This window comes from Paenibacillus sp. JT22N15, assembly GCF_059383755.1.
Genome location: NZ_JBXENV010000018.1, coordinates 57,672 through 115,342 on the forward strand (window position 1 = coordinate 57,672; position 57,671 = coordinate 115,342).

48 protein-coding genes, 1 tRNA gene, 1 other RNA gene and 1 pseudogene (1 of these 51 only partly in view) are annotated in these 57,671 nt (G+C 46.7%); 11 read left to right on the forward strand and 40 right to left on the reverse strand.

Annotation, left to right across the window (positions count from 1 at the left end):
• Together AC50X8_RS28010 and AC50X8_RS28015 are read left to right on the forward strand one after the other, a co-directional pair.
• Positions 1-1,085, forward strand: partial view of a DNA cytosine methyltransferase gene (locus AC50X8_RS28010; RefSeq protein WP_494863585.1) — the 3' portion only. It extends 16 nt beyond the left edge of the window; only the last 1,085 of its 1,101 coding nucleotides appear in the window; its start codon lies off the left edge, out of view; it ends in the stop codon at positions 1,083-1,085.
• A gap of 277 nt (positions 1,086-1,362) precedes the next feature.
• The gene (locus AC50X8_RS28015) at positions 1,363-3,177 is read left to right on the forward strand and encodes an ATP-dependent nuclease (protein ID WP_494863583.1); all 1,815 of its coding nucleotides are present in this window, start codon (positions 1,363-1,365) and stop codon (positions 3,175-3,177) included.
• A gap of 356 nt (positions 3,178-3,533) precedes the next feature.
• Here AC50X8_RS28015 and AC50X8_RS28020 read toward each other — a convergent pair whose 3' ends face one another.
• Positions 3,534-4,778, reverse strand: a complete 1,245-nt coding sequence (locus tag AC50X8_RS28020; protein ID WP_494863581.1) for a macrolide family glycosyltransferase — start codon at positions 4,776-4,778, stop codon at positions 3,534-3,536.
• A 310-nt stretch (positions 4,779-5,088) separates the two neighbouring features.
• Entirely contained in the window at positions 5,089-5,538 is a 450-nt protein-coding gene (locus AC50X8_RS28025; protein ID WP_056032426.1) for a hypothetical protein, read from the reverse strand.
• A gap of 268 nt (positions 5,539-5,806) precedes the next feature.
• Here AC50X8_RS28025 and AC50X8_RS28030 point away from each other — a divergent pair, with 268 nt between their 5' ends.
• Entirely contained in the window at positions 5,807-6,598 is a 792-nt protein-coding gene (locus tag AC50X8_RS28030; RefSeq protein WP_494863579.1) for a nucleotidyltransferase domain-containing protein, read from the forward strand.
• Between the two features lie 52 nt (positions 6,599-6,650).
• On the opposite strand, the gene AC50X8_RS28035 is transcribed toward AC50X8_RS28030, so the two are convergent.
• Complete coding sequence (locus tag AC50X8_RS28035) at positions 6,651-7,469, reverse strand: methyl-accepting chemotaxis protein (protein WP_494863577.1); 819 nt, start codon at positions 7,467-7,469, stop codon at positions 6,651-6,653.
• Positions 7,470-7,664: 195 nt separating this feature from the next.
• Here AC50X8_RS28035 and AC50X8_RS28040 point away from each other — a divergent pair, with 195 nt between their 5' ends.
• A complete protein-coding gene (locus AC50X8_RS28040) occupies positions 7,665-8,909 on the forward strand; it encodes a hypothetical protein (RefSeq protein ID WP_494863576.1) in 1,245 nt (414 codons plus the stop codon).
• Between the two features lie 84 nt (positions 8,910-8,993).
• Here the strand turns inward: AC50X8_RS28040 and AC50X8_RS28045 are convergent, their stop codons facing one another.
• Both AC50X8_RS28045 and AC50X8_RS28050 read right to left on the reverse strand, forming a co-directional pair.
• Positions 8,994-9,173, reverse strand: coding sequence for a hypothetical protein (locus AC50X8_RS28045; protein ID WP_494863575.1), 180 nt, complete (start codon positions 9,171-9,173; stop codon positions 8,994-8,996).
• Positions 9,174-9,358: 185 nt separating this feature from the next.
• Positions 9,359-11,164: a helix-turn-helix domain-containing protein gene (locus AC50X8_RS28050; RefSeq protein ID WP_494882871.1), complete on the reverse strand. Its 1,806-nt coding sequence runs from the start codon at positions 11,162-11,164 to the stop codon at positions 9,359-9,361.
• Positions 11,165-11,536: 372 nt separating this feature from the next.
• Here AC50X8_RS28050 and AC50X8_RS28055 point away from each other — a divergent pair, with 372 nt between their 5' ends.
• Complete coding sequence (locus AC50X8_RS28055) at positions 11,537-12,391, forward strand: DNA-primase RepB domain-containing protein (RefSeq protein WP_494882874.1); 855 nt, start codon at positions 11,537-11,539, stop codon at positions 12,389-12,391.
• 40 nt (positions 12,392-12,431) lie between these two features.
• Here the strand turns inward: AC50X8_RS28055 and AC50X8_RS28060 are convergent, their stop codons facing one another.
• Positions 12,432-13,070 (reverse strand): hypothetical protein, encoded by a 639-nt coding sequence (locus AC50X8_RS28060; protein WP_155972897.1) that lies wholly within the window; start codon positions 13,068-13,070, stop codon positions 12,432-12,434.
• Between the two features lie 114 nt (positions 13,071-13,184).
• Between AC50X8_RS28060 and AC50X8_RS28065 the strand changes: the two are divergent.
• Positions 13,185-13,841: pseudogene (locus tag AC50X8_RS28065) on the forward strand (hypothetical protein).
• Between the two features lie 140 nt (positions 13,842-13,981).
• Here the strand turns inward: AC50X8_RS28065 and AC50X8_RS28070 are convergent.
• The 12 genes from AC50X8_RS28070 to AC50X8_RS28125 form a co-directional block, all read right to left on the reverse strand.
• The gene (locus AC50X8_RS28070; RefSeq protein ID WP_056032451.1) at positions 13,982-14,215 is read right to left on the reverse strand and encodes a hypothetical protein; all 234 of its coding nucleotides are present in this window, start codon (positions 14,213-14,215) and stop codon (positions 13,982-13,984) included.
• 496 nt (positions 14,216-14,711) lie between these two features.
• Positions 14,712-14,933, reverse strand: coding sequence for a transposase (locus tag AC50X8_RS28075; RefSeq protein WP_494882876.1), 222 nt, complete (start codon positions 14,931-14,933; stop codon positions 14,712-14,714).
• A gap of 480 nt (positions 14,934-15,413) precedes the next feature.
• Positions 15,414-17,840: a glycoside hydrolase family 6 protein gene (locus AC50X8_RS28080; protein WP_235533085.1), complete on the reverse strand. Its 2,427-nt coding sequence runs from the start codon at positions 17,838-17,840 to the stop codon at positions 15,414-15,416.
• Between the two features lie 1,767 nt (positions 17,841-19,607).
• Positions 19,608-21,296 (reverse strand): S-layer homology domain-containing protein, encoded by a 1,689-nt coding sequence (locus AC50X8_RS28085; protein ID WP_056032458.1) that lies wholly within the window; start codon positions 21,294-21,296, stop codon positions 19,608-19,610.
• A 132-nt stretch (positions 21,297-21,428) separates the two neighbouring features.
• On the reverse strand, positions 21,429-22,361 hold the full coding sequence (locus tag AC50X8_RS28090) for a 5'-nucleotidase (protein WP_056032461.1): 933 nt from the start codon (positions 22,359-22,361) through the stop codon (positions 21,429-21,431).
• A 499-nt stretch (positions 22,362-22,860) separates the two neighbouring features.
• Positions 22,861-23,955 carry an endonuclease NucS domain-containing protein gene (locus tag AC50X8_RS28095; protein WP_056032463.1) on the reverse strand — a complete coding sequence of 365 codons (1,095 nt, stop codon included), beginning with the start codon at positions 23,953-23,955 and terminating at the stop codon, positions 22,861-22,863.
• Between the two features lie 307 nt (positions 23,956-24,262).
• Positions 24,263-24,628: a transfer-messenger RNA gene (gene ssrA, locus AC50X8_RS28100) on the reverse strand.
• Positions 24,629-24,838: 210 nt separating this feature from the next.
• Positions 24,839-25,318, reverse strand: coding sequence for an SsrA-binding protein SmpB (smpB, locus tag AC50X8_RS28105; RefSeq protein WP_056032466.1), 480 nt, complete (start codon positions 25,316-25,318; stop codon positions 24,839-24,841).
• Between the two features lie 192 nt (positions 25,319-25,510).
• Positions 25,511-25,711: a cold-shock protein gene (locus tag AC50X8_RS28110; protein WP_028609190.1), complete on the reverse strand. Its 201-nt coding sequence runs from the start codon at positions 25,709-25,711 to the stop codon at positions 25,511-25,513.
• A 274-nt stretch (positions 25,712-25,985) separates the two neighbouring features.
• Positions 25,986-29,162: a ribonuclease R gene (gene rnr / locus AC50X8_RS28115; RefSeq protein WP_494863565.1), complete on the reverse strand. Its 3,177-nt coding sequence runs from the start codon at positions 29,160-29,162 to the stop codon at positions 25,986-25,988.
• 174 nt (positions 29,163-29,336) lie between these two features.
• Positions 29,337-29,573 carry a preprotein translocase subunit SecG gene (secG, locus tag AC50X8_RS28120; protein ID WP_046234099.1) on the reverse strand — a complete coding sequence of 79 codons (237 nt, stop codon included), beginning with the start codon at positions 29,571-29,573 and terminating at the stop codon, positions 29,337-29,339.
• A gap of 110 nt (positions 29,574-29,683) precedes the next feature.
• Complete coding sequence (locus tag AC50X8_RS28125; RefSeq protein WP_494882880.1) at positions 29,684-30,469, reverse strand: sugar phosphate isomerase/epimerase family protein; 786 nt, start codon at positions 30,467-30,469, stop codon at positions 29,684-29,686.
• Positions 30,470-30,588: 119 nt separating this feature from the next.
• Here AC50X8_RS28125 and AC50X8_RS28130 point away from each other — a divergent pair, with 119 nt between their 5' ends.
• Complete coding sequence (locus AC50X8_RS28130) at positions 30,589-30,939, forward strand: hypothetical protein (RefSeq protein WP_056032476.1); 351 nt, start codon at positions 30,589-30,591, stop codon at positions 30,937-30,939.
• A gap of 338 nt (positions 30,940-31,277) precedes the next feature.
• Here AC50X8_RS28130 and eno read toward each other — a convergent pair whose 3' ends face one another.
• The 6 genes from eno to AC50X8_RS28160 all read right to left on the reverse strand — a co-directional run bounded on the left by eno (position 31,278) and on the right by AC50X8_RS28160 (position 38,752).
• Positions 31,278-32,570, reverse strand: coding sequence for a phosphopyruvate hydratase (gene eno, locus AC50X8_RS28135; RefSeq protein ID WP_046234101.1), 1,293 nt, complete (start codon positions 32,568-32,570; stop codon positions 31,278-31,280).
• A 33-nt stretch (positions 32,571-32,603) separates the two neighbouring features.
• Positions 32,604-34,136, reverse strand: coding sequence for a 2,3-bisphosphoglycerate-independent phosphoglycerate mutase (gpmI, locus tag AC50X8_RS28140; RefSeq protein WP_056032479.1), 1,533 nt, complete (start codon positions 34,134-34,136; stop codon positions 32,604-32,606).
• Between the two features lies 1 nt (position 34,137).
• Positions 34,138-34,893: a triose-phosphate isomerase gene (tpiA, locus tag AC50X8_RS28145; RefSeq protein WP_056032482.1), complete on the reverse strand. Its 756-nt coding sequence runs from the start codon at positions 34,891-34,893 to the stop codon at positions 34,138-34,140.
• Between the two features lie 30 nt (positions 34,894-34,923).
• Positions 34,924-36,105 carry a phosphoglycerate kinase gene (locus AC50X8_RS28150; RefSeq protein WP_494882882.1) on the reverse strand — a complete coding sequence of 394 codons (1,182 nt, stop codon included), beginning with the start codon at positions 36,103-36,105 and terminating at the stop codon, positions 34,924-34,926.
• A 297-nt stretch (positions 36,106-36,402) separates the two neighbouring features.
• Complete coding sequence (gap, locus tag AC50X8_RS28155) at positions 36,403-37,407, reverse strand: type I glyceraldehyde-3-phosphate dehydrogenase (protein ID WP_099517684.1); 1,005 nt, start codon at positions 37,405-37,407, stop codon at positions 36,403-36,405.
• 307 nt (positions 37,408-37,714) lie between these two features.
• A complete protein-coding gene (locus AC50X8_RS28160; RefSeq protein WP_056032491.1) occupies positions 37,715-38,752 on the reverse strand; it encodes a sugar-binding transcriptional regulator in 1,038 nt (345 codons plus the stop codon).
• 251 nt (positions 38,753-39,003) lie between these two features.
• Here AC50X8_RS28160 and AC50X8_RS28165 point away from each other — a divergent pair.
• Positions 39,004-39,075: transfer RNA gene (locus AC50X8_RS28165), tRNA-Arg, on the forward strand.
• Positions 39,076-39,304: 229 nt separating this feature from the next.
• Positions 39,305-39,886: an ATP-dependent Clp endopeptidase proteolytic subunit ClpP gene (clpP, locus tag AC50X8_RS28170; protein WP_056032494.1), complete on the forward strand. Its 582-nt coding sequence runs from the start codon at positions 39,305-39,307 to the stop codon at positions 39,884-39,886.
• Between the two features lie 174 nt (positions 39,887-40,060).
• Here clpP and AC50X8_RS28175 read toward each other — a convergent pair whose 3' ends face one another.
• The 5 genes from AC50X8_RS28175 to AC50X8_RS28195 form a co-directional block, all read right to left on the reverse strand.
• Entirely contained in the window at positions 40,061-40,330 is a 270-nt protein-coding gene (locus AC50X8_RS28175; protein WP_046234108.1) for an HPr family phosphocarrier protein, read from the reverse strand.
• Positions 40,331-40,427: 97 nt separating this feature from the next.
• Positions 40,428-41,357 (reverse strand): DNA-binding protein WhiA, encoded by a 930-nt coding sequence (gene whiA, locus AC50X8_RS28180; protein WP_056032497.1) that lies wholly within the window; start codon positions 41,355-41,357, stop codon positions 40,428-40,430.
• A gap of 6 nt (positions 41,358-41,363) precedes the next feature.
• Positions 41,364-42,350 carry a gluconeogenesis factor YvcK family protein gene (locus AC50X8_RS28185; RefSeq protein ID WP_056032501.1) on the reverse strand — a complete coding sequence of 329 codons (987 nt, stop codon included), beginning with the start codon at positions 42,348-42,350 and terminating at the stop codon, positions 41,364-41,366.
• Positions 42,351-42,362: 12 nt separating this feature from the next.
• Positions 42,363-43,250, reverse strand: coding sequence for an RNase adapter RapZ (gene rapZ / locus AC50X8_RS28190; protein ID WP_056032504.1), 888 nt, complete (start codon positions 43,248-43,250; stop codon positions 42,363-42,365).
• Positions 43,251-43,304: 54 nt separating this feature from the next.
• Positions 43,305-44,255 carry an ROK family glucokinase gene (locus AC50X8_RS28195; RefSeq protein WP_056032507.1) on the reverse strand — a complete coding sequence of 317 codons (951 nt, stop codon included), beginning with the start codon at positions 44,253-44,255 and terminating at the stop codon, positions 43,305-43,307.
• 562 nt (positions 44,256-44,817) lie between these two features.
• On the opposite strand from AC50X8_RS28195, the gene AC50X8_RS28200 reads away from it, so the two are divergent.
• Positions 44,818-45,384, forward strand: coding sequence for a glycerol-3-phosphate responsive antiterminator (locus AC50X8_RS28200; RefSeq protein WP_494882884.1), 567 nt, complete (start codon positions 44,818-44,820; stop codon positions 45,382-45,384).
• Positions 45,385-45,638: 254 nt separating this feature from the next.
• Here AC50X8_RS28200 and trxB read toward each other — a convergent pair whose 3' ends face one another.
• The 11 genes from trxB to AC50X8_RS28255 all read right to left on the reverse strand — a co-directional run bounded on the left by trxB (position 45,639) and on the right by AC50X8_RS28255 (position 56,967).
• The gene (gene trxB / locus AC50X8_RS28205; protein WP_494863559.1) at positions 45,639-46,586 is read right to left on the reverse strand and encodes a thioredoxin-disulfide reductase; all 948 of its coding nucleotides are present in this window, start codon (positions 46,584-46,586) and stop codon (positions 45,639-45,641) included.
• Positions 46,587-46,646: 60 nt separating this feature from the next.
• Positions 46,647-48,398: a tetratricopeptide repeat protein gene (locus AC50X8_RS28210; protein ID WP_056032516.1), complete on the reverse strand. Its 1,752-nt coding sequence runs from the start codon at positions 48,396-48,398 to the stop codon at positions 46,647-46,649.
• A 323-nt stretch (positions 48,399-48,721) separates the two neighbouring features.
• The gene (locus AC50X8_RS28215; protein WP_056032519.1) at positions 48,722-49,672 is read right to left on the reverse strand and encodes a ribose-phosphate diphosphokinase; all 951 of its coding nucleotides are present in this window, start codon (positions 49,670-49,672) and stop codon (positions 48,722-48,724) included.
• Between the two features lie 142 nt (positions 49,673-49,814).
• Positions 49,815-50,621, reverse strand: a complete 807-nt coding sequence (hisJ, locus tag AC50X8_RS28220; RefSeq protein ID WP_056032522.1) for a histidinol-phosphatase HisJ — start codon at positions 50,619-50,621, stop codon at positions 49,815-49,817.
• A gap of 67 nt (positions 50,622-50,688) precedes the next feature.
• Positions 50,689-51,417 (reverse strand): bifunctional phosphoribosyl-AMP cyclohydrolase/phosphoribosyl-ATP diphosphatase HisIE, encoded by a 729-nt coding sequence (gene hisIE / locus AC50X8_RS28225; RefSeq protein WP_494882886.1) that lies wholly within the window; start codon positions 51,415-51,417, stop codon positions 50,689-50,691.
• Positions 51,414-52,172 (reverse strand): imidazole glycerol phosphate synthase subunit HisF, encoded by a 759-nt coding sequence (gene hisF / locus AC50X8_RS28230; protein ID WP_056032528.1) that lies wholly within the window; start codon positions 52,170-52,172, stop codon positions 51,414-51,416. Before hisF ends, hisIE begins: the two co-directional genes overlap by 4 nt.
• Before the next feature lie 247 nt (positions 52,173-52,419).
• Positions 52,420-53,037, reverse strand: coding sequence for an imidazole glycerol phosphate synthase subunit HisH (gene hisH, locus AC50X8_RS28235; RefSeq protein WP_494882888.1), 618 nt, complete (start codon positions 53,035-53,037; stop codon positions 52,420-52,422).
• Between the two features lies 1 nt (position 53,038).
• A complete protein-coding gene (gene hisB / locus AC50X8_RS28240) occupies positions 53,039-53,638 on the reverse strand; it encodes an imidazoleglycerol-phosphate dehydratase HisB (protein WP_046234120.1) in 600 nt (199 codons plus the stop codon).
• 104 nt (positions 53,639-53,742) lie between these two features.
• Entirely contained in the window at positions 53,743-55,020 is a 1,278-nt protein-coding gene (gene hisD / locus AC50X8_RS28245; RefSeq protein WP_494882904.1) for a histidinol dehydrogenase, read from the reverse strand.
• A 73-nt stretch (positions 55,021-55,093) separates the two neighbouring features.
• Entirely contained in the window at positions 55,094-55,702 is a 609-nt protein-coding gene (gene hisG, locus AC50X8_RS28250) for an ATP phosphoribosyltransferase (RefSeq protein ID WP_046234141.1), read from the reverse strand.
• Positions 55,703-55,734: 32 nt separating this feature from the next.
• A complete protein-coding gene (locus tag AC50X8_RS28255; RefSeq protein WP_494882890.1) occupies positions 55,735-56,967 on the reverse strand; it encodes an ATP phosphoribosyltransferase regulatory subunit in 1,233 nt (410 codons plus the stop codon).
• Positions 56,968-57,206: 239 nt separating this feature from the next.
• On the opposite strand from AC50X8_RS28255, the gene AC50X8_RS28260 reads away from it, so the two are divergent.
• Positions 57,207-57,653: a hypothetical protein gene (locus AC50X8_RS28260; protein ID WP_056032537.1), complete on the forward strand. Its 447-nt coding sequence runs from the start codon at positions 57,207-57,209 to the stop codon at positions 57,651-57,653.
• The last annotated feature ends 18 nt before the right edge of the window (positions 57,654-57,671 follow it).

The following is a 57,671-nucleotide window of genomic DNA, read 5'->3' on the forward strand; positions in this document are numbered from 1 at the left end:
TTATTGAATCTTTTTGTGGTGCAGGAGGACTAGGACTAGGACTACACAATGCTGGCTTCGTCATTGGAACCGCTTTTGATTATAATTCACAAGCAGTTTTAACCTATAAAGAGAATCTCTCTGATAAATGTTTCGAAGCGGATGTCACTAAATTAACTGGCAAGATGCTAAATGATCGTATAGGAGTAGATATAAGTGACTTAGATTTATTTGCAGGTGGACCTCCTTGCCAAGGCTTTTCTAAACAAAAAAGAGGAGCACATCTGGGAGATGAACGTAATCATTTAGTTTTGGAGTACACAAGACTTGTTAGAGAATTAAACCCAAAGTTTTTCATGCTCGAGAATGTCTCTATGTTAGGTCATAAACGCGGAAAAATATTTATAGAAGCAGTAGAAGAACAGTTGATAAACTACGAACTTTATCCGCATTTTTATAATAGTGCTGATTATGGACTAGCACAAACAAGAGAAAGATTTATCATCATCGGAAAAAGAAAAGATATTTTTTCCTCTTTCCAAATCCCCTCACCTACAACCAATGTATGGAAAACGGTAGGTGAAGTACTGAGCGAGTTACCCGAGCCTCCTCTGGAAGCAAAGTATGAACATCCAGATTATCATAACCACTATAGGGCAAATGTGTCATATATGAACATAAAACGCTTTTCATATGTCCCTCAAGGAGGAGGATGGAAAAATATACCATTTGAAATGAGATTAAAATGCCATCAAAATGTCGATAGTTCTAAAGGTGGTTGGCCCGATGTCTTTGGACGTCTTAAGTGGGATGGGTATGCTCCAACAATAACTGGCGGATTTGATAGTTTCACACGTGGGCGATACGGTCATCCATTTGAAAATAGAGCAATTACACCTAGAGAAGCCGCTAGATTACAGGGATTTCCAGACTCTTATAGATTTTTTGGGAATAGAACTGAAGTTAGGCAGCAAATAGGAAACGCAGTTCCACCTCAAATAGCTGAAGCAATTGGTAGAAGTATTATTTCAACCCTTACTTCAGAGTTAGAACTTAGTAATATGTCTACACAAATAGGGGAAACCGAAACAAAACATTATGTGTAATTAAAAACAAGGAAGGCAGAGTTTGAAACTCTGCCTTCCTTGTTTTTAATTACACAACCCAAATCATTAAAATTCCCGTCTCTAACATAGAGATTTTAAATTATCATACAAGAATTAAATAGAAACAAATACGACCTCTAATATATGTAGTATTTTACGATACCATTAAAAGTTTAATTATTAAATATGCACTTCTAAAAAAGAAGTTAAAAATTTCAAGAGGATATTTACGAACTTTGTCGAACTGTGATATTAAGTAAATTAGGGAGGAAGTATTATGAAAAATACAGATAGTGATATTATAGACTTAATAAACACAAATCTCGAGGTTTTTAAAAAAGGAGTTTTCAAAAATTTCATAGAGTATATCAGATTTCCGTTCTTTAAGAATCTTGATAATGATACTCATATAACATTTCAATTTCCATTAACCGTATTTGTAGGTGAGAATGGTGCTGGAAAAAGCTCCACTCTACAAGCCTTATACGGTGCACCTAGAGGAAACTCTCCTGGCGAATTTTGGTTTTCTACAAGCATTGATCCTATAAAAGAAGTTGATGAGATAGGAAAGAATAGACATTGCTTCTTTTATGGATTTCATGATCAAACAACGCTAAAAGAAGTATTAAAAACCAGAGCTAAAAGGAATGATAACCCCGATTATTGGGAAACAAGTAGGCCTCTAAAAAAATATAATATGCAAGTTGACAGTAAGTCAAGGTTCACACCTATTGACAAAAAGGTACTTTATTTAGATTTTCGTTCAGAATTAAGTGCTTTCGATCAATATTTTTATTTTGGAGAATTAAAAAGAGGTCTAGCCTCTAAAACTAAACAAGACTACCTAAGAAATCAATCCATTAAACTAAAAAAAGTGTTTGATACAGATAAACAATATAAAATAGGCGTAAATGACCAAAATAAAAAGGTTTCTAAATTATCTAAAGAAGAGATAGAAGTTATTTCTTATATTTTAGGAAAAGACTATATAGGTGGGAAAATTGTTGCCCATAAATTATTCGGAAATTGGGGAACGTCCGTTCTTCTGGAACGAAATGGTATTAAATATTCAGAAGCACATGCTGGAAGTGGAGAAATTGCCGTAGTAAAGTTAGTTCATGAACTATTAAAAGCAGAAAAAGAGACTTTGATTCTACTTGATGAACCTGAGGTATCATTACATCCCGGTGCACAAAAACGTTTAAAAAAAGTACTTTTAAAAATAGCTTTAGAGAAAAAACATCAGATTGTGATATCAACACATTCATCAAACTTTGTTGAGCATTTACCGAAGGAAGCAGTTAAGTTATTCTATCAAGATCTAAATAGTAACAAAACTATAGTACAAGATGATTGTTGGTATAATGAAGCCTTCTATAAATTAGGTGACTCTTACTCATTTAACTACAGAATTCAAGTTGAGGATCGGCTAGCAGAGAAAATAATTAAAAAAACAATGGATCATTTAGGTAATAGTAAATTCAATAATATACAGGTTTTTTTTACTCCAGGTGGTGCTTCTGTTATTAAAAACAACTATATCAAATTGTATTCTACTGAGTCCCTTAACAGAACATTTGTAATTTTTGATGGAGACCAACGTCCAAGCAAACCAATTCAAAGAATAGCTAATATGCAGTTACAGGAAACTCAAAATCAAGCTATTCTCGACGAGGTAATTAAAAACCTAACTGGTGGAAAAGTTAATTTCGAAGTAGATGGAAATTCAGAGCTAGGTGGGCGCGAAGATCAATATTTAATACTCCAAACGAATTATATCAATTACTTTAATAAACATGTATATTTTTTTCCACAGATGACACCGGACGATATTATTTGGGATGAGGACTTTATTAATAAAATTGTTGCAGACAAAAACAAGTGGAAAACTACTATTTCGAATGTGAATTGTAAAACCAAAATATATGAAAGTTCGAAGTTTATATTTGGGAACTATAACTCGAATTCATTAGAAGATATGTTAATCGAAAACTGGATGTTAAAGGATACAGATGAAAAAAATAGTATAATACAAACTTTAGAATCTATACTTGATACCATAAATGGGACTGCCACAAAAACTGCATTATGAAGCACAAAAAAGGAAATCGGCATTTTGAATTTCATCGCTATATTTGATAATATTTAATAGAATACATGTATATGGTTTCATTTTTATAATTTAGACATCTCCTCCACAACCTTAACGGTAAATATTCTTTATATTTTCACATTGTCTACGACTGTTTACAAAAGAAAGGCTTAACAAAAGCCCGACTGCATGTGGTCGGGCTTTCCATAATAGAGGCGAACCATGACTGTGCAAACAAAACTTTGCAAATTTCCTCAGATAGACGTTAATAATTCTATTTTTAACGATGCCCTTGCTAATGTCTACGCTAAGTAGCCACTCTTATCTGACGTCAAGAAAGCTGCTTGCAGCTTTCTTTATTCAAGCGAAGAGCTGGCCGTTGCCGATAACCGCCGATTGTCCAAAAAGCTCCCAATGGCAGCAGCAGCCTGCTTATACCCGCCAGCCTCGCGCAGCGTTTCGCCAATCACGCCAGCCTGCTCCCGGTAGGAGGCATTGCCGAGTACCTCTAATACAGCGTTCCTCAGCACTTCGGGCGTGAGGTTGTTCTTATCCACGATTACTCCCGCTCCCAGCTCCTTCACGCGGCTTGCCACACGAGGCTGATCCGAGGTCAACGGGAGCATAATCAATGGCACATTATAATACAAGGCTTCGCTCGTACTGTTCATGCCCGCATGTGTCAGAAAAGCATCTACACGCTGCAGCACTTCCAGCTGGGGAACATAGGGCCTTATGATGAAATTATCAGGAATGAGATCAGCCACTGGCTCTAAATCGGTATCTTTCCCCGATGATAATATAAACTGTACAGGCAAATCATGAAAGGCGGTGAAGCAGAGCTTATAAAAATCAAGGTCTTTATTTAAAATCGTTCCCATCGAAATGTAAACCGTCTGTTTATACGGAGCATGAAGCGGCTCATAGGCAAAGGCTGGCGCATCCTTGCGCGTTATAATAGATGGGCCGGTGAACACAAAGCTGTCATCCAGCGTGTCACCCATTGGTTGAAAATAACGGCTTGTATAGACAATCTTCAATTGTCCTGGATGTCCGGCAAGTTCATCCAAGGAAGGGGCAGCCACATTAAACTGTGCAGCTAATTGCTGTGACAATTCCATGATGCCGTTATAAAGCTCCTTGACCTCCTCATCGTCATCGTCCAGTTTATTGCCCGATCCAAGCAGCTCTACAAAAACAAAGGTAGTCGTCGAGCAAACCGTTGGTATACCCAGCTTTTCACCTAAAACTTGTCCTCCCCAGCCCATTAAGGAGTCAAAAATAAGATAATCATAGGTTTCATTTTCAGTCAGCCTCAGAACATCCGGAATAAATCGCTGAATAATATGTTTTAAAATCATATATATAAATTGATAGGGATGCTTGATTTCAAACGGCTTCATATCAGGGTTATTCATCAGGGTTGCCTCGTTGAATGAGTAAGCCCTAAATTGCACACCGATCTGTTCAATCTTCGTCCGGTATTTCTCCGTACAACAATAGACGACTTCATCGCCGTTCTCTACCAGCTCCTTGATCAATCCCAATGAGGGATTGATATGCCCTTCTGCAGGCATCATTACCACTAACACACGTGCCAAGTATTCCACCTCCAATAAAATTCCAATCAACTAATAGTGGGGATATTCTATCCTAATCTTTCAGACCATATGGGATAAGCCGCGTACTGAAGCCTTCGCTTCTATGGATATTTTATACATTAATACCATTTTTGTAAATAGTATGTCGTTTTTTGTTTTTACGAAGGAACAGGCGCAATGAAAGTATGCAGGCTATTTGCTTAAAATAATAAAAACTCTACAACCTCATGGAGGCTGTAGAGTTTCTATTAGTGGAGACAGGAGCAATTAAGTCCATAATGTCTACCGTTATTTTACAATGACTGGCTGGTCACGGTACCCAAACATCCCTTTTGTAAAAGGTTACGCTGTAAGCTGCCGTGTCGCTGTAGCGTCCATCTTTGCTTATTACTTTAAAATATACATTATCGTAGTCGACAAGAACCGTATCCGTTCCTGACGTATTCGTAGAAGAAGCAACCAAATTCCCTGCACTGTCATAGGCGTATAAATCGTAATCATAGCCGGAAGGAGAACCCAGCACGACAGATTTGCCATGCCCTCTGAATGTAAAGTAGTCCACATCTGTCGGGGATGATAAATAGGACCAGGCGCTTCCCCCCCAGTAAGACGGGCCATAGGGAGTAGCCACCGTTTGCGTTGGAATTTTATACGCTGTGCTTAAAGTGTCATTCGACTCGTAATTATCCGCCCAGGCGGCACCCGCAATCGATCCTGATAACAGCGTTAACATAATAGCGGAATACAATGTTTTCTTCATTTCATTCTCCCTCCATTTCTTTTGATAGATTAGCACGCCAATAAGGCTTCAAGCTTTTTCCCCGTTCTTAGAAACGCTTGCTCAGAAAAAGCCCCAAACCACCCCCCATCAAAATATGGAATTAAATTGATTATAATGTAAACGGATACAAATTGTCCACTTTTTTCTCTCTCCCTCACTCAACCTCTATGAATTGACAAAGGGTATTCGAGATGATAAGTTGGCGTAATACCCATTTTGATGGGTCATATTATAAGGGGTGTTTGCTATGTTTTTACCTGTGCACGAACGATTCCTCAATCAAGCAAAGGAAAAACTCAGTCAAGATCAACGAGTTCGCGGTCTCCTTGCCGGCGGCTCCATGATGACGAATACGATGGATGAGTATAGCGATTTAGACCTAATCATCGTTTACGACTCAGCCTACCAGGAGCAAATGATGAATCAACGGCTTCTCATTGCTGAAGGCTTGGGCAAGCTGCTGTCTGGATTTACAGGTGAGCATGTCGGCGAGCCTCGCGTGGTGATTTGCTTATACGGACCAGAACCGCTGCATGTCGATCTTAAATTCGTTACATTGGAAGAGCTTGAAATACGAATCGAAAACCCTCTTATTTTATGGGAAAAGGATCAGGAAATCAGTCATATTTTTGAAAAAACCTCTCCCTCTCATCCGTACCCGGATGCCCAATGGATAGAGGACCGTTTCTGGGTGTGGGTTCATTACGGCGCAACGAAGCTGGGAAGAGGAGAATGGTTTGAACTGATCGACCATCTAACCTTTATTCGCGGTGCTGTCTTAGGCCCGTTGGTATTAATGAAAAACGGGCAGCTTCCTAGAGGCGTCAGAAAATTGGAACAGTATGGCATCAATGAAATAGAACAGCTAAAAAAGACGATTCCTTCGCACCAATTTGAAAGCTGCTACCATGCATTAAAAAGCACAATCGATTTATATAAATACTTGCGTCAACAATCGGATACACTCATTTTAAAAGAAGAAGCCGAGCAAGCTTCTATGGCTTACCTTGAAAAGATATATGCTTCATCGGTTCATTAGAAAACAAAAAGAGCACCTGGTACGGTGCTCTGCTCTTTTTCATGATGATGGGTTATAACTTCTTTGCAAATTGATTAAGCTGCTCCGACATGCGATGAACCTCTTCAATAAAATCCAAAACCTGTCGGGATGATACGGCCTGCTGATCAACAATGGATGTTATACCTTCGATAGAGGTACGCATACCGCTTATTGCCTCTTCAAATGTTTTCAGAGTATGCTGAATCGCGTTTGTAGAAGTAAGCGTCTCATTGGACAATTTCCGTATTTCACTGGCTACAATGCCAAAGCCTTTCCCTCGATCCCCTGCATGTGCTGCTTCAATCGCCGCATTAATGCCTAATAAGTTCGTCTGGTCCGCTACTTTTCTGACAATGGATACAACTTTACCCGCTTCATCTACTTGTTCTACCGTCTGATGGGAGAGTGATAGAAGCTGCTGGGCAGACTCTGCCAGTGTTACCGAGCTATCCGCAACTTGTGAGAGCTGATTGTTAGCTTGCGATAGTGAAGACGAAATTTGGTCCGCAATGGCTATTAATTCGCTCTGTTTTCGAAGCTGAATAGCTATGCCGCCGATTACATTTCCATTAGAGTCGTGGAGTGGTGTTGCCGTCCCAATAAATTCAAAACCATAAAAGGTGGCAGGAACTTCTGCCCTTAACGCTACATTATTCCGAATCGCATGCATTAGCGGTTCCTCGTGATGCAGCGGTTGACCAACACGTATGTGCAAATCAATATTTTCGCCAGCCCAATAAGCAATAAATTTTTCTGTATCACAAATAGCAATCGATAATTCTGCAGGAACTGCTGCTTTAAAGATAGGAACCATGGTAATCAAAGCTTCAAGAGATTCTATGCTGTTCATTTTGGTGTTCCCCTATCCATGTCTGTATAATAGAAGCTTTAGCATTTTAAATATATCGCAGAAAACAAAAATACGCCATTTATTCATGGTCAGATTCATGAACGGAATGTTTGTGACAAGACATCATATCCCAAACCATATGATATAATCACCATAGCTAATACATTACATACGATTTAGGAGGATTCTACTTTAATGAGAAAGTTTGCTTTACGTATTCAATTATTTTCTTTGATTGCGATTTTGACAACATTTTTATCGCAACCTGTATCTGCTGCTGACTTTACAGAGCTTCCCGAGCCACGATGGACCATAACGGTTCCAGATCACACATCAACAACTATTTTAGACAGAAATTATTACTTTCTAGGTAAAAAATATTTTCCTATCGTATCTAATCAAAACGGTTCTCGTACTGGATATATGTTTCAGGATTATAGCCCCGGAGGAAAAAGCAAATCCACTTACAGGATGATGGCTTTTGACGATACGACGGGAAAGCAAAAATGGATACGCAACTCGCCTCACGTGTACAATGCATTCGATATAGACCGTAATGGGAACTTATATTATGTAGAACAGGTAAAAATTGAAAAGAAAAATGTCAGAAAGCTAGTCGCGCTTGATTCAAACAATAAGCAGCGATGGTCGAAGACCCTTGCTTATAGTTTTAATTGGTACGTGCTTGATGATGGACGCATTGCTACTATTGATACGATTCAAGATAAGAGCCATTTAGTTCTATATTCAACGGAAGGCAAACAACTTCTTGATAGAGAATACGATGGCGTTATACGCCACATCCAAGGAAATTATGTCGGCTCCGTTAATTATGTAGGGGCTGCAACGATTTTAGATATCTATTCTATTTCGGCTAACAAAAAAATCACGACTGCCAAATACCCGCAGGATTATTTTAGCTATATACATGCTGACTTCGATGTTCTCAGTGGTGGAACTGTTCTTGTTCCGGTATTAGATGCCAAGACCGGAATTGAAACCTTATACGGCTATTCACCTGATGGAACAAAGAAATGGAGCCGCATCATGCCAACACCTGAGTCTGATCGTAAAGATAGATTGTTCATGTCCATAGGCAATCACTATCTGGTTCAGGATAAAAATACGCTGACCGTATACGATACAAACAATAAGCTTGTCGCAACGAGAACCTTTGATGACTTGCCTGACCAATACACGTTGCAGCTGCTAGGGAACCAGAGTATCGCCTTCGGTGGTGTCGAGTCCAAAGGTTCTTGGTTTGATTTTGAAAAGCCATCAAAAGCAGCCTTCTATGTATTGGATTCTAGCACACTCAAAACGCAAACCTCATTAATTCTGGAACAAGCGCGGTTTGCCGAGAGAAACATTCGATTCTTGAATGCAACTACCTTTTATCTGGATATGGGTAAGAGTCTTGCGAAGTATGAGCTGAAGTAACCCTATTTTTAATTGCGCTCTATTAAAAAACAAACAAAAGCCATCAACCCATTCACTGGTTAATGGCCTTTTTATCTTATTCTATTAAAAATCCATCCAAAAAAATTGAGAGACAGCAAGCATAAATGCAATAACATTGGCAACCATAAACAACCACTTTTTGGCTCTTCGGCTTACGGGCTCTTGTCCTATAAATAAAGTCCAAGCTACAATCCCATTAAACACAACCATAATAATAAGAGCCAGCCACCAATTAGCAACCATTACGACTTCGTCCTCTCCAACCAGATTGAATATTACATGGATTCCTCTATAAAATTACTTTAATTTCCTCTTTACTGTCAAGTTTTAGAATGTAATATTTCCCAGAATCCCAATCTTAAAAATGATTATCTATACCCTGTCGTTTTTTGACTCTCATCGAAGTAGAGGTGATATGCTTTTTGCTTTTATTTGCTGCCTTCAACCAGCAAATCAACGATGATATTCAACTGATGTTCTACTGAGATCGGATCACTGAGAAGAAATGTATCGAAATCAATATTGTAGATCTTTCCTGCTTTCCCTGCTGGTGAATTTTTAATTAGCTTCTCCACCTTCTTCAATTCTTCCTCTGCTCCTTCATTCACAGCTAGAAATAACCGATCACCTATGAAATCAGGAATGACCTCAGTAGATATTTCCCATGTTTCTCCATTGATAACATCATTCTTTATTTTTTCGGTTGGCTTTAAACCCAGGTACCTGTAAAGAATGTTGCCCCCCATATTGGTATCACCGTAAATAAAAACGGCATCAGGACGCACATTCAAAATCGAGAAGGTTTCATCCGCCCCAATAAACGGGGCAATCTTCTCCTTGTAATCGGCTATCTTTGTCGCAAATGCCTCATTCCATTGCTTAGCTTCCTCTTGCTTGCCAAGAATATCGCCAAACATTTCAACATCCTTTATCGGATCGTTGTGCTGTTCTACAACAATGGTTGGGGCGATCTGGCTCAGTGCTTCGTACCCGCCCTCTACTGCCTCTGCGAATGGTGCCGTTGTAACAATCAGGTCGGGCTCCAGCGAGAGAATCTTCTCCGGATCAGGCGGAATACCAATGTCCTCAATACCGGAAGTATCACTTAACAGCGGGTTACTCAGAATGTAGGTGGTTGCACCTACTGGTTTTACCCCAATCGCCATCAGCTCACCTAAATGATAGAGGCTGACCACCCGCTGAGGTTTTACAGGAATTTCTGTTTTGCCCTTCAAATGCTCGTAAATGCGTGTTTCTGCAGCTGCGCTTTCTGTAGCGACACCTGCAGAAGCAGTCTGGGATTCCGCCGCCCCTGTATTACTGCCTGTATTGCTGCCTGTCTGACAAGCATTCAGCAGCAAGGCTGTGCATAATAGCAACATTGCTCCAAACGCGGGTCTTGAAAATCTAAACATTGATGTGTCCCCTTCCCCATTGCATTGATAACAAATCTCATTCTCATTATGGGAAACAAGCTTTGGGGTTACAATAGACGATTTTAACAGACGTAATGGATTATTCTGAACAGCCCGCCGATTGTCCTCCCGAAATTGAAGCGGAGAGCAGCCCGTATGCTTCTTGAATAAGCGGCTAAAATAATAGACATCCGCATAGCCAATGCTGCTAGCTATTTCCTGGATACGTGCCTCCGATTTCAGCAGAAGCTGCTTTGATTTGTGAATGCGTACATGAATCAGATATTCAATCGGACCGACCCCAATCTGGTTTTTGAACAAACGAGACAAGTAGCTCGCGCTGCAGCTGTAAATCCCGGCCAATTCCTCGGCGGTAATTGACTCCCTGTAATGCTCTTGAATATAGTGTATCGCTTCGGTTACTAAGTTCGGTCTGCTGTTTTCCTTTGCCAACGTGCGGACTTGCCGCATAACCTCATACACAAACGGAAGAAAAACAGACTGCGCCTGCAATTTGTCCATCGGGGTTGCCTGCTGCCATAAGTGATGCATGGTTTGGCACTTTTCCCGTAGAGGCAGCGACGCATAAGGAGTGAATGCATACGGCATATGGAAGCCCTCTCCATCCTCCGACGATTCACACTCGGCTTTATAAAGAAGCAAATAGCAGGCAAAGTCGTTTCCTAGCGGCATAAAATCCAGCTCCGCATCCTTCCCTCCGTGCAAAATGTGAAGGGGCTGAGTGCGATAGACCGTTCCCGACAGACTCACTCTTGCCTCTCCATGGGTAGTAACTACGAAAAAGCTCGTATGCGTCACAAAGCGATCAGGAACCGTTCCTTTCTCTACACCATACTGCCGAATATCCAGCAGTCTAACAGCGGCTCGGCTCCACCGTTCGATGTGGGCTTCCCAATCCATACGCAATCCCCCTCTCTCTGTCTTGGCGAACTTCGCCCACTCGCCCAATTTCTTTATCTTGAGAGCTTTTTTATTATTTTGAAAAACATTAGGTTTACCTTGCGATTAATCTGCTTTGATAGCGCCCTAGCAAACGCCCTGACTATTTGATTAGCCTATCACATGTTAAAAAATGGGTACTGCTCCTTACACTTGTGTCCTCTTTCCAGAATATGATTGTTTAGAAAAGAATCGAAAGTGTGACGCATGCTCTAAAGGAGATGGGGTTCAATGGCAAAACGTTTAGGCTCAACGACATATGCGAGAAATTTGAAGAGGTTCTCCAGTCATGCACGCTATTTTATAAAAAAACTAGGCTGCGAGCAGAACGAACAACTGAATTTCATTTTAGTCCATGACGATAAGAACAAAAATACAAAATACAGTTCCACTTCCAAGCACCCAGCCATGACACTTCATAAACCGCTAAGTCTACTTGAAAGCCATACTCCTCAATTCACACTCTTTACCAAGAGGAATAAACGCATACATGTTCTCAGTCAAAATAAGAAAGGTTATGCCGTATTTATGGAGATCAATTACCGAGAATCAAAGACTAGTGATTTCAAAAAAATCAGAGCACAGTTTATCGATGTAGATCTAAACAAGATTTCCGTGCATTTAGACACCAAAGAACAGGTCAAACAGATGATTGAAACGATTCAATCCGACCCAGCAGAACAGCTTCAATCGATTACGGTTAAAAAAAATAAAAAAGGCCAATACCACCTGCTAGCTCTGCGAAAAAAACAGAGAGTAGCTAAATTGAAGAACGCATTTATTAAAAAGTTCAAGACTCACATTAAGGATACGATGATTGTCGAAACTAAAAACGGATATCACATCTACTGGGTTACCCAAGGTGGCTCCGTAAGCAAATTCGTTCCTATTCAAAAAGCTTTAGCCAAAAAATTCAGCTCTGATCCCATGATAACCAATCTATCCAGAGTCATGCGCATACCTGGCTTTTACCATATGAAAAATCCTAGAAGCCCCTTTATGGTAAGGGTTAAACAATTGGGCAGGAAAAAACCTTTCTCCCAAGCAGAAATTATTCAATCTCTAGCTTTAAAACCCTTTAATTAGCTTATATAGCTTAAGCAAATGACGCCTCATAATCGGAGGTCTATTTTGCTGCTTTTACTAACTTCTTCGCCGCCTTTTGAACGGAGCTTTTGGGATGGACTTCATAATCATATCCATACACCAAAACTTCGGCCGCTAAACTCGGGGAGACCTTAGCGATTCCAATCATGGCCGTTAACAATTTAGATAGAAATTTCTCCTCTAATTGAAGGAGTCCCTTCTTTAATATCGGCAGAATCATTTTGGCTTCCGCTTCACCGCAGGATGCCAGATTCCCCAAGCAAAGGATAGAATAATCTTTTACGATTGTACTTTGGTCCAAAAACATCCGTTCTTGTATTTCTTCAAGTACATCGAAAATTCGATTAGGTATGCTAAAACTTATGAGAGCAACAGCATGCATGGACTCCCATCTCACCCGTGTATGTTTGTGATGAATCGAGGAGAGTAGCTGCTTGGCATATGGCGTAACTAGGTGAGGGTGAGTTTCTGCTACCTTTGTAAAAACTTCTGCGCAATCTCCCGCAATTTTCACGTCGGTATGTAATAAGCCTTCTGCAATTTGATTTAATAGGGTTGGGGTTTCTTTGCACATTAACGCTACATTTTCATTCGATTGCTGCGTCGAATCTCCAGTCTGCGAGGACAACATTGAGACTACAGTTCCTCTCTCCTCCACTTAACGATCACACTCCTTGTTTACTATCAGGTTAATAGTATCTGCAGAATGGTGTCTTGGCAAACACAAATAGGTTCTCATCGTAAAGGCTATGCCAGTAACACAAATGGGCTAATGGCTAATGCACATAGACTGGGGTTGAATATAACCTCCACCTCCACAAATCCTAAGCCTACCGATAATGAAAAGGGCACAACATCGGCTATCGATGAATGCGTGGATCGCGCTTTTCGAATTCCTATATTTTTGAGTACAACCAATACGGTAAATGACCTGCAAGGACAATTTCTGAACCGTCTTGTTGCAGAAATTGAAGAGGCATTGCTATTTCCCCGCACATTGCCTGTAAGTGAACAATATCCAGAGAGCATCCTCACGAATATACGACGCTTGGTTTTTTCAAGCTACGGCTTGCTCGCGATCAACTTCCGCAGATTTTTTGTGGAAATTCTTCAATCCAATGTGGGGCAGCCGCCGACGAGCACTCCGTTCTGGGAAGGATCGACTTTTTCTCAAATCTAGCCTGCCATGGCTTTTCAATTCGGAATTCCAATATTATTAGTTAGAGAGCGGGGAACTGACGTCAATAATGGCGTTTGGGCTGGAGGAATCACACCTCTCAACATATTTATCGATTGGGATTCCGACAACCAATCCGTAGACGATTTCTTTAACAGTGTTCAATGGAGAGAGGTCTTTGCCAATTGGGCTGCAGAGGTAAGGGGTAACTATTTGCTTAGAACGGAACCCCTATTCAATAATCAACATTAATTAAAAATCCACAACCGGATTCGGTTGTGGATTTTGCAATATGGAGGCGAGGGGAATCGATCCCCTATCCGAAGATCACGCCACTCTTGCTTCTATGGGTGTAATCATTGTTTTGACTTCGTCTGCGGCAGCGCCCTGTACTAAACGGCCCTATTCGCTACAATTTCGTCTATTTCACACTTCAGTAACAGGTATCTATGGGCACTTCTCATGATCGGGACTTTTGTTAAGTGATATTTATCCACGAAGACCTTCATTTGATCTTTGGAGAGACCCATTAATCCTCCTGCCTCCGTAACGGTTAATACAACTAAGTTGCTCGTTGCATTAAACGTCTTTTTTACTTTTAGATTCCAGTCTTCAAATCTGTTCATATCGAGTTTCCTCTCTCGTTCCTAATCGATCGGAATACTTCATTATATCATGCCTTCAGACAAATACGGATTCTATTCCGAAAAACCTTTCCAACACAAAACCCAGCCCTCATGCGGACTGGGTTTTCATGGCGGAGGCGAGACAGCGTATCCCACTACCCGCTGGCTAATCCACTATTATTTTCATTGCATCAACGTCGATTTTTGCTCCAATTCGTTTTAGTAGATTAAAACCTATTATCCCTTGCATTTCCAACCCATAATCCATATTTCCAATTTCAACTTGAAAGTTTTGAGTGACTGCTTCTCCGATTGCTATTGAATTAACAATTTTGGTATAAAAGTACTCAACACCGCTTCTTCCAGCACAGCTGCTGTTTCCTCAAGCTTTGCAGGAAGCTCATTTGGATCTGTAGCGGCCTATTCGCCAGCTTCTTGCTGCGTGAGGGTATGAATATGCGCAAGGGTCTCCTGCACCTTTACCTTGATCTTTTCCTCAAAGCGCAGCGTGGATTTTTTTCCACACAAACGAATATTTGTTAGCATCGGCTTCGATCTTTGTACCGCCCTGAAAGTAGCTCTCCATCGTGATGTAGTGATCTGCGATGAGCTTGTGGGTCATCGTTTCAAACAACTCATCCATGAATGCTTTCATGCGCACGCCTCGGAAGTCGTTTAAGGTACGGAAGTCCGGCTGCTGCATCTCGGCCAGCCACATCGCGGGGATGTTTTCTCGCAGCAGCTTTTCGATCCCTCGGCATGCATCTAATAAAAACGGGGCGTCCAGTAGTCAGCTTTCACCGACTTTCTGGACAGCCCCTTTTGTAGTATGGAGGCGAACCGTGGTTGTGCAAAACAACAATTCCCCGCCGCATGTTGAGCAGAATTTTAGATAGGTGGAATCATTTATTCTTGGAAGCATGTTGTAAATAAAAAACTTCTTACCTCTCCAGCAATTGCTTATAACCATTTAGACATTTATATATCCCCTGATGCTAATTCTTAATACTAATGCTCTTCAACACGTGCCTGCAAAAAATCCTTCATCAGCTAATAAACAATAAAATCCCCAACGTCTGCATACGTCCTTACTTCGTATTCACGGCCTAGATACATTCCTATGGCCGCCACAAGCATCTTACTCGTCTTTAACTCTGACCGATTCGGCAATCAACTCTGGAGTTTCTTTTTCTGTCCTTTAAGGCTCAATTCCCCATACTAGGCTGCCGCCTTTATAGAGGGTCACCTTGTTCCAGTCCTGATAGGATGTTTTGGTTGGATCGTAGGAATAATCATTCGTTTCGTCAAAGTTGGTCCAGTCCGTTTTGTACATGCGGAGCTGGATATCCCCGGATTGTCCACCTGCCTGGATCGCGCTGGCTCCGGAAGTGAAGCTGAGCTCTACATACGTATCGGTGAACGTGCGCAGGATGTTGGTACCGCCAACCTGAGCCCAGTCAATGGCCGAGTCCATAGCTGCGGTGCCTTCCTTCGAGAAGTAATAACGGATTTTCAGATCACTCAGATCTACAGCCGTGCTGCCAATGTTTTTGATATTGAAATACGGCTTGATCTGGTTGTCTGTCGCATTGGTATCTCCCGCACGATATTGCAAGACCAGATCGCTGGTCGGAACAACCACGCTTTGCGGAGTTGCGGAAGCAGCGGCAGAATTGGCGCTTTCCCCCGCAGCGTTCACAGCAGTCACAACATAGTGATAGGTTGTACCATTGGTCAGACCTATATTCGTGTAAGAAGTGCCGCTCACATTGGCAGCAACGGTAGTGAATGGACCGGACGCGCTCAGCGCGCGTTTCACGTTATAACTGGTCGCTCCTGCAGAAGCCGTCCAGGATAGGCCGATCTGTGCATTGCCTGCTGTGGCCGTCAATGCAGTAGGTGCAGCAGGAGCGATGGCTCCAGCTACCGGCACAGCATTTTTTACAGCCGAATTCGCGCTTTCACCTGCGGTATTCACGGCGCTGACCACATAATAGTAGATCGTCCCGTTGGTCAGACCCGTATTGGTGTACGATGTGCCGCTCACATTGGCGGCAACGGTGGTAAACGGTCCGGACGCACTCAGCGACCGCTTCACGTTATAGCTCGTTGCTCCTGCGGAAGCCGTCCAGCTCAATGATACCTGTGCATTGCCTGCTGTCGCAGTCAGTGCTGCCGGAGCTGCTGGAGCCGTCGTTCCGCCGCCATTGGTGGCCGGAAGAACAGGGAATGCGTTTTGCACCAGCATGACGAATTGATCATGGAACCAATGGCCAGATACCGGAGCGTTAGGAAGCGCCCCCGTCAATACACCATCACGAGTTGTAAACGTTGGATCACACATCCGGTCGAAGCCCTTGCCCTCATTGTTTGGAATTTCCGAACTGGAACCGTCGGATTCACCCGGAGGCTTGACCCACACATAGGCATCCAGATGGGCAGGTCCCGGTGCTGCCTTAGGTGCTTCACCTATGCCTGCTCCACTGTTGTTGCACCAGTTCCCCCGGTGATCCCGGCGATCGACACGCCCGGAATTCACGTAGGTGTTAATATCACTGCCTGTAGCCGATGTCGGACGGTTTACCCCTCCCCAGCCATTGCGGCTGGTATCAATCAGGAAGCCTATGCTGGCCGGCCAGCCTGCCTGCACAAACCCGCTATACAATGCAGCCGTAAAATCGGTTTCGTCAAAATACGGATTCCACTCATAAAACTTGGACGACTTGATCGGTTGTCCTCCGATGTTCAGATCCGGGTTGGGCAGATTCGGTTCATTCAGCGGAGTGCTGTTCGCCGTGTTGGTAATGAAGCCGTCTGCGCTATTCAGGCCAGCCGCTGTCCCCTGGACAACGCTCGTATACAGCGAGATAGTAGCTGTCCGGTTGTTATCCCATCCGAGCCAGCCGGAGTGACCGATATCCAGGTAGTTGTACACATTCGGAATGGCATGCAGCTTGTCCAGTGCATATTTCACGCCAGCTTCATAGATGCCTGTCGAACTGGCTTGAGCACAGGCTGGTGTATTGAGATTGGTGACCAGGTTAGGCAAACTGTCCGGTTCAATGATGGCAATGATGCGAATGTCCTGATACTTGGGTTTGGCAAAAATACCTGCGATGACATCAATATAATCCGTTTTGTACGTCTGCAATGCGGCCTGCGTCAGTGGCAATTCACCGTTGGACGCCAGCGCATGGCAGTCCCGGCCCGGCAGATTGTAAATGACGAATGAAGCGGTAATCGGAGTACCCACTTTCTTTTGAGCCAGAGCAGCATCCAGATGCTCCTCGATACTTTTGCGTCCGGCATTGTTCGCCCCGCCATTAATGGCGGCAATTCGGTCAATCCAGACTGCAGTTGGATAAGATTTGACCGTTTCCATCTTTGCTTTTAGCGACGTGTCACTGGTAAGCGTGATGGATGTATCGACAAGGGCGGAATAATCCGGGTTCAGGTACGCTGTAGCTCCGACAAACGGATTATTCTGATGCGCTTCCGCAGCCTGGATCGCCCCCGGGGCCATGCCATGGAAAATCCCCACCACAAGCAGCGCTATTACAAGTATTTGCTTTATACCTTCACGGAGAGCCTTACCGCCATTAAATTTAGTTTTCAATTTCATCATCATGGATCCACCTTTCCTTTGGTTAGATTTATTAAATATTCATAATTGATCCTCTGTCTCGGCATGATGTGTATGCACCCTAGAGAACGTACGGATGAACTGTGAATTTTCACCTCCGGCTAAAATGATAGCGCTTGCAATAAGGTGGGCAGATAGCCTTTAAAGCTGCAAACAGAGCAATAGAAATAGTGACTAAATATGCAAATCAGTTTCCTTGGTGAGGGGTACCGCTTGTGGGTAAATGCGGGTAATCATCGGTGTAAAAGCTTCAGGACATGTAACCGGGCTCCAAAAAAGAAAGCGCTTACTTTTTGAGCTTTTAAAAAAGGCTTATCCTCGATATAGACTTCACAGCGCATGTTCACCTCCTTATGAATCAATTATACTTTATGGATATTTTGCTGTAAATTGAATCAATTAAAATTATTTATATTTAATACCAAAAACTAGATGATAATTTAGATAACCCCCTTCCCATCCCAATCACGGCCGTATCTCCATCTTTATCCCGCTTGTAAACACCTTATGAAATCTATGAACGAATATATACTCTAGTATATTTCTTATACCCTTTTTAAAAACTCATTATTTTATTACATTTTGTTTTTATTATTATATATTTTAGTTTAATGTAATGTGAACGGACTTCTGATCGGTGTTAGTCAAGATAGTTGTCGCGAATATATTAATATAAGATAGCCATGTTTGAGCTTTTTGCTCAGCTTGAATAGCGCTTGCTTTTTCCGGATTGAGCCCAACTTCTTCATCCAGGCCTCAATTGCGCCTTGCCCCTGACCAGCGACCAGGATTCGAGGCTTTCTGTCAAAGTAAAATCCCCTCGCAATCGCAATCAATGGCTTTATGTCCTATGTATTTTCATAACAGCGTTTCAACCCGCTAGACTGATTTTTGAAAAGCAGATCATAGGTTTCGTTTCTGTTACGCAGATTTTCATGGATATCAAAGGCTGCCATTGCGCCATCTTTTATAACCATCATCTTCTCGAATCAATTCAACCCTACCCTGAAGAACAGCTTCAATGGATTACAGTTAAAAGAAATAAAAATGGCCACTACCATCTGTTAGCTCTGCGCACAAAGCAGAGAGTACCGCAATTGAAGAGGGCGTTTATAAACAAATTCAGCTCCGATCCACTATTAACCAATTTATCAAGAGTCATGCGTATACCGGGCTTTTACCATATGAAAAATCCTAGAAGCCCTTTATCGTAAAAGTTAGACAACTGGACAGAAAAAAAACCGACCTTGTGCGGTCGGGATTTGCATATTGATTGTTGGGGGATTTGAAGTCCTATCCGAAAACCACACCACGCTTGCTTCTACGGGTGTACTACCCGGTCCTCTGATTCCAACATAGCGTTCCCTCGCTTCTAATTCCGATCGAGAGGTGTGAAAGAAGCAATATTCACGACTAGGCTCTTCCCGATGAAGTTGACTGTACCGGCGAAGGGCTTCTGATGAATCAGCAAACGTATCGATTACAACGACTTCCTCAATGTAACGATGACCTCTTTCTGAGTGAGCCTTGTAAGCCTCCAAGAAACTTCAATATATATATTCATTGCAGCATAATTAAAATTCAGAAGAATAGAGACCTCAGCGAACCCCTGTACGAAGATCACGCCACACAGACATCTACGGGTGTAGTCACGATTTTGATGTCACCTTCGGAAAGCCTCCCCACTCTAGACCTTGGTAGTCTTCAGCACACCCTAGGTGCAGTTATAACCGTGTATCACGATGCAGTTTAGGTAACTTGACCTGAAATTTGACCGTACAATCGAACGATTGTAATTACGCTCATCTCTCTTGTATAATGGGCCTTTGGACTAAAATTATTATTCCCTGTGCCTTTCATGATTTCATTTGTTGTGCAAAAATAAACTGATTCTTCCGCCCAAGCAGAAATTTGATTATGATCGGTGAAGGATTTATTGGAATCTACCCTAATCTCGCTGTCTATTCCGATAAATTTTGACGTTTTCATTAAAATAAGTGACGCTTGTTCTCTGGTTATAAGACCATTCGGATTAAACCTACCATCTCCAACTCCGGTAATTATACCGAATGCAGCGATATTTAAAATGTTATTGTCGTCTGTATCATTAAAGGGTTCTGCCAATTTCAAGCCTTTCTCATTCATGATTGTATCTAATTCCTTGCCTGTTGTTGTTTCTATTAATGGGACAATTAAGGATATAAATTCTCCTCGTGTTATATTTTTCTCATATCCAGATTGCATCGACAAAGGTAATAGTTTATTTTTAATCGCAAAAGATACATCGTCTTTGGCCCAAACCGACGGAAAGGAAGCCGTCGTATAAGGGATTGCGACGTTATCCATTATCTGAATAGGTGTAGGATGAGGATCGTAATCGAATGTGTCAAGAGCTAATTCTCCCACACCATTAGATCCAGAGCCCATCAGGTTGCCATCGGATTTTAATGCGAACGTAAAAGCCGCTTTTGCCGTAATATCTATGACATCATCAAGAACTTTTTGAGGTGTATAACGCGACTCTGTTGAGCCATCCCCTAACTGTCCTTCTTGATTACCGCCCCAGGTCCATAGACTATGATCCTTTTTAATGACAGCTATGTGATTGCGTCCATCGACCTTTATAACATCACTCATAATCTTAACAGGTGTAAACTGTGCCTTCACTATACTTTGACTTCCATCAGCATAGGGCTTAAACGCCCACGTCTCTCCTTTACCTGTAAATAGGAGACCATCTTCATTCTTGCCCCAACCCCAAAGGGTGCTGTCCTTCTTAATTGCAAATGCGTTACTGCCAATCCCGTGAACGCTTTTTACATCCATCATTATTTTAACTGGTGCGATTATATCAACCTCTTGCGTCTTAATTCCTAATCCGCCAGAATAGTTATCTCCCCATCCCCAGAGTGAGTCATCCTCTTTCAAAGCATAATAGCAATTAAGATTAGCACTGATTTGTTTTACTCCAGACATAACTTGTTTGAAACTCTTGTTGTCTGCATAGGCAGGCTTCACCCATACGGTTCCGTCTGTTTTCAGTACTAACACTTTACTGTACGAAGCAGTAGCTTCTCGAACCCCCTCCATTACTTTAATGGGTTTTGTAACGCCTTGGTCGTTTTCATCACTTTGTATAGACCATAGACTGTGATCTGATTTAATGGCAAAACTACTCCACCAATTTCCATATACGGCTATGACATCATCCATTAATTTGGATTTGCTTGCTCGTTGAGGAGATTGATCACCTCTAGAATCATTAAATGTGCCCTTTCCCCAATACCACAGACTCCCATCTTTCTGGATTGCAAGTACACGTCCGTTCGCACTAGCAATCGTATCTCCGAATTTTCTTTCTGCTGCTAATACATTAGAAGGAACTAAAGAGAAAAATAGCGCCATAGTAACAAGATATGCCAATAATCCTTTTTTCATAGTTGGTACCTACTCCTCCGAAAGAAACTTGATCCATAGGACAGACCGTATTAATTAGAAATAAGCCACCAATGCTGTGCAAAAACACAATTCGCCGCTATGTATTAGTTAGGATGTTTTTGGGGGAGGTGTCTACGATTCAACCTTATTAGCAACCCCAAAAGGAACATGCGCAGTTGGAGAAACACTCGATACTCCCTCAATATGACCTACCTGATCGTCGAAAAAGATATGTGGACGAAATACCTTTAATACTCTCCCCTTCTCTATTCCGCCAAGGAAGAAAGCTTCATCGACCAGTATACCAAGAGTTCTTAGTGTGGTTACTACGCGTTCATGTGCTGGTGCATTTCTAGCAGTTACTATAGCTATTCGAATACGTGGGGAATAAGCATTATCCTTCTGCTTCTTTTTCCATTCACGTCGCTGAAGAACGGCTATTTCACCAAAGAATTTAAAAAGCGGTCCGGGCGGCAGGGCTTCACTTGCCTTTTGTCTCTCATTCTCATGAAAGCCTTCCATTCCAAGAGCCTGATAAATCCCTTCCGCTGAATCGTCTGCAATGATACCATCAAAGTCAAACGCAATCCGAAGCTCCAACTCTTTCTCATCATCAACAAATTCAGTAGGAAACACCTGGGCGGCTGGCAAGCCCATTTCGATGGCAGATCGCACATCGTTAGGATCTGCCGAAAGAAATAATGAAGCGTTAAATGCATTCATGTAAATGAAAGGATTCGATCCTGCAACGAATGCAGCACGCGATATGGTAAGTCCATAATGTTGAATAGATTTGAAAACACGAAGACCCGTATCGGGATCATTCCTCGACAATAGCACGACCTCAACCGGTTGGTCGGTCGGATCATCACCATTGATCATGAGTAAACGTTTGATCAATGGAAAAGCAACTCCCGGTTCTAGCACATCCTGTTCATGATCATGTTGATATTGGCGATATTCTTCCTCTCCCTTTTCCTTAAATACCTTGTCAGACTCCTTCAAGTTGAAAAGGGCACTCGAAGCGACAGCTACTACAAACTTTTCTTCAATTGGAAAAGGCATGTTCTCCCCCTTACTGTTAAATGTGAGATAGTAAATTCCAGTGAGGAAAAGCCAGTCCTTTCCCGTTGATTATTATCTCATATAATATTACATTATTGATTCGACAATATCTTCCACATTCCTCCACTTATAAACAAAAAAGTACCTACCAGCGTCGCATTGACGTAAGTCAGGTACTTCTTTAGCCACAAACACGTTGGCCCCTATCCAGTATTATTAGTTGTGGTTTTACAGGGACAAGGGTTCACAAGAGCGAGGGAATCTGAACCCCTGCCCGAAGATCACGCCACACAGGCTTCTACGGGCGTAGTCACGAATTTGATGTCACCCGAGTATCGACCCGTAAACGGCTATACGTTGGGTCAGCCTGATTATCCTCTTCAGCACACCCCAAGCGGAGATGTGACAGCGTATCCCACTACTTGTTAGACCCTAATTCTATCACATGGGCGATCCAATACAGGTTAGAATCACGCACACAGGTTATTTTGTTTTTATTTTATTGTATTTGCCAAATGCCTTTTAAACGGTTAATGGTATGAACCCATTTGGAAGCACGCGGCTTACAAACGGTGTTTTGGTTTCCGAAAAATCCAATCTCAGATATAGCTTTATTCGCAGGCAGAGCCTCTATCCAGTTCACTTTCACAATGAACTCGGCCCTATCATCGTCATACAAGAAGTCTTGAAAGTAATTTGCATTATTGCTAAGCTGATATATATTCTGTTCCTTTCCATTTTCTTGGAAGAAAACTTCATCTGCCTTTTTAGCTGTATCCGTAACACTTCCAACACCAACATAACCAATACCAGGAATGTTAACCCAAACACGGTCTCCAATAGACAACTGATTAAGTGTACGTGAGTACCACTCCCCGCCGCCGCCTGAGATAAATCCGTATTTTAAAGCATCAGGCCAACTACGATTTATTCCATCACCGAAAGATACATAATACTCTCCGTTCCAAGGCTCCTTATCTTTAACTACGATAGATGCATTGTCTAAGGTTTCTTGTGGATCAATCATCCATGCACGGCTTATATATTTAGTAGAATCCTCTTCAAAAACAGTAAAGAAGATGACGTTTATCGGTATTAAAGAATCACTTAGATACTCTACAATTCTTTCTGTGCTTGAATCCAATTCAGTTGCTACAATAACGATCTGATGGGAGTGATTAATACTTTCTTCTTCGAGGTTAATCTTAAATTTATCATAATATTCCTCCTCTAAACTATTTTGTTTTTGAGAGTATCTAGCTATATAAGTCTCATATATTGCAGATATTTGACTTGCTGACAAGTTCTTAACCCATGATGCATAGTCCAGGCCCTGTGCCACAACTTCTCGACTTGTCTTATGTTTTTTTAATTCAATAATGATTATAGAGCCGCTATTATCAATTGCTAATAAATCAATGTATGTATTAAACTCGGTCATGACTTGTCTTCCGATGATCAGCCAATTGTCATCCAGTATAGCTGGGTTTGATTGAATGATATTTTCAAGTTCGATTTCCAAATCTAACGTAATATTCTTTACTTGTCTGACCTCATCACCAGCAACTCTCCATATTCCATGCTTGATAGCCATTATACTCATCTCATTTCGTTTTAAAATTCAACTAATATCATTATAACTCTACTATTAGCTCTAAGCCCGAGTGTTATTAGACAGTACCGAACAAACCATAACGGTTTAAATTCAAAAAGCATCCGATTCTTATGACTAGCTTATCATTGATTATACAAGTCTTTTCTTGAGCTATACATTGAGAAAGCGATTGTATTATCACCTTTTCCCTTCATCATACCAGGTGGAAAAACTTATTACCTTAAATTGCACTTTGATTCCAAGCAAACAAAAACGGACACCGAATGGTGTCCGTCACTGGTACTACATATGGAGGCGAGGGGAGTCGAACCCCTGTCCGAAGATCACGCCACACAGGCATCTACGGGTGTAGTCACGATTTTGATGTCACCCAGGAGGACGCCTCGTAACCGGCTTCTTCCAAGGTCAGCCTGATTGTCTTCTTCAGCTCACCCCAGGCGGAGATGAGACAGCGTATCCCACTACTTGTTAGCCCCTAGTCTAGTCACATGGGCGATGCTAGGTAGGAGCACGCTCACAGTTTCTTAGGCTGCGAAAGCGTAGTTTGTTTGTTGTTTGCCATTTAATAGGCTTTAGCGTTGATGAAGTGGACGCGTCCCCACTACCCGCAACCCGCGCTCGTCCTATCCCCGTCGAATCCAAGAACGCCCCCGAGTTGGCATAAATGACTCATCCTTGCCAGCTCATAAGAGCCGCAACCAGATCATCATTTAGCTAAGAACTTGCTTCGTTACTTTGTTAGTATAACACGATTCAAGGAATATTCCCTAAAATGTTATTGGTACTGTTAGTAAAATTCAACACGCTTTCCTTGAAAATCTACAGACGCTCAACTTTGCGCTTGCACTCAGGATCTTCGCGCTTAACGTATAATCTTCTGCTTCTCGCGCAGCGCACGCTGAATATCACGCTGGGCATCACGCTTTGCCGCGGAATCGCGTTTGTCGAACTGCTTCTTACCTTTACCTAGCCCAATTAGAAGCTTCGCGTAACCATTGCGCACGTAAATCTTCAACGGCACAATCGAATAGCCTTCCTGCTTGGATTGGCCGAGCAGCTTGTGAATCTGAGCTTTATGAAGCAGCAGCTTGCGGGCACGCGTCGGATCCGTTGGATTGTGACGATTCCCCTGCTCGAAAGGGCTGATATGCAAGTTGTGGATGAAAATTTCGCCGTTACGTATCGTCGCAAATGCGTCGCTAATATTGGCTCGTCCGTTGCGGAGCGATTTAATTTCCGTCCCCATTAGCACCATTCCCGCTTCATACGTGTCTTCGATGAAATAATCATGGGAAGCTTTTTTATTTTGCGCAAGCTGCTTGCCGTCGTTTTTCTTGCCCATTCTTATCACCTCGACATCATCATTAGCTCCAGAAAATTGAAAAAGCTGCTAGATATATATTGTAGCAATTTTTGAAAATGAAAGCAAGAAAGCAGCTGCCATATTATAAAATATGGTTTGCTCGTCAAAAGCATAAAAAGCCGCTCCGACCTTACGGTCGAAAGCGGCTAAATTTCGCAGTTGATTAAACTACTACAGTTTTACTACGTTTTCAGCTTGTGGTCCGCGGTTGCCTTGAACAACGTTAAATTCTACGCGTTGTCCTTCTTCCAGCGTTTTGAAGCCTTCGCCAGTGATTGCGCTGAAATGTACGAATACATCGTTGCCGCCTTCAACTTCGATGAAGCCAAAGCCTTTCTCAGCGTTAAACCATTTAACTGTACCTTGTTGCATTTGTAAAACCTCCAAAAATAAAATTAATATGCGCCTGTTTCGTTTTGAGAAACAAAAAATTCACACATTGAAAAAGGTCCATGACTGTAATGACACCCTTTTCAATATGTGAATTCAGGTCCATATCATCAATTGCTTTGAGTGTACTATACCCATATTCAAAAAGCAAGCGACAAGCTTAAATAATTTCTAAAGCTTGGCCCGCTGTACCAGCGCTGCTGAGCCTCTGTATGAGGGGCAGCGCTGATGCAAGGGACTTTACAACTATTTTGTTTTATTTACGTTTTTTTCTAACAAAAGCAGCCGTTGAATTGTTGCCTCCGTTTTTCTTCTTGCGCTTCCTCTTAGCCGCATCTCCGCCTGCTCCAGCAGCATCTGGCGAAGCCTGCCCACCAGGGTTGGCGCCGCTGGTTGAGCCTGGCTGCGCCGCCTGGCGCCGCTTGCCGCCTTCAAAGCCACGGCCGGCTCCGCCGCTTCGCTCGCCGTCATCGCTGCGACGGCTGCCTCCTCTAATCGGCAGCCCCCACATATCCGTGCGCGGCGCGCCTTCGCCGCCGCGCCCTTCGCCTCGATCCTGCGGCTCCGCCCGCACGATCCGCTGCGTCTGCTCCGCCGGCGCAAAGCTGCCGCCAGCGTCGCCCTTGCGCCCGCGGCGCGGCGCGTTCCCGCCGCCGCTTGCGCCTGGCGCAGCTCCGCGCCCAGCGCCCTTGCGCTGGCGCTTCGCGCCTTGGCCGGCTCCGCCGGCCTGAGCAGCTGAGTTCCACCACAGCTGCTCCTCACCAGCGCCGCTATCCTGGCGCTGGCTCTCTCCTGCCGGACGGCTTAGCGCGTCCGACAACCCCGGCGCGGCGCCATCACCCTCGCGCCGCTGCCCCGCACCAATGTCGTCGCGCTTGCCGCGACGACGCGCCCCGGCAGCAGCACCATCCAGCTGCCACGGGTTCTGCCCATTTCCGGCCAGACCGCTGCTTTGCTGGCCGCCATCTCTTGCTCCTGCTTTACCGCTGTTCCCTGCTCTGCCGCTTTTCCCAGCTCTTCCTCCATGCCCTTCATTCCCAGCTCTGGCGCCTCTCGCTCCATTGCCCGCTTTGGCGCCTTTGCCGCCCTTGCCTTTAAAGCCGCCGTAGCCGCCATTTCCGCCCTTGCTGCCAGCAGCGGTACTGTCGCCCTTCGCTCTAGTGTCGGTGCCCGCACCGCCACCGCTGCTGCGTCCGCCTTTGTTAAAGCCGCCGCTGCGCCCGCGCCCGCCGCGCGATGCGCCGAACCCAGCATCAGCGATGCCTTTAAAACCGCTGCGAGGCTTCATATCGACCATTTCAAAATCAATCGTATGGTCATTCATATTCACATTGCCAATGCGGATTTTCACCTCATCGCCAATCCGGTACACCTTGGAAGTACGTTCGCCGATAAGCACCATATGCTGCTCTTGGAAGTGGTAATAATCATCCGTCAGATCGCTCAGACGAATAAGCCCTTCCACCGTATTATCCAGCTCGACAAACATCCCGAAGCTGGTTACGCTGCTGATAATGCCATCGAATTCCTCGCCTATTTTATCAAGCATGAATTCGCATTTTTTCATCTGCTCGGTGTCACGCTCGGCATCAGCCGCTACCCGCTCACGCTCAGATGAATGCTGCGCGATATCCGGCATGCGTGCAGTCAGCGCCTCATTGCGCTTCTCGCTGAGCGCTCCGCCGCCCTCCAGCACCTCGCGAATGACACGGTGGATAACCAAATCCGGATACCGGCGAATAGGCGAAGTAAAATGCGAATAAAATTCCGCTGCCAGCCCAAAATGTCCCAAGCTTTGCGCATCATATTTCGCCTGCTTCATCGAGCGAAGCATAACGGTGGAAATGACCGTCTCTTCCTTCGCGCCTTTGATTTCCTCCAATAGCATTTGCAGCGCACGCGGATGGACCGAGTTGCCTTTGCCCTTCACCACATAACCGAAGTTCGCAGCAAACTGCATGAAATGCATCAGCTTCTCCTGATCCGGGTCTTCATGAATCCGGTATAGGAAAGGAACGCGCAGCCAGTGGAAATGCTCGGCAACCGTCTCGTTCGCCACAAGCATAAATTCCTCAATGATCTGCTCCGCGATGGAACGATCCCTTTTCACAATATCGACGGCCTTGCCCTGCTCATCAACGATGACCTTCGACTCCTGAAAGTCAAAATCAATCGCGCCCCGCTTCATCCGCTGCTTGCGAAGCTTCATCGCCAGCTGCTCCATCAGCGTGAACATATCCAGCAAATCAGCGTAGCGCTCCTTCAGCTCGGTTTGCGGTTCCTCTTCGGTAGCAGTCAGCAGCTTGCGAACGTTCGTATATGTCATGCGCTCTTTCGTACGAATAACACTCGTAAACACATCATGGCGCACGCGTTTCAGCGTTTTGGCATCAAACTCCATCTCGCAGGAAAGCGTCAGCCGATCTACTTGCGGATTAAGCGAGCAAATGCCATTCGACAAGCGATGAGGCAGCATCGGAATGACGCGGTCCACCAAATAAACGCTGCAGCCTCTGCGGAAAGCTTCTTGATCAAGCTCGGAGTTTTCACGCACATAATAGCCCACGTCTGCGATATGGACGCCCAACAAATAATTGCCGTTGTCCAGCACCTTCACATGGACAGCGTCATCCAGATCCTTGGCATCCTCGCCATCAATCGTTACGATGACCTCATTGCGCAGGTCTCGACGGCCCTGCTCTACAATTTCTTCCTCGGTGATCGAATCAGGAGCCGCTTCTGCCTCTGCATCCACCTCTTCCGGAAAGCCTTCCGGCAGCTGATGCTTGCGGATAATCGACAAAATATCGATGCCTGGGTCATCCTTATGGCCAAGAATTTCAATAATTTCGCCTTGTGCCGCTGAACGGCCTTCTGGATAGGTAACGATGCGCACGACAACCTTTTGACCGGACACAGCGCCTTTAAATTCATTTTTCGCGATGAAAATGTCGCGGTTAATCCGTTTGTCATCCGGCACAACAAAGGCATACACTTCATGGCTTTCGAAAGTGCCGACCACCTGTGTAACCGCTCTCTGCACAATGCGGACTACCTCGCCCTCCAGGCGGCCTCCAGCTTGGCTCTTGGACGTCACGCGCGCAAGGACAATATCGCCGTTCATCGCGCTGAGCTGATCATTGGCGTGAATATAAATGTCAGGATGCTCTTTGTCGTCAGGAAGCAGAAATGCGAAGCCTTTCGCATGCACCTGCAATTTTCCGCGCAGCAAATTCATCCGTTCCGGAACGCCATAACGGTCATTGCTCGTACGGAGGATTTTTCCGCTATCCTCCAGATGGGTAAGCAGCTGCAAAAAAGCTTTGAAATCAGCAGCCTCCATCACGCCAAAATGCTGCTCCAGCTCCTGATAAGTCATCGGTTTATAAGCGGTCTCCCGCATAAAATCAAGCAATTCCTGCTCTTGTGTCATTAGTTTCCTCGTCACCTCATATACCGGAGGCCATTCTATCAGCACTTGCAACCGGTTGATAGATTATCATATACCAATTAGTATACACGAAATTACCCAATCGCATCCGCGAAACAACGAAAAAACAAAAAAAGTGGAGGAAGCTCCCCCACTTTTTGCATTCAATACAGATTATTACTGTTGTACGACGTAAGCAACAACGAGCGACAGGACGAAAAATCCAACAGCCAGTGCAATCGTCAAACGCTGCAGGAACAAGTCCAAACCACGCGCTTTCTGCTTGCCGAACAAATGCTCAGCGCCACCACTAATGGCTCCGGACAATCCCGCGCTTTTACCTTTTTGCAGCAATACGACCGCAATTAGGCCAACCGAAAAAATAACCAGTAAAATTTTCAAAGCTATATCCATTCAATCCACCTCCAGCATAGGAGCTCCATTAAAACATATAAAATGATTGTATCACAGCGATTTACTGAAAACAATACTTTGCTGTTTAACCCTAACATTTCCTGTTACGGCTATCCCTTGGCTGGCTGCGGGTCTTGCATTAGCCTTTGCATAAAATGAAAGCTCATCTCTGCGCTTTTCAGTGACGTTTCCGTAAACTGCTGCTGCTCGATAATGATATATTTTACTCCCGAATGCTTGACCACCTCATACAGCTCGGTGTAGCCGACATCTCCTCTCCCGAGCTCCGTATCCTTGCGTCCCTCCTGAAAATCTTTAAAATGGACGAGCGGCAGCCGATCCGAATAATATTTCACGTATTCAGCCGGGTCATAACCCGCCATGTAAATCCATCCCAAATCCAGCTCCGCCTCTAACAAATCCGCAGGCACAAGCTCCAGCAGGTGCACATACAGCGGCTTGCCTTCAACCTTTTTCCAATCCGCATCATGGTTATGCAGGCATAGCTTTATGCCCTGCTGCTTCGTTTGCCAAGCACATCGCTCCAAAATTTCTGCCAAATATTTAATATCGTCCATTTTCGGCACCTCTGGCACAGGAACCCAAGGCACGACCATGTATTTCAGCCCAATCTCATTTGCATATTCAACCTGCTTCTCGAAGTCTGATGGAATTTTTTTTATATTTTCAAAATTAAGCGGGATGTGCGCGGAAGGCGCAATGAGCCCCAGTGAATCCAAACGCTCTTTCAACCTTCTTGCCGGTGCGTGAAAATAACCCCCGAATTCGACCGCTTTATAGCCGATTTCAGCTACCTTGTCCAGAGACCCCAGTAGGTCGCTTTCTGTAATGTCCCGCAGCGAATACATTTGCAGACTCAGCACTTGTTTATCCATAAAATAACACCTCCTTTTCTGCTCAAATCCAGCAACCATTTGCAAAACAGGCTCGTCATTAGAGGTGACCAAAACAAGCAAAGGCTTCGCACACTACTTATGCAAAGGGGGATACTGCTTTGTTTATCATCATTTGTTTGGCCGGGATTATCCTAACCATGATTGTTCTCAAAAAGGCTGGCGCCTTATACATTTACTCCAAAGGCGTGTTCATTTCCGTCATTGTTACGCTTATAGCTGCAATTGGTCTTTCACAAAATTATTTATACAGTCTGATTCCCTCGTTCGAGGACGGTATTGCCGTTTCTAATTTTATTGCCTATTGGATTATTGGCGATGACGGCTGGTCGGTGAGGCTGTTTCAGCAGTATTCGGAAGGCTCGTTATTGCTTGCTATTATTTTGCTGGTTGTCTACATTATTGTGCATAGTGTGGAGTTGGCTGTTGGTCGTAAGACGGTACGGCGATAGGTGGGTGGAAGTCTGCTGAAAAGGATCTGCGCTGCGTAAAAGGGTTGGGATTCGATCGCTGTTGCCTTTGGAATCTTTGAACAATAACTGCTTTAGCGGTAGATTTCCAACGACAAATGCGAACGCTGCGCTTCTCCACTCCAACCCTTTTACTCCGCTTGTCTTTTCAGCAGCTTCCCACACTTTTACATACCAAAAATCCCTGCTCCACAATATTTGTGGGCAGGGATTTTTTAAGTACATAAGTGCATAAAAGCTTATTCGCATTGATACTTGCTCATTTAGAGAAGACCAGAGTACTGGACAATCAAACTGAACAAGCTGTCATTTGTTTAAGCTTATTTGAAGTTTTTGAGATTGTAGAATGCGGATTTACCAGCGTATTGAGCTGTAGCACCCAGTTGGTCTTCGATACGAAGCAATTGGTTGTACTTCGCTACGCGGTCCGTACGGGACGGAGCACCTGTTTTGATTTGGCCAGCGTTAGTTGCAACTGCGATGTCAGCGATTGTGCTGTCTTCGCTTTCGCCGGAACGGTGAGAGATAACCGCTGTGTAACCAGCGCGTTTCGCCATTTCGATTGCGTCGAAAGTTTCAGTAAGGGAACCGATTTGGTTAACTTTAACCAGGATCGAGTTGCCCACGCCTTTGTCGATACCATCGGACAGACGCTCAGTGTTTGTAACGAACAGGTCGTCACCAACGAGTTGAACTTTGTCGCCCAATTTTTCAGTAAGCAATTTCCAGCCATCCCAATCGTCTTCGGAGCAGCCGTCTTCGATTGTGATGATTGGGTATTTATCAACCCATGAAGCAAGCAGGTCAACGAATTCAGCAGGCGTGAAGGATTTGCCTTCGCCTTCCAGGTGGTATTTGCCATCTTTGAAGAATTCAGTCGAAGCTACGTCCATACCGAGGAATACGTCAACGCCTGGCTTGTAGCCTGCGCTCTCGATAGCGGAAATGATTGTAGTGATTGCTTCTTCGTTCGAACCAAGGTTAGGAGCAAAGCCGCCTTCGTCGCCTACAGCTGTGTTCAGGCCTTTGTTTTTCAGAACCGATTTCAGGCTGTGGAAAATTTCAGCGCCGATACGAAGAGCTTCTTTGAACGTTGGAGCGCCAACTGGCAGAACCATGAACTCTTGTACGTCGATGTTGTTGTCCGCGTGCTCGCCGCCGTTGATGATGTTCATCATTGGAACTGGCAGAACTTTAGCGTTGAATCCGCCCAGGTAAGTGTACAGGGATACGTTCAGTGCATCAGCAGCAGCGCGAGCTACAGCCATCGATACAGCAAGAATCGCATTAGCACCCAGCTTAGCTTTGTTCGGCGTACCGTCAAGCTCGATCATTTTGCGGTCGATAGCTACTTGATCAAGAGCGTCCAGACCAATGATTTCAGGAGCGATAATCGTGTTAACGTTATCTACTGCTTTTTCTACGCCTTTACCAAGGTAACGGCCTTTGTCGCCATCACGAAGCTCAACAGCTTCGTATGCGCCAGTGGATGCGCCGGATGGAACGATAGCGCGGCCTTGGCCACCGGACTCTAGGGATACTTCTACTTCTACTGTTGGATTACCGCGGGAATCCAATACTTCGCGTGCATATACGTCAACGATAATAGACATGTTTGAACACTCCTCTTAGTTTAATGATAGTTGCTACTTCTGAATCAGGGAAATGCCCGTCATTTCTGCCGGCTTGGAAAGCTGCATCAAATCAAGCACCGTCGGTGCAAGGTCTGCCAAAATTCCGCCTTCACGCAGCGTTGCTCCAGCAACCGTCACAATGCATGGCACCGGGTTGGTTGTGTGCGCTGTGAAAGGACGTCCATTTGCATCAAATACCATATCGGCATTACCATGGTCAGCTGTAATAATACATACGCCGCCTTTAGCAAGCACAGCTTCAACGACTTGGCCCAAGCATGCATCCGTTGCTTCCACCGCTTTGATTGTCGGCTCCAGCATGCCGGAGTGACCTACCATATCGGGATTGGCAAAATTCAAGATAATCGCATCATGCTTATCTGCTTCAATCTCGCTGACTGCAGCTGCCGCTACCTCATAAGCGCTCATTTCTGGTTGCAGATCATAAGTCGCTACTTTAGGCGAATTAATCAGAACGCGAGTCTCGCCCGGCAGTTCATGATCGCGGCCGCCGCTGAAGAAGAACGTAACATGCGGATACTTTTCCGTTTCCGCAATGCGAAGCTGCTTCTTGCCGTTTTGCACAAGCACTTCACCAAGCGTATTATCAAGGTTTTTCGGCGAATAAGCGACAAAGCCGCCAATCGTTTCGCTGAACAGCGTCAAGCATACGAAATACAGATTTTTTGGAGCATGCTCCCCACGTTCAAAACCGCGGAAATCTTCATTCGTAAATACTTGTCCCAGTTGAATCGCACGGTCAGGCCGGAAATTGAAGAAAATAACTGCATCCTCCGACTCGACAAGACCAACCGGTTTGCCATCTTCGCCCACGATAACCGTTGGCATAACAAATTCATCATAAACGGATTTCTCGTACGATTCAACTATCGCCTTGAGCGGATCGTTATATTGCGGGCCTTCGCCATACACCATAGCGCGGTAAGACTTCTCTACCCGCTCCCAGCGTTTGTCGCGGTCCATCGCGTAATAACGTCCTTGCACCGTTGCAACATGGCCTACGCCAACCTCTTCGATCTTCGCGAGAAGCTGCTCCATGTAGCCTTTTGCGCTATCCGGGGCAACGTCGCGGCCATCAAGGAATGCATGGATATAAACATCTTCCAGGCCTTCCTTCTTCGCCAGGTCAAGCAGAGCAAACAAATGCGCAATGTGGCTGTGTACGCCGCCATCGGACAGCAGGCCGTACAGGTGAAGCTTCTTGCTATTTGCTTTTGCATGACGCACAGCGCCGAGCAGCGTTTCGTTGTCGAAAAACTCGCCATCGCGGATCGACTTGCTGATGCGAGTCAAATCCTGATACACGATGCGGCCTGCGCCGATGTTCAAATGGCCAACTTCGGAGTTGCCCATTTGTCCATCTGGCAAGCCTACCGCTTCACCGCTCGCCGTCAGCTGCGTATGAGGGTAAGTCGACCAGTAACGGTCGTAGTTAGGCTTTTTCGCTTGGGCAACTGCATTGCCTGTCACGTCATCGCGCAGACCAAAGCCGTCAAGTATAATTAATGCAACTGGAGCAGCCATCTTACTTGGCCCCCTCGATCAGTGCGATATAGGAAGCAGGCTCAAGGCTAGCTCCGCCTACAAGCGCGCCGTCGATATCTTGCTGACCCATATATTCAGCAACATTGTTAGGTTTGACGCTGCCGCCGTATTGGATACGAACCGCTGCTGCTGTAGCATCGTCATAAAGACCTGCAATTACGCTGCGGATATAACCGATAACGTCTTGTGCATCTTCAGAAGTTGAAGATTTGCCAGTGCCAATCGCCCAGATAGGCTCATAAGCAACAACGACTTCAGCTGCTTGAGCTGCGGACAAGTCTTGGAATGCCGCTACCGTTTGCACGTTGCAAACATTTTTTGTTTCGCCAGCTTCGCGCTCTTCAAGCTTCTCGCCTACACATACGATAGGAGTCAGATCATGCTTGAATGCTGCATGTACTTTTTTGCTAACGATTTCGTCTGTCTCAGCAAAATAAGCACGACGCTCGGAGTGGCCGATAATGACATATTTTACGCCCAGGTCTTTCAGCATCACGCCGCTGATTTCACCTGTAAATGCGCCATTGTCTTCGAAGTGAAGATTTTGAGCGCCAATCGCGATCGTTGTTCCTTTAGCTGCTTCAACAAGGGAAGGAAGTGCTGTAAATGGCGCGCAGATCACGCTCTCTACGCCATCAACCTCTGCTTTGCCTTTCACATCTGCGAAGAAGGAAGCCGCTTCAGAAACCGTTTTGAACATTTTCCAGTTGCCTGCAATAATTGGTTTTCTGCTCATATATATACCCTCCTGTACTGTATGGGTTGCTTATTTATCGTTAAGTGCTTCAACGCCCGGCAAAATTTTGCCTTCCATGAATTCCAGGGAAGCGCCGCCGCCAGTGGAAATGTGATCCATTTTATCAGCCAGACCGAATTTCTCAGCCGCTGCAGCCGAATCGCCGCCACCGATAACGGTGTAGCCAGTTGTTTCTGCACATGCTTTCGCTACTGCTTGTGTACCATGGGAGAAAGGCTCGATTTCGAATACGCCCATTGGTCCGTTCCAAACAACCAGCTTGGAGTTTTTGATCGCTTCTGCGTAGATTTCACGCGTCTTAGGACCGATATCAATGCCTTCCCACTCAGCTGGAATGCCGTCAACGTCAACGATTTGCGTGTTGGCGTTTTTGCTGAAATCATCAGCTACAACGATATCAACTGGAATGAGGAAGTTTTTGCCCAGCTTTTTCGCTTTCTCGATGAACTCAAGCGCCAGATCAAGCTTGGAGTTGTCTACGAGCGACTTGCCGATTTCATGGCCTTGTGCTTTGAAGAATGTGTAGGACAAGCCGCCACCGATAATAATGTTGTCGGCAATTTCGATCATTTTGTTGATAACGTCGATTTTATCCTTAACCTTCGAACCGCCTACGATAGCTGTGAAAGGACGCTCAGGGTTGTTCAGCGCTTTGCCAAGAACATCAAGCTCTCTCTCCATCAATAGACCGGAAACAGCCGGCAGGTGGTGCGCAATACCTTCAGTCGAAGCGTGAGCACGGTGTGCAGCTCCGAAAGCATCATTTACGTAAAGATCAGCAAGCTCAGCGAAAGCTTTCGCCAGCTCAGGATCGTTTTTCTCTTCGCCCGCATGGAAACGAACGTTTTCAAGCAGCAATACATCGCCAGCGTTCAAAGCCGCGATTTGCGCTTTAACATTTTCACCGATCGACTCATCCGCTTTTACTACCGGTTTGCCAAGCAGCTCGGACAGGCGCGCTGCCGATGCTGTGTGGCGAAGCTCTTCTACAACTTCACCGTTCGGGCGGCCCAAGTGGCTTGCCAAAATAACTTTCGCGCCTTTTTCGATCAAGAAGTTAATCGTAGGAAGCGTCTCACGGATACGCTTGTCATCGGTAATTTTACCATCTTCGAGCGGCACATTGAAATCGACGCGTACGAATACCCGTTTGCCTGCTACTTCTACGTCACGAACACTTTTTTTAGCCATGAATGTAACCTCCTGATATTAGCGTACAAAGCTTAACACTTTCTATATTCAAACAAAAAGAAGCGTTCCCTCTTTATTAAAAGAAGGAACGCTCCCTCTTGGCCCGCGGCCAGAAGGCTCGCGAACCTGAAGCTGCGTTTCGTCATGAAGACAAAATCGCGCCCCTGTTAAGGTTTCGCTTGAATCGCATACGATGCCCCGGGAGCGCCGCGGATTAAGCGTATCCCAAGGGCCAGTGCAATACCGGCCTGGGACGTAAAGCGTTCCATGTAATTGTGGGGGATATTTCCCTTGTTCTTACAGACCTTTGCTTGCGATATAAGCAGCGAGATCAACTACGCGGTTCGAGTAGCCCCACTCGTTGTCGTACCAAGAAACAACTTTAACCATGTTGCCTTCAACAACCATAGTCGACAGACCGTCGATTGTGGAAGAAGCTGGATCGTGGTTGTAGTCGCTCGATACAAGCGGCAATTCATTGTAGTTCAAGATGCCTTTAAGAGCGCCGTCAGCAGCTTCTTTCAAAGCAGCGTTAACTTCTTCAACTGTTACGTTAACTTTCAGTTCAGCTACCAGGTCAGTAACAGAAACGTTAGGTGTAGGAACACGCATAGCCATACCGTTCAGTTTGCCTTTCAGCTCAGGAAGCACAAGGGATACCGCTTTAGCAGCACCAGTCGATGAAGGAATGATGTTCTCAGCAGCTGCACGAGCACGACGAAGGTCTTTGTGCGGTACATCCAGAACGGATTGGTCATTTGTGTACGAGTGGATCGTTGTCATCATGCCTTTAACGATGCCGAATTTATCGTTCAATACTTTTGCAAACGGAGCAAGACAGTTCGTTGTGCAAGAAGCGTTAGAGATGATTGTGTGGGAAGCTGCATCGTATTTGTCTTCGTTAACGCCGATAACGATAGTGATGTCTTCGTTAGTAGCAGGAGCGGAGATGATAACTTTTTTAGCGCCGCCTTTAAGGTGAAGCTCAGCTTTTTCTTTAGCTGTGAAAATACCAGTGGATTCAACAACGATTTCAGCGCCTACAGAAGCCCAAGCCAGGTTCTCAGGGTTGCGCTCTGCAAAAACTTTGATTTCGCGGCCGTTAACTACGATCGCGCCTTCTTTAGCTTCAACTGTAGCATCAAGAGTACCGTGAGTTGTATCATATTTCAAAAGGTGAGCCAGTGTAGCTGTGTCTGTCAAATCGTTTACTGCTACGATTTCAACATCAGCGTTGTTCAGAGCTGCGCGGAATACGTTACGACCAATACGACCAAAACCGTTAATACCTACTTTAACCATTGTTGTTTCCTCCTAGAGTGTTTTGGGATAAAAAATATATTTCAAGACATTTCGCATGCCGGATGCCATTGTCTCGCCCGGCGCGCGAAGCATCAAGATCACTTGCCAAGCAAAAACGACTTTGTCGTCCTTCTAGGACGAGCGAAGAGCTTTGCCCTAGAATTCTAAGCGGATATAAGGATAAAACTTATAAATTCTTAGAATTCAAGCGTAAACGGCCGAAAGCCGTCCTCTGGCGGTAAAGCTGCCGTTTCGCGGTGAAATATAAGTCCTATTTATAAGCTGCAACTTATAAATTCTTATATTTTTATGGAGCTGAGCCTTCAATAATCGCAATGATTTCTAATGCGGCAGCCTCATCGGTAACTAACACATCATTGTGTCCAAAACGCATAACTGCAGCGATCGCTTCACCTTTGCTTTTGCCTCCGGCTACTCCGATAACTACTTCAGTCTTCACAATATCCTCGAGCCGTAGTCCTACCGTCGGCATCTTGTGAACCACTTGCCCGCTGCGATCAAAATAAAAACCGTATGCTTCAGCAAGCGCTCCTTCAGCTTCAATACCCTGCATCGTCGCCTCATCAAGCTTCCTGCGCCGAGCCATCACCATAGCGTCTCCGATGCCGTGCACGACAATACGCGCCCTGCGGATCACTTCTATAATGTCCTGGATATTCGGTTCCTGCATAATGGGAGCATAAGCTTCCTCGCCAAGATGATCAGGAACGTGAAGCAGCCGATAGTTGGCACCTGTCCGCTTCGCCATGGTGGAAGCAATCGTATTCGCCTGATAATCGACGCTTTCGCCAAGTCCGCCTCTTGCAGGCACGAACCAATTGGTTTTAAGCGGCGCCACAGCCGAAAGCTGATTGGCTACCTGAGCAGTCGTCGTACCGCCTGTAACGGCAATGACGTCGCCTTGCTCCATCGCTTTGCGCAGTACCTGCCCTCCTGCTCTGCCGAGTTCCCGCTTCGTCTGCGCGGATACATCAGAATCGCCGGCCACAACAACAACTTGGCTCAGCCCGAAATAACTTCTGATCTTCTCCTCAAGCTCCGATAAGCCGAAAATCGTCTGCACAAAAGGCTCAAACTGTTCAAGCAGTTCTTTGCCAGGTTCACTGATTCTCATGCCTGAAGCATGAATTTCAAGCAAGCCCTGCGACTTTAGAAAGTCCGTTTCTGCTCGCAGCACCCTCTCCGTCATACCGAGCGTTGTCGCAAGCGTTCTGCGGCCGATGAGATCAGAGAGCATAACCTGGTGCAGTATCCTGTAGCGCTTCCTCATCACGTCGAGCAAATCTGGCAGAAGCTGCTGCTGCAATTCAATCATTTGGCGCATCTTCTAATTATTCACTCCACCCGTACTAAGTTAAGCGAAACCGATACTCATGCATTGCGGTGGACACGAAACGTCCCATGCTTTCGTTTTAAGTCCCACCTCTATTTTACCGAACTTGATCTAACATTTCAAGTCAACAATTTCATATGAAACCGTTTACTGACACGATTTTATCAAATTTATTTTTAATAGCTGGCTTGATTTCTATTCACATTTAACATATACTAAATCTTGCTGTTACTTTTATACATGCGCCCGTGGTCCAATGGATATGACGTAGGCCTCCGGAGCCTGAGATCTAGGTTCGATTCCTAGCGGGCGCGTTCTGATTTGCCAATAACGACATACAACAAGCAATCGTGTTTATGAAGCCTAGTATGTGGCCACCCTGATGAAAGGGTGGTTTTTTTATATCGTTTTTTAGCTGCAAAAAGGCATGCGATAGAGAAAAATCTGATTTGTCTGACTATCTTTGACTTTTAACGTTTCATCCGCTATTATGATGTTACGGCAATATCAATCTTGTTATTTTTCGGAGGAGGTTTACAGGATATGAATTTCGTCCCTATGGTTATTGAGCAAACTAATCGCGGAGAGCGCTCCTACGACATCTATTCCCGGTTATTGAAGGACCGTATTATCTTCTTGGGCTCGGGCGTCAATGACGTTGTAGCCAACTCCATCATCGCACAGATGCTGTTTCTGACAGCTGATGACCCTGAGAAAGACATCTCCCTTTACATTAACAGCCCTGGCGGTTCCATCACCTCGGGTATGGCTATCTATGATACGATGCAATACATCAAGCCTGACGTATCCACCATTTGTGTAGGTATGGCAGCATCGATGGGCGCTTTCCTGCTTGCAGCAGGCGCCAAAGGCAAGCGTTACGCGCTTCCGAACAGCGAGGTTATGATTCACCAGCCGCTGGGCGGCGCTGAAGGCCAGGCGAGCGATATCGAAATTCGCGCACGCCGCATTATCAAAATGCGCGACCACTTGAATGGCATCCTGTCCGAGCGCACAGGCCAACCGCTTGAGCGCGTGGAGAAAGATACCGATCGCGACTATTTCATGAGCGCAGCAGAAGCTTGCGAGTACGGTCTCGTTGACAAGGTTATTGAAAAAATCTAATTGCCCCGCATTATTGTGGACGCATAACAAAAGAACCCCGGTTCAGGCGAACCGGGGTTCTTTTGTTATGGACTTTTTTTAACCAAAAAACCGCCCCGGATCATTCAGATCCAGAAGGCGGCATGGCCAAATAATAGGGTTATGAGCAAGCGAATCCCTGCTGCATAGGGCTTCTTATTGGTTCTCCAGCTCTTCCTTGCTTACCAATGCAGCTAAAGCGTTTACAGCCTGTTCTGCGTCCGAACCTTCCGCACTTATGAAAACTTCAGTGCCCGAACTGATTGCCAAGCTCATAATTCCCATAATCGATTTGGCATTCACTTTCTTGTCGTCTTTCTCGACGAATACTTCAGATGAAAATTTATTAGCTTCTTGTACGAATAATGCTGCAGGTCTTGCATGAAGACCCGTCTTTAGTCGAACGACAACCGGAAGCCTTGTCATGGAAACCATACCCCCTATATCTTATTCATTCCTTAATTATGCCGATAATTTTAAACTCATTGTATCATTATACCATCGGAAACAAGAAGTTAAAAGTTTAGCCATTGCGTATTTTTTCAGCAAGCTCGTCAATTTTGCGAAGACGATGGTTTACGCCCGACTTGCTTACTGACCCTTTCAGCAGTTCGCCAACTTCCTTCAAGTTCAGATCGGGGTGCTGCAGGCGAATTTCAGCGACTTCCCTGAGCTTATCCGGCAAGTTATCAAGGCCCAGCTCGCGGTCCAGCAGTTTAATATTATCAATCTGCCGCACGGACGCGCCAATGGTCTTGTTCAGGTTCGCCGTCTCGCAATTGACGATGCGATTGACGGAATTGCGCATGTCGCGCATAATCCTTACATCCTCGAATTTGAACAGCGCCTGATGAGCACCGATAATGTTCAGCAGCTCAATAATTTTCTCGCCTTCCTTAATGTAAAAAATAAAGCCTTTCTTCCGTTCAATGCAGCGGGCATTCAGCTCGAACTTATTGGCAAGCTCCACTAATGAGGCGCAATACTCCTCATACATCGAAGAAATTTCCAAATGGTACGAGGAACCCTCAGGGTTATTCACTGAACCTCCAGCAAGGAATGCCCCGCGCAAATAAGAACGCTTGCAGCAAGACTTCTTGATCATCGCTTTATCGATTCCGGAGTTGAACACGAAACCTTCCGATACGATATGAAGCTTGCTCAATATAGATTGTACCATTGTTGGAATACGTACGATATACACATTGTTCTTTTTCAGCCGCATTTTTTTCCGAACCAACAGCTCGGTGTGTACCTCAAAGTGCTTTTTGACCAGAGAATAAATACGACGGGCTATGGCAGCATTTTCTGTTGAGATGTCCAAAATGACTTTGCGGCTGGATAAGCTGACAGAACCATTCATCCGAATGAGTGCGGAAAGCTCTGCAAGCTCACAGCAGGAATCCGCTTCAATAAGCGTAAGTTCCTTTTTCGTTTGTGCCGCAAACGACATGGTTTGTCACCTCTTTCTAATCATCCAGTTTTCCACTAGCTTATAAATATGATGGCTTAGACGCTCGGCATCATGCCTTAGAAACGTCTGGAATAAAACAAAACGATCCGCAATAACCTCGCAGCCCTTGCTGCGAATAGCTTCTAAATCAATAGCGACGGGCTTTGCGCCCATCTCTGCATATTTGGCTTCCACTTGCGGTGAAATTTCACCATTGTTCACAATGACATAATCAAATAATTGCAGGCCGATATGGGCCTCAATCGCATTCATATGATCCGATACCGTATAATTGTCCGTCTCGCCCGGCTGCGTCATCACATTGCACACAAACAGCTTGACGGCGCAAGATTCCGTAATTGCTTGGGCAAGCATGGGAACAATCAAATTCGGCATAATGCTCGTGTACAAGCTTCCAGGCCCAATAAGAATGGCATCTGCTTGCTCGATCGCCTTAACCGCTTCCGGCAGCGCGTGTGCCTTCTCCGAATCAATGAATACACGCTTGATCGCTTGACCCGCCTTTGGAATCATCGACTCGCCAATGACGATCGAGCCATCGGCCATTTCTGCCTTGAGCACGATAGCCTGGGCTGCCGCAGGCAAAACACGCCCGCGCACCGCCAGCACCCTGCTCAGCTCGCGTACGCCCGTCACAAAATCGCCTGTGATGTCAGCCATAGCAGCCAGCATTAAATTGCCGAGACTATGCCCGGCAAGCCCCGTGCCTGAATTGAATCGGTATTGCAGCACCTCTGCAAGCAGCGGCTCCGTATCGGCGAGCGCCATCAGCACATTGCGAACATCGCCCGGAGGCGGAATTTGCAGCTCATTGCGCAGCACGCCGGAGCTGCCCCCATCATCCGCAACGGTGACGATGGCTGTAATATCCATGGGCTTTTCCTTCAGCCCGCGCAGCATAACGGATAATCCTGTGCCTCCGCCAATGACTACGATCTTGGGAGGCGCTCCTATTTTGTGCCTGTTCTGCATACATTCCCTCCGTTAATGCCTGTCGCGGTCGGAATCGCGATGGCTGACGCGTACCCGTTCCGTATCGCTGCTTCCCAGCACACGGCCCAAGTATTCCGAAATCGCCACCGAGCGATGTTTTCCTCCGGTACAGCCAATGCCGATAACGACCTGGCTCTTCCCTTCCTTATGATAAAGCGGAAGGAGGAACTGGAGCATATCAACCAGTTTAGCCAGAAACGCCTGCGTTTCCGGCCATTTCATCACATATTCATAAACCTCTGGCGTCTGGCCGGTATTTGGGCGCAGATGCTCAATATAATGAGGATTAGGCAAAAAACGCACATCATAAATTAAATCCGCATCAATCGGAATGCCATATTTAAAGCCGAAAGAAATGACATTGACCGACAAGCTATTTTGCTCCAAATTCGTAAACCTGGAAATAATCCGTTCTTTCAGCTGTGCGGGCTTGATACTGCTGGTGTCAATGACCAGCGATGCAGACCCCTTCAAATCCTCCAGCATTCTGCGCTCCAGCTTGATGCCGTCCAGCGGCAAGCCATCGGGCACAAGCGGGTGGCGGCGGCGGCTCTCCTTATAACGTTGAACGAGCACGCCGTCCGTCGCATCCAGGAACAGTATCTCACAGCTTATGGTAGAATGGTCTTTAATATAACTTAAAGACTCCGCTAAAGCTGTAAAAAACTCCCTGCCGCGCAAGTCAATAACTAAGGCAACCTTGCCGATCTTCCCGTTTGATTGCTCAATCAGCTCTGCAAACTTAGGGATAAGCACCGGGGGCAAATTATCGACGCAGAAGAAGCCAAGATCCTCTAGACTTTGTACAGCAATCGTTTTGCCCGCGCCTGACATCCCTGTAATAATAACAAGCTTCGCTAGTGCCGCTGCCGTCTCCATCTTCTTCTCCTCCTCACAAGCGGGGAAATTGTCCCTGTTATCCTATGTTTATCGCTACGAGCGCAAAATTAATCCCGCTGCGCCAACGACACCTGCATTGTTGCCGAGCGTAGCAGGGATGATTTTCACGCCATCCTGCGCTTCTTTCTGTGTATACTTCTCGAATACTTCGCGAATTTGCTCGAACAGAAACTCGCCGGCTTTGGACACGCCGCCGCCAATAATGAAGCATTCCGGATTCAGCACGACGGCCATCAGCGCCATCGAGCGTCCCAAATAATACGCCGCACGGCTTACAATGCGCATAGCTACTTCATCTCCAGCTTTTGCTGCATCGATAACGTCCTTCGCCATAATGTCTGTCACTTGAGCAAGCGTCGTACGGTCGCCGCGCTCCACAGCATCCTTCGCCATACGGATAATGCCCGTTGCGGAAGAAACCGTTTCGAGGCAGCCCATCTTGCCGCAGCCGCACTGAATCGCTTCGAGATCCGGCACAATTGCAATATGTCCAAGCTCGCCAGCCATGCCGGCGAAGCCTTCGACGATTTTGCCGCCGATAATAATACCGCCGCCTACACCTGTACCAAGCGTGTAGCATACGCAGTGGTCGATGCCTTTGCCCGCGCCAGCCCAAGCCTCGCCCAGCGCTGCCACGTTTGCATCATTGTTTACAAGCACTTTAGTTGCCAGCTTGGCTTCCAAATAATCTTTCAAATTTACGTCGCGAATCTTCAAATTCGGCGCGAACTTAATATAGCCCGACGGAATGTCCAGGAAACCGGCGATTCCTACGCCTACACCGCCAACCTGCTCCCATTCATAGGAAGATTCAGCGACGATGGCACGCGCATAAGCAGCAATATTTTCAAGGATAGCATCCGTACCTTTATTCGTTTCTGTGGGACCTTCATACGTGTGAAGCAAATCCCCGTTCTCGTTGCACAATCCGACCTTAATTGCCGTTCCGCCAACATCGATTCCAACGTAAATCTTTTGAGACATTTGTAGTCCACCTCATTAATATGTTAATCTTCTCTGTCCACTATAAGCGAAGCTCCTCCCTCTGGTCAAGGCAGGAAGCTCCTTGCTGCCGCTGGATTTGCACGTTGAGTTCACCCCGTATATCCATTAGACTAGGGTCAAGCGTAAACGGCTTTGCCGTCCTTTGGCGGCAAAGCTTCGTTTCGCGATGAAATATAGAGAAAGGATGAGAACATCACATACTTTCCTATATTTCAAGGTGAAACGGCTGTCGCCGTCCTTTGGCGGCGTGGCGCGTTTCATTCCGAGAAATATAGAGAAGGGATGCGAAAACCATATCCTTTCCTATATTTCAAGCGTAAACGGCTTTGCCGTCCTCTGGCGGCGCAGCGCGTTTCATTCCGAGAAATATAGAAAAGGGATGCGAAAACCATATCCTTTCCTATATTTCAAGCGAACACATCACTTCCCGCCCCAGATGGCGGACTCCGTTCCGCATTGGAATCGAAGCCGCGTATACACGCCTAGCTGGCAGCTTATTATAGATCAATGAATCCACATCCCGATAAGGAGGTATTCGGCCTTGCCCTTTCACAACCAGCAAATATTGCCTGCCCCGCGAAAAACGAAAGATTTGGAAAAGCTGATGACTTCTGACTTCTCCTATATTGTGCTGCTGGAGACGCATATCAGCCAACTGAAGAGCATTTTCGAGCTGGCGAATGCCCATGGCAAAAAAATACTGCTCCACGCCGATTTAATCGGCGGCCTCAAAAATGACGAATACGCAGCCGAATATTTGTGCCAGATGATTCGCCCGGCCGGACTTATTTCTACACGCGGCGCTGTCATTAGCACAGCCAAGAAAAATGGCCTTATTGCGATACAGCGCTTGTTTCTGCTGGATACCCAGGCATTGGAGAAAAGCTATGTGCTGCTGGAGCGCACGAATCCTGATTATATTGAAGTGCTGCCAGGCGTCATGCCGCATATCATTCGTGAAGTTTTTGAACGGACGGGCATTCCGATTTTTGCCGGCGGTCTGATCCGAACTGTAGCAGATGTGGAAAATGCAACTGCCGCTGGGGCTACAGCAGTGACCACCTCGCGCAGCGAGCTGTGGACGCATTTTGCGTCTACAAGCAAATGATTATTTTCGGCAAGCTTATGCCGCTTGCGTCAATGCTGCGCCACCTGTACGCCACCCCAGCTCATAGTGCTGCTTGTTCTAGGGTACTGCCCAAACATACAAGCGTACAATAAACATACAATAAATACCCCTTTGCCTTATTCATCAGGCAAAGGGGTATTTGCTGCATTTCGATCTAGGGAACTAGGAAGCTCAGCGTTTGATAGGCGCTTGCGCCTTATGTGCGCTAACTGAACCTAACCGCCGATCTATGTTTACAGGGACTGGCTCCAGTCATGCGTCATGCTGCCTTCAAGGAAACGTTCGCAATCGAGCGCTGCCATACAGCCGCTGCCCGCAGCGGTAATCGCTTGGCGATATTTGCTGTCCTGCACGTCGCCACAAGCGAAGATGCCTGGAACGTTCGTCTCGGAAGTACCCGGTTTTACTTTAATGTAGCCATGCTCATCCGTATCGATCTGTCCATTCAGGAAGGCCGTGTTCGGCGTGTGGCCGATCGCGATGAAAATGCCGTGCGTCTCAATGACTTCTTCACTGCCCGTTTCATTGTTGCGTACTTTAAGGCCAGTAACGCCCATTGGCCCAGCTACAACCTCAACTGGCGTGCGGTTTAGGCTCCAGTCGATTTTTTCATTTTCGCGTGCGCGGTCCTGCATGATCTTAGAAGCGCGCAGCTCATCGCGGCGGTTAACAAGCTCTACGTTCGTCGCGAAGCGGGTCAGGAAGCTGGCTTCCTCCATAGCGGAGTCGCCGCCGCCAACCACGATGATTTTTTTGCCGCGGAAGAAAAATCCGTCGCAAGTGGCGCAGGTGCTGACACCGCGGCCTACGTTTTCTTTTTCCCCAGGGATGCCTAGGTATTTCGCTGAAGCGCCTGTCGAAATAATAAGCGACTCGCCTACGAATTCGCCTTTGCCTTCTACTTGCAGCTTGAACGGTCTCGCGGAAGTATCCACGCTGTTCACCCAGCCCGTAATGAACTCTGCGCCGAAACGCTCCGCTTGCTTGCGCATATTAGCCATCAAATCCGGACCCATAATGCCTTCTGGGAAGCCCGGGAAGTTCTCTACTTCCGTTGTCGTCGTCAATTGTCCGCCTGGCTCCGGTCCTTCAATAACTAGCGGCTTCATGTTTGCACGAGCCAAATAAATCGCAGCCGTCAGTCCCGCAGGACCCGTACCGATAATAATTGCTTTATACATCCTGTAACCCTCCTTAGATTTTGCCCTATTCTTATTATATTTCACAGACACGCCTGCTCGCTATTCCAGCGGTTCATCTGGCGCAAATACCGAATTGATCGAACGCATCTTTTCCTTAATGCCGCACACTTGATCGATTCGCTTCGCATTTTTGCTGACCGTTGCAATGGAAGTGCCATAACGAACGGATACCTCATGATACGAAATCGTGCGCCGATGCATCTTCGCCGTCAAATATTCCAGTGCTGCGGCCCAGCCTTCGACCTTGCTCAGCTTCGGAACGTCCGGATAAACCCGGCTGAGAAACTCGACCCACAGCGTCATTAGATCATGCTGCTGGATCAGATCATAACGTTTGTTCATTCGCGATAACGCAGCTTCGACTACTTCCTGCCATTTGGCTTCCCACACAGGCAGACGAGAAGGAACACGATTCGGTTCAATGACCGTTTCCTTGCCTTCCAAAATCGCCTGCAGAGGCTCCTGTACATCAATGGTGCGCAGGACAAAAATCGCAATCCGCTTCAAATAATCGTCTTCGCCCGGTTCGATTAAAAACGCTCTTAGCGCATCCTTCACTTCATTGTCGGCAATCATGCCGAGCGCCTGAATAACTTGCAGCTTCGTGTTCCGATCGCCGTGGCGCAGCGCCCAGAAGAAGGAGGAGCGGACGAGCGGGTCGCGCTTCAAATGATCAGGCAGTCCATCCGAGGAGTTTTCCCAAAGCTTGAACTGCTCCTCAAACGGCAAATGATAATGGTAGCTGACTGCTGATTTATGCTGCCCTTGCTTCACCAGCTCCAGCTGCTCCATATAATAGCGGGGAATATTCGACTTTGGATCAAGCTTCGCTGTCTGCCGCCACAAACGCTCGGCTTCATGGAACCGACCAATATTGCATGCTGCCACAGCCGCATAATGATACAGGCATGGGTCCTGATTTAGATCAGGGTCCTTCAGCAAGCGAAGGAAGTGGCGGTAAGCCGCCTCATGCTCGCCAAGAATGCCCATCGTCGTAGCCAGCTTAAACACATGCTCCTCATGAAAAGGTGCCGTCTTGCGCAGCAGCTCCACCAGTGGAGCCAAACTTTTCTCATCCTCTGCATGCTGATAAAAGATGGCCAAATTGCACAAGGCATGCAGGTTGCCCGCATCAATATGCAGCGCCTCATGAATCGTTTCCATCGCTTTATCGAACAGACCCATATAATAATAAGCGAGCGCCAAATTGTTGCGGGCGGCCAGAAACTCCGGCTGTGCCGCAATAATGTCCTCCAGCAGGCGAACCGCCTCGGTAAACTTGCCTTCCTCCAGAAGCGTGCGTGCCTGATCATGCTCAAACAGGCCTTCACGCGCCTTAATGCTCGTTACCCGCGTTGGACGCTCCAGCTCATAATCGAGCAATTCCATCATTTCTTCCGCCTCATCGAGGTACTGCCCATCCGCATCCTCTTCGAGATATTGCACCAAAGCCCCTTCAGCGGCTTCATATTGTTCCATATTGGCATAGTTGTTCGCCATATAAAAATGGCATTCCGTCATCGTAGGATCAAGCTCATCGACGATCCAATGCAAAATCTTATTGGATTCCTCATAATTGCCCATTTCCGATAAAATGCCAGCCATATTACAATGGTTAACCGGATTTTCCGGCTCATATTCCACAGCACGGCGAAAATATTTAAGTGCCTTGTCATAGTGGTATCGGTCCAATGAGCGGACAGCCCGTTCGAAAAAGAATGTGGCATCCCACTGAATAGGTATGATTTTCGTTTTTGGCTCAGCTGTGGCCGCGCGTTTCTTTCCCTTCATTGGCAAGGCACCTCCCGGAAACTTCATTTTCTACGATTATAACATAGGAACGGTCAAGTCGCGCACTCAAACTAAAGGAAACGCTCCAGGACGGCTGCAATTACCCGCGTTCCATTGTGGCAAAAGGCAAAAAGTTATGAAAATCGCGGGCGTTTTAATAACCGCCCGCGATTTCATATAAGTATTTATGCTGTTTGTGATAAAGAGTCGACAAGGTGAAACGGCTGTCGCCGTCCTCTGGCGGAGCAGCGCGTTTCATTCCGAGAAATATAGAGAAAGGATGGGATAATTATATACTTTCCTATATTTAAAAAAAGTTCTCGCTACACGCCTGCGTTTTTGAACAGGGTGCTGATCGAACCGCCTTCAATAATGATGCGTGTTGCTTCTGCAAGCAGAGGAGCAACCGATAGCACCGTGAAACGGTCCGGACGGTTGTCAGGCAGGAGAATAGAGTCGGTTACGACTACTTCTCTAATACTTGGAATATCCAAACGCTCAATAGCATTGCCGGAAAAGAGAGGGTGAGTAGCGCACACGTACACATCTTCCGCACCACGTTCCTTCAAGCTTTCGACTACATTGACAATTGTTGTGCCGGTATCAATCAGATCCTCGATAATAATCGGTGTCTGGCCTTCAACATCACCAATAACATGGGTAATCGATGATTCATTATGTGCTGGACGCTTCTTGATCATAATCGCGAACGAAGTGTCCAAGTAGTTGGCAAGCTTCTCGGCAGTCGAAGCGCGTCCAGCATCTGGCGATACGACAACTGGGTTTTTAATATTTTTCGATTTCAAATAATCGCTGAGCAGATCAAGAGCTGTCATATGATCGACCGGAATATTAAAGAAGCCCTGAATCGCTGGTGCATGCAAGTCAATCGTAACGACGCGGGTCGCCCCAACTGTCGTCAATACGTCTGCAACCATTTTTGCGGAAATCGGTTCCCGCGGCGCGGATTTACGCTCCTGACGGGCATAACCGTAATACGGCATAATAATGTTAATCGTTTTCGCCGAAGCCCGTTTCGCTGCATCAATCATAACTAGCAGCTCCACGAAATATTCGTTGATCGGATGCGAAAACGATTGAACCAGAAATACGTCGCAGTTCCGGATGGTTTCTTCATAGTGGACATAAATTTCGCCACTCTTGAATCTGGACATCTTAATGGCGCCGAGCGTCAATCCTAAATCCGAAGCAATCTTCTGAGCTAGTTCCGGATTAGACGATCCCGAGAAAATACGCAACTTGTCGCTTAACATAATACCCTCCTGAGCGTTTAAACCAAATAAGTTTTACCTGACTAGGCTTTCAATGCGCAACGCCTGCTTGCCCTAAGCTTGTGCTACGGGCACAGCCCGTTTGCGCTTGGTCAATACCATTATACATCGAATTGCTAATAATTCAAAAATCAATACTGACTAATTTTCGACGATCAAAGGTCGCGAGCTGCGAAAAACCGACTTCTTTCAACATCAGACGCGCTTGATCGAGGTATTGTGCCAGTCTTTCTGGCTGATGCGCATCCGAGCCAACCGTAATTGGAATGCCCAGCTTAAGCGCATATTCCAGCATTCTGCGGCTCGGGAACATTTCCTCCGCTGGTGTCCGCAAGCCCGAGGCATTCAATTCAATCGCAACGCCATGCCGCTTGACGGCTTCGAGCGCTGCATTTTCCAAATGCGTCACATCTTCCTCCGGCTTAAAGCCAAAACGCTTGATTACATCGATATGCCCGATAAAATCATAAAGCCCGGTTGCTGCCGCCTTCTGCACCGCATCATAATATTGCTCATATACCGCCAGCCGGTTTTTGCCTTCCCAGCCGTGCGTCTGGCGAAAATCGGTAATATCCCACTCGCCGAGAAAATGTACTGAGCCAATGACATAATCGAACGGATATGCTTTAATAATATCCTCGATTTGCCGCTCATAACCCTCGATATAATCGCCTTCCAGTCCGACGCGAATGTCGATTTGATGTTTGTACTTCTCCTTAAGCGTCAAACACTCCTCGACATAACGCGGCAGCTCCTCCATGGGCATGGCCATCTCTGGATAATACGTCGCCGGATCGACATGAATAAGCGGCAAATGGTCGGACAAGCCGAGCTGGTCAAGCCCCAGTTCAATGCCCTTCTGTACGTATTCCTCAAGCGTGCCAACTGCATGCCCGCAGCGAACATGATGGGTATGGTAATCGATAAGCATAAGGCAGTCCTGCCTTTCCCTTTTTAATCATCTGAATTAAAACCGCAAAACGCGGCAATCCGCCTGGCTAGGCTTTGGACTGCTCGCGTTTCATTGCATTATTGCTGGCTGGTTTGCCGTGGCGCTGCACAAGCTCCTGCATCACATCATCCAGTGGCAAGCCCCTCTCTCTGAGCAGCACCAGCAGGTGGAAGATCAAGTCGCTAGCTTCAGAGCGCAGCTCGTCGTTGTCTTGATTTTTCGCCGCGATAATCGCTTCGGTTGCTTCCTCGCCGACTTTTTTAAGAATTTTATCGATGCCTTTATCGAATAAATACGTCGTATACGCACCTTCTGGACGCTCCGCATGACGCTCGGCAATGACGCTTTCCAAGCTTCCCAAAATCGCAAAGCGATCTCCGCCTTGTCCGGCTGCAGCTGTCCCAGTTGACGCGGAATCTTCGCCGGAATTGGCCTCAGCAGCTTTATTCGCCAGCTCGATATCATTGAAAAAACAGCTATAGCTTCCCGTATGGCAAGCCGGGCCAACTTGATGAACGCGTACCAGCAGCGTGTCGCCGTCACAGTCATAGGATAAGGACTCAATACGCTGCGTATGGCCGCTCGTTGCGCCCTTGTTCCACAGCTCGCTGCGCGAGCGGCTCCAGAACCAGGTCGAACCCGTCTCCACCGAAAGCTTGAGCGAATCCTCGTTCATATAAGCGAGCATCAGCACTTCCTTGCTCTGTGCATCCTGCACGATCGCTGGCACAAGGCCGTCCTCGCTCCACTTAATCTGTTTTATCCAGTCTGTCATCTGACTTCCACGCCCTTCTGCCGCAAATCATCCTTCACTTCGCGAATCGTCATTTCTTTGTAGTGAAAAATCGTCGCCGCCAGCGCAGCGTCCGCCTTGCCCTGATCGAAAACATCGCTGAAATGCTCAATTCGGCCAGCTCCGCCCGAAGCTATAACCGGAATGCCCAGCTTGCCTGATACAGCAGCGGTCAGCGGAAGATCAAAGCCGTCCTTCGTGCCGTCTGCATCCATGCTCGTCAGCAAAATTTCGCCAGCGCCAAGCTTCTCAACCTCACATGCCCACTCCAGCGCTTTAATGCCTGTCGCCTGGCGGCCGCCATGCGTATACACTTCCCACTCGCCCCACGCTTCGTTAAATCTCGCATCTATCGCGACAACGATGCACTGGGAGCCGAATTTGCGCGAGCCGTCGCGTACGAGCGAAGGATTTTTGACTGCGGCCGTATTAATGGCGATCTTGTCTGCGCCTGCGCGCAGCAGCCGCTTCATGTCGTCGACATGCGAGATGCCGCCGCCAACGGTGAACGGAATCGTAATTTCGCCTGCCGTGCGTTTGACGACCTCGATCATCGTAGCCCGGCCTTCAACCGAGGCGGAAATATCGAGAAATACGAGCTCATCCGCGCCCTCGCGGTCATAGGTAGACGCCAGCTCGACCGGATCGCCAGCATCGCGCAAGTTAACGAAATTAACGCCTTTAACGACGCGGCCGTCTTTGACATCGAGACATGGAATAATGCGTTTTGCCAGCATTTTGCACGCTCCTTATATTAGACTCATCTATGGCTTCGCCTGCGACAGCCTGTAGATATTCATTTTTTAAAATATAAGAATGTATAATTTTCACCCTTATACTCCGCTTATATTTCACCGCGAAACGTTAGCTTTACCGCCAGAGGACGGCGACAGCCGTTTACGCTTGTAAAAAAATAACGTTGTCGATCGATAGTTACATGGTGCTGATAAGCGACTTCCCAGTGATGTAGCCGGCGGGGCTAGACTAAGCCTTGCTGCTGCCGGTCAATGCGAGGAAGTTGCCAAGCAGCTGCATGCCCAGCTCGCCGCTTTTTTCCGGGTGGAACTGCATGCCGTATACTTGCTCACGCCCAACGATAGCTGTTACCTGCTGATAATAATCAGTCGTAGCCAGCAGATCGCTGCCTTGCTCCGGCTTCGCATGGAAGGAGTGGACGAAATATACATGGCCCTCTTCCAGTCCCGCAAACAGCGGGCTCTGCTCCTGCTCAAAGCTAAGCTTGTTCCAGCCCATATGCGGGATTTTGTAATCGCCTTGGAAACGGATAACCTTGCCTGGCAGCAGGCCGAGGCCCTCGTTGTCGCCGTACTCCTCGCTCGCGCTGAACAACAGCTGCATGCCGAGGCAAATGCCGAGCAGCGGCTTGCCGGAGGCGGCAAATTGCTTCACGACCTCATCCAGCTTCGTCTCGCGCAAATTGCTCATCGCATCACCGAAGGCGCCGACACCTGGCAAAATCGCGCCATCCGCCGCCAAAATCTCCTGCGGATCAGCTGTTACTACCGCAGCATAGCCCAGACGCTCAACTGCCTTGCTAACGCTGTGAAGATTGCCCATGCCGTAATCGATGATTGCAATCATGCTACAGCACTCCTTTCGTCGAAGGCACTCCTTGTACGCGAGGATCAATGCTCGTCGCTTCATCCAGCGCCCGGCCAAGCGCCTTGAATACCGCTTCAATCATATGATGCGTATTCTGGCCGTAATGTACGATAACATGCAGCGTAATGCGCGCTTCCAGCGCCAGCTTCCATAGAAACTCGTGTACCAGCTCCACAGAGAAGCTGCCCACTTGGCTTGAAGGATACTCCGCGCGGTATTCGAAATGCGGGCGGTTGCTCACATCGATAATAACCTGTGCCAGCGCCTCATCCATCGGCACGAATACGCTCGCGTAACGCTTGATGCCGCGCTTGTCGCCTAGTGCTTCACGCAGCGTTTGCCCGAGGCAAATGCCGATATCCTCCACCGTATGGTGGTCATCGATTTCAATATCGCCTTTGGCATTGACCGTCAGGTCGAACTGGCCGTGCTTTGTGAACAAATCCAGCATATGGTTCAGGAAAGGCACATCCGTCTCAATGTTGGCCGTTCCGCTTCCGTCTACCGAAAACGCCAGCTTGATGTCTGTTTCATTTGTTTTGCGAGCTACTTCCGATACGCGTCCTGTCAATTCCGCCATTACCGATTCCTTCTTTCTTCCCTTAAAATAAATGTTCGCTTTGTTTGCTTTGTTTGCTTTGTTTGCTTTGTCTGCTTTGGCTGTTGCTTATCCAGTCTTGCTCGTTAACGCCCTTCGCGCTCCAAACGGATTTGAATCGCCCGCGCATGGGCTTCAAGCCCTTCCTGCCGGGCCAGCGTCATAATTTTGTCGCCATTTGCGAGCAGCGCTTCCTTGCTATAGTAAATCAAGCTTGATTTTTTCAGAAAATCATCCACGTTGACTGGCGAGGAAAATCTCGCCGTTCCATTCGTCGGGATGATGTGGTTCGGTCCGGCGAAATAATCGCCAACCGGCTCCGAGCTGTAAGGGCCGAGGAAGATTGCCCCGGCATTTTCGATCAAGCCGAGCAGCCTCATTGGATCGGCTGTTAGCACCTCCAAATGCTCAGGCGCCAGCTTGTTCACGACGTCGATGCCCGCTTCCAGCGAGTCGACCATGAGCACGGCGCCGTAGCTGTCGATAGAAGCCCGCGCAATTGCTTGGCGCGGCAGCGTAGCGAGCTGACGCTCCACTTCAGCGGCTACAGCGCTCCCGAGCTGCTCCGAAGGCGTAACGAGGATGGAGGATGCCATCTCGTCATGCTCCGCCTGCGACAGCAGGTCAGCGGCGATATAAGCCGGATCAGCCGATTCGTCGGCAAGCACGACGATTTCGCTTGGACCTGCGATGCTGTCGATATCGACAGCGCCAAATACTTCGCGCTTCGCCAGCGCGATATAAATATTGCCCGGCCCGCAAATTTTATCAACGGGCGCGATTGTTTCCGTCCCGTGGGCGAGTGCGGCAATTGCCTGCGCTCCGCCTACGCGGTACATCTCCTTGACCCCTGCTTCAGCAGCAGCCACGAGAATACCTGGATCAATGCCGTCCCGTCCGCCAGTTGACGGCGGCGTGACCATTACGATTTCCGGCACGCCAGCTACCTGGGCCGGAATGACATTCATGAGCACGGACGACGGATACGCCGCCTTGCCTCCGGGCACATAGACGCCGACCCGCTTCAGCGGGCGCAAAATTTGCCCGAGCAGCGTCCCGTCCGGCTGCAAATCCATCCACGAGTTGCGCTTCTGCTTCTCGTGGAAAGACCTGATGTTGACAGCGGCCTCACGGATCGCTGTCAGAAAAGCGGCGTCTACCTGCTCATACGCCGCATCAATTTCCGCTTGCGTCACGCGCAGCTCCGCTGCCGTCAGCTCAGCCCTGTCCAGCTTTGCCGTGTAACGCAGCAAAGCAGCATCTCCTTCTTTGCGGACGTCTGCAATGATCGTCCGCACTACTTCATTTTGCTCCGGCGATCCGTATTCCACCTCGCGCTTCAAACCGAACTGCTCCGCTCGCATAATTCTCACAATCGCCAACCCCTTTCCTTTCAAACTATGTTCCATCTAATTTAATGCCCGCGTTCCCGCAATCCTAGAGCTTCGCGCCAAGCGTTTCCTGCAATCTATCGCAGAGGCTTTGAATCGCCTCGTTCTTCATCCGATAGCTGACGCGGTTCGCGATCAAGCGGCTCGTAATGCCGAAGATGGACTCCATCTCGACCAGTCCGTTTTCGCGCAGCGTCTGTCCCGTCTCGACCATATCGACAATGCGGTCAGCGAGGCCAATAAGTGGCGCAAGCTCGATCGAGCCGTTCAGCTTAATCACTTCTACCTGCTGCCCCAGCTCGCGAAAATATTGCGAAGCCACATTCGGATATTTCGTCGCTACCCGCGGATTGATAACCGGCTTCCAGTCCGGCAGCCCGATTACTGACATCCGGCACTTGGCGATGCCAAGATCCAGCAGCTCGTATACATCTTTATTTTCCTCCATCAGCACATCCTTGCCGACGATTCCAATATCTGCGACGCCATATTCCACATAAGTAGGCACGTCTACAGGCTTTGCCATAATAAACTCCATGCCTGCTTCCGGCAGCTCAATGATCAGCTTGCGAGTATCATCAAAATCGCTTGGAATCGGCAGTCCCGCTTCGCGAAACAGCTTCGATGCCTGCTTGTAAATCCGGCCTTTCGGCATAGCTACCTTCAATATCTCTCTGCCTGCTCCGCTCACTTGCCATCCCCTCCAAGCATTTCGTCCATACCTTCGGTAAATAGTAGAAACTCCACATATTCCACGCCTTTGAAAATAAACCGTCCAGACGTGTTCTTCGCCAGTTCCGCTGCCTCTTCTTGCCCGATACGCTCTGTTACAACCGTCGCTCCTTGGCCTCTAAGCTGCTGCGCGATTGCCAGCGCCGCTTTGCGCTCCGTCTCATCGTAGCCGATCAGCACGCGCTCAGCCTTCGCTGGCTCGTCTTCATTGCCGAGCACTTCGAGTATCCGCGTCGTCTTCAGCGCAAAGCCTGTTGCTGGCGCCGGGCGGCCGAATTGGGCTAGCAAATTGTCGTATCTTCCGCCGCTCACTACAGGGAATCCAAGATCCGCCGCATAACCTTCAAAAGTCATGCCTGTATAATAGGAGAAATCGCCGATCATCGTCAGATCGATCAGCACATGCTCGCTCAGTCCGTAAGCGTCGAGCACGTCCCACATCTCGCATAAATGCTGGATAGACGCCTGTGCCGTCTCATCTGCGCTTAATTCAAGCGCCTGCTTGCATACCTCTTGGCCGCCACGCAGCCTTAAAATCCCTTCCAGCTCGCGCTTTACAGGCTCCTCCAGCGACAGCTGGCGCAGTTGCTCGCGGTAGCCGACATAATCGCGTCCCAGCAGGCACGCTTTAAGCTGCTCCTGCTCTTCCTTGCGTCCAGACAGCGATTCCTCGAACAGCCCGTTCAGGAAGCCGACATGGCCAATAGCGATCTTGAACCGTTTTACACCAGCCGCCTTCAAGGAAGCAATAGCGAGCGCCACAACCTCCGCATCCGCATCAGCCGAAGCATCGCCAACAAGCTCTACGCCCGTCTGGAAAAATTCAGCCTCACGGCCTGCTTCTTCTTCAATTGCACGGTACACATTCGCATGGTACGACAATCGCAGCGGGAATGGAGACTCCTTCAATAGCGAAGACACTACACGCGCAATAGGTGCTGTCATATCCGATCGCAGTACGAGCGTCGTTCCACGGTTATTAAGCAGCTTGAACAGCTTTTGATCAGAGGTAGAGCTTGCTACCCCTACAGTGTCGTAATATTCCATAGTTGGCGTAATGATTTGCTCATATCCCCAGCCCTGCATGCAGGCAAGAGCGGCATGCTCGATCCGGCGCAGCTTTGCAACAGCTTCCGGAAGATAATCTTTAACACCAATCGGTTTCTCAAATACTTTTGGTTTGGACATCTATTTTCACCCACAATTTACTTTAGTATGTTAACGCGTTGCCATATTAGCGATCTGCCAAAATAAAGAACCTAGTCGTTATGGTAACATGAAGCTTCTACTCCGTCAAGATTAGAGCTTTCCCGAATGAGGGACGTATCATAACTGCACAAATCCTGATCACCGCAAGGCATGCAACTTTCTTCATTTGCTGCTCGTCTCCATATTAAGGGAGCCAAGAATAAGGAGGACACGAACACTTGAAACCTGCTAGAAGTAAACTTGCGGTTTGGATATCCAGCATCATGATAGGTATGATTTTATTCGGCGCGATCATCGGTGTTATAGCTCTAAATAAGAGCTTGGATATCCTCAATATGTTTAGAAACTTCACTTTGACCATCCATAATGAATCTGATCATGAGCTTGTAAGCGTTCAAGCAGGCATACTTTCCAGCGATGAGAAAGGCAATATTATTGAAACGGATTCCAAACAATTGTACAACGATTCCATCCCCAGCGGGGCCAAGAAGAAAATCACTCCCGATCTAAGCTTAACTGGCGAAGGAGGCATTTATCTTACATATACGGATGTCACTGGCGTTACACGTACAACCTCCGTATGCTCCTATACAGAAACCTTGTCCGGCTCCTCAACGATTACGATTCATAATGAAACTGCCAAGGTAGAGGAGAAGTGCTACTAAGACGAAAAGTGCTTCTCT

What these genes read in the sequence shown, in the direction of transcription:
- AC50X8_RS28085 (WP_056032458.1), bottom strand. Translation starts at nt 21,296, where the DNA reads ATGAAAAAAGGATTATTGGCATATCTTGTTACTATGGCGCTATTTTTC.
- AC50X8_RS28255 (WP_494882890.1), bottom strand. Translation starts at nt 56,967, where the DNA reads ATGTCCAAACCAAAAGTATTTGAGAAACCGATTGGTGTTAAAGATTAT.
- gpmI (WP_056032479.1), bottom strand. Translation starts at nt 34,136, where the DNA reads ATGGCTGCTCCAGTTGCATTAATTATACTTGACGGCTTTGGTCTGCGC.
- AC50X8_RS28195 (WP_056032507.1), bottom strand. Translation starts at nt 44,255, where the DNA reads ATGTCTCAAAAGATTTACGTTGGAATCGATGTTGGCGGAACGGCAATT.
- AC50X8_RS28025 (WP_056032426.1), bottom strand. Translation starts at nt 5,538, where the DNA reads ATGAAGAAAACATTGTATTCCGCTATTATGTTAACGCTGTTATCAGGA.
- hisH (WP_494882888.1), bottom strand. Translation starts at nt 53,037, where the DNA reads ATGATTGCAATCATCGATTACGGCATGGGCAATCTTCACAGCGTTAGC.
- hisJ (WP_056032522.1), bottom strand. Translation starts at nt 50,621, where the DNA reads ATGCTTATCGATTACCATACCCATCATGTTCGCTGCGGGCATGCAGTT.
- AC50X8_RS28125 (WP_494882880.1), bottom strand. Translation starts at nt 30,469, where the DNA reads ATGGATAAACAAGTGCTGAGTCTGCAAATGTATTCGCTGCGGGACATT.
- AC50X8_RS28015 (WP_494863583.1), top strand. Translation starts at nt 1,363, where the DNA reads ATGAAAAATACAGATAGTGATATTATAGACTTAATAAACACAAATCTC.
- AC50X8_RS28175 (WP_046234108.1), bottom strand. Translation starts at nt 40,330, where the DNA reads ATGACAAGGCTTCCGGTTGTCGTTCGACTAAAGACGGGTCTTCATGCA.
- AC50X8_RS28090 (WP_056032461.1), bottom strand. Translation starts at nt 22,361, where the DNA reads ATGCCTTTTCCAATTGAAGAAAAGTTTGTAGTAGCTGTCGCTTCGAGT.
- AC50X8_RS28035 (WP_494863577.1), bottom strand. Translation starts at nt 7,469, where the DNA reads ATGAACAGCATAGAATCTCTTGAAGCTTTGATTACCATGGTTCCTATC.
- AC50X8_RS28210 (WP_056032516.1), bottom strand. Translation starts at nt 48,398, where the DNA reads ATGAAGGGAAAGAAACGCGCGGCCACAGCTGAGCCAAAAACGAAAATC.
- hisG (WP_046234141.1), bottom strand. Translation starts at nt 55,702, where the DNA reads ATGCCGAAAGGCCGGATTTACAAGCAGGCATCGAAGCTGTTTCGCGAA.
- AC50X8_RS28080 (WP_235533085.1), bottom strand. Translation starts at nt 17,840, where the DNA reads ATGATGAAATTGAAAACTAAATTTAATGGCGGTAAGGCTCTCCGTGAA.
- AC50X8_RS28075 (WP_494882876.1), bottom strand. Translation starts at nt 14,933, where the DNA reads ATGTGGCTGGCCGAGATGCAGCAGCCGGACTTCCGTACCTTAAACGAC.
- AC50X8_RS28030 (WP_494863579.1), top strand. Translation starts at nt 5,807, where the DNA reads ATGTTTTTACCTGTGCACGAACGATTCCTCAATCAAGCAAAGGAAAAA.
- AC50X8_RS28110 (WP_028609190.1), bottom strand. Translation starts at nt 25,711, where the DNA reads ATGCAACAAGGTACAGTTAAATGGTTTAACGCTGAGAAAGGCTTTGGC.
- tpiA (WP_056032482.1), bottom strand. Translation starts at nt 34,893, where the DNA reads ATGAGCAGAAAACCAATTATTGCAGGCAACTGGAAAATGTTCAAAACG.
- hisD (WP_494882904.1), bottom strand. Translation starts at nt 55,020, where the DNA reads ATGCGAGCGGAGCAGTTCGGTTTGAAGCGCGAGGTGGAATACGGATCG.
- AC50X8_RS28055 (WP_494882874.1), top strand. Translation starts at nt 11,537, where the DNA reads ATGGCAAAACGTTTAGGCTCAACGACATATGCGAGAAATTTGAAGAGG.
- trxB (WP_494863559.1), bottom strand. Translation starts at nt 46,586, where the DNA reads ATGTATAAAGCAATTATTATCGGTACGGGTCCTGCGGGACTGACGGCT.
- clpP (WP_056032494.1), top strand. Translation starts at nt 39,305, where the DNA reads ATGAATTTCGTCCCTATGGTTATTGAGCAAACTAATCGCGGAGAGCGC.
- AC50X8_RS28095 (WP_056032463.1), bottom strand. Translation starts at nt 23,955, where the DNA reads ATGGCTATCAAGCATGGAATATGGAGAGTTGCTGGTGATGAGGTCAGA.
- AC50X8_RS28150 (WP_494882882.1), bottom strand. Translation starts at nt 36,105, where the DNA reads ATGGCTAAAAAAAGTGTTCGTGACGTAGAAGTAGCAGGCAAACGGGTA.
- AC50X8_RS28215 (WP_056032519.1), bottom strand. Translation starts at nt 49,672, where the DNA reads ATGTTAAGCGACAAGTTGCGTATTTTCTCGGGATCGTCTAATCCGGAA.
- rnr (WP_494863565.1), bottom strand. Translation starts at nt 29,162, where the DNA reads ATGACACAAGAGCAGGAATTGCTTGATTTTATGCGGGAGACCGCTTAT.
- smpB (WP_056032466.1), bottom strand. Translation starts at nt 25,318, where the DNA reads ATGGGCAAGAAAAACGACGGCAAGCAGCTTGCGCAAAATAAAAAAGCT.
- eno (WP_046234101.1), bottom strand. Translation starts at nt 32,570, where the DNA reads ATGTCTATTATCGTTGACGTATATGCACGCGAAGTATTGGATTCCCGC.
- gap (WP_099517684.1), bottom strand. Translation starts at nt 37,407, where the DNA reads ATGGTTAAAGTAGGTATTAACGGTTTTGGTCGTATTGGTCGTAACGTA.
- whiA (WP_056032497.1), bottom strand. Translation starts at nt 41,357, where the DNA reads ATGTCGTTTGCGGCACAAACGAAAAAGGAACTTACGCTTATTGAAGCG.
- AC50X8_RS28040 (WP_494863576.1), top strand. Translation starts at nt 7,665, where the DNA reads ATGAGAAAGTTTGCTTTACGTATTCAATTATTTTCTTTGATTGCGATT.
- rapZ (WP_056032504.1), bottom strand. Translation starts at nt 43,250, where the DNA reads ATGGAGACGGCAGCGGCACTAGCGAAGCTTGTTATTATTACAGGGATG.
- hisF (WP_056032528.1), bottom strand. Translation starts at nt 52,172, where the DNA reads ATGCTGGCAAAACGCATTATTCCATGTCTCGATGTCAAAGACGGCCGC.
- hisB (WP_046234120.1), bottom strand. Translation starts at nt 53,638, where the DNA reads ATGGCGGAATTGACAGGACGCGTATCGGAAGTAGCTCGCAAAACAAAT.
- AC50X8_RS28185 (WP_056032501.1), bottom strand. Translation starts at nt 42,350, where the DNA reads ATGCAGAACAGGCACAAAATAGGAGCGCCTCCCAAGATCGTAGTCATT.
- AC50X8_RS28070 (WP_056032451.1), bottom strand. Translation starts at nt 14,215, where the DNA reads ATGAACAGATTTGAAGACTGGAATCTAAAAGTAAAAAAGACGTTTAAT.
- AC50X8_RS28045 (WP_494863575.1), bottom strand. Translation starts at nt 9,173, where the DNA reads ATGGTTGCTAATTGGTGGCTGGCTCTTATTATTATGGTTGTGTTTAAT.
- secG (WP_046234099.1), bottom strand. Translation starts at nt 29,573, where the DNA reads ATGGATATAGCTTTGAAAATTTTACTGGTTATTTTTTCGGTTGGCCTA.
- AC50X8_RS28160 (WP_056032491.1), bottom strand. Translation starts at nt 38,752, where the DNA reads ATGCGCCAAATGATTGAATTGCAGCAGCAGCTTCTGCCAGATTTGCTC.
- hisIE (WP_494882886.1), bottom strand. Translation starts at nt 51,417, where the DNA reads ATGACAGACTGGATAAAACAGATTAAGTGGAGCGAGGACGGCCTTGTG.